The following is a 57,423-nucleotide window of genomic DNA, read 5'->3' on the forward strand; positions in this document are numbered from 1 at the left end:
TGCTGAAGACGTTCCGGTGCCCCAGCACGATGTCGGCGTTCAACCTGCCGGATAGCGGCCCGCCGCCGGGGTTGCCGCGAGGCATGTTGCCGGGGAGCGCGGGAAGCGCTTCCCGCTGAACCGGGAGGGATCGATCAAGATGACTCTTTCGACAACCGATCCGCTGGGCCACGCAGGCGCCGTGGCGTCGCCGCCTGTTGCCGCGCGGCTCACGGCCGCGGAGCAGGCGATCAACCCGCTGCTCGAAGCGTCGCGCGTTCTGTTGCAGGCATTGGCCGATACGCCCGAAATGCTCGATGCCGACGCTATTACACGGTGGCATCGATGGCTGGGGCAGGAAGTTCGTCTCTTCACCCGGATCTCCGGTGAACTCCAGCTCCGCCCCGAGCATGTCCGGCGCGCAAGCTATTGTCTGTGCTCCGCGCTCGACGAGGCGGCGATGCAGACGTCGTGGGGAAAGGGCGAAACAACCGGCGTCGAATGGCAGGACAACAGTCTGGCGAGTGTGTCGGGGCATGATCGTCAGGGCGGCGACCGTGTTTTCCAGCTGATCGACGAGGCAATGCGCGATCCGCGCGAGAACCTCGATCTGATTGAGTTGTACCAAAACGTACTCGATCTCGGGTTTCGTGGGCGATACCGATTTGAAGCAGGCGGTCACAAGCGCTTGCAGGTCATTCGCGAACACGTGCACGACGCGGTTATGACGGGTGGGCTGAGCGTGAATCGCGTCAGCGAGCCGCCGAAACGTACGCGACAGACGGTCGATCCGTGGGTACGTCCGGTGGCGGTGCGTCGATCGCGAGCGAGGTTCGTGGGAGGTCTCGCTGTTGCGTTATTGCTGGGGGCCGGGGGCTACGCCGCGGCGGACCGTTGGGTGCGCACGAAAGAGACCCCCCGGGCTTTGCCGCTTGATGCGCTCGCTCGAAACCTGGAACAGCGGCTTCGCGACGAGGTTGCCGCGGGGAATGTCGAACTGATCCGCGCTCCCGGGAGCGATACGTTGACGCTGCGGTTTGGCGGCCTGTTTGCGCCTGGTGATGCGGCGGTGGCGCCGTGGGGGGCTTCTGTCGTGGCTTCGGCCGGGCGGGAAATCGCGGTGCTGACCGGCAGTGCAACCGTGCATGTGGCGGGTTACGCGGACAGCACGTCGGCCCGTTCGACACGCCAAGCGTCTAACCAGGCGCTTTCCGAAGCGCGTGCCCGGCACGCGGCCCAGATTCTCGTTTCGGCTGGCGTATCGGCGCCGCGTATCAGTGTCGAGGGAAATGGCGAGGCCGATTCGCTGGCGGACAACGGAACCGCGGCGGGAAGGGCGAGAAATCGCCGCGTCGAAGTGACCATCACGGATTGACGTTCGATAGCTGGTAATCATCGCTGCGCGTCGTGTTCGCGCAGCCGGTGATGTTCTATCGGAATATCGCCGGCGACTGGCATCGCGATAGCACGCGCGATCACGACATCACGGAGGGCAGCAACGTACTGAACGTGCTGTCGACCTGGACGGAGGGTTTCCACGACCTGCAGTTGCGCCAGCTCGGCGGCAAATGGCGTCAGACGTTTGGCTGGTCTGCGGGTGATGGCGAGTATCAGCCGCGCGCTTCGAACCTGACGCAGGAATCCGACATGCAGGTATTCAAGGGCGGCATCGCCATGCGGATCGGCACGGTTCTGCTGATCTTTATAGTCTTCGATTACCGGGCGGATGGCGCGACGCTCGCGAATTCGTCGACGACGGCTTCGATCACTGCCTGCACGCGTGCGGTCTTGTACAGATCGGCATGCGCGACGAGCCACACGTCGAAATGATTGCATCGTCGGGGCATGAGGCGCACCAGTTCCGGCTCGGTTTCGGCGCGAAAGCACGGCAGCTCCGCGATGCCGAGCCCCGCAAGTGCGGCTTCGACCAGCATCATCGTCGACGATGTCTGGAACATCACGCGGCCGCGCGACGTCGATTCGCCGCACAGGGCGTCCCACATCGTGGGCACCACCGGCTGCTGGTACATCACCAGATCGTGTCCTTCGAACGCGCTGCCCGCGGCCGGTTCGCCACGCTCGGCCAGGTAGCGGCGCGATGCGTAGATGCCCGTTTCGAGATGCCCGAGCCGCCTGACGATCAGGTCCGGCGATTCCGGCCGCAACGTGCGAATCGCGAGATCCGCTTCGCGGCGCGTGAGATTGGCGATTTCGGTCGACGTCACGCACACGACGTCGATGCCGGCATGCCTGCGCCGCAAGCGGGCAATGGCGGGAATCACGAAACGCTTGCCGAGCGAGTCGGTCGTGGCAATGCGCACGGATCCCGCCAGCTGCTCGTCGAGCCCCATCACGCGCCGTTCGATCGTGAGCGACGCCCGTTCCATCGTTTCGGCCGGTTCGAGCAAGGCTTCGCCCGCGGTCGTCAGCACGTAGAGGGCCGGCGTTCGGAGAAACAGGCGGGCCGAGAGTTCGTCTTCGAGCGCGGCGATCCGACGCCCCACCGTCGCCTGATCGACGTTCAGTTGCGCCGCGGCGCCGCGCAGCGTGCCGGTGCGCGCGAGGGCCAGGAAGAAGCGGGCGTTGTCCCAGTTCATGCGGGTCGGCAGTGTCATCGGGCAGGGTGGCGGCAGACAGTGGAGATGCATATCTGCATCAGGCAAATGCGAAATTATCACTTTTCTGCATCGCGTGCCGTTTCTAGACTCCCGGCATCTGCCTGGAGGTTTCATGCCCGATTGCAATCCTGTTTCCCTTCCCGTATCCATCACGGCAGCGGGCCGCCCGACGGCCCGCGAACGCCGCTTCACGCTTGCGCTCGTCGCGATCGGAATGTTCATGGCGGTACTCGATACGACGATCGTCAACGTTGCGCTGCCAGCGATGCGCGCGAGTCTCGGTGCGACGGTCGCGGAGCTCGCGTGGATCGTCGACGCGTACACGCTCAGCTTCGCCGCGCTGATTCTCGCGGGCGGCGCGCTGTCCGACCGGTTCGGCGCCAAGCACGTCTACCTCGCGGGGCTGGCGCTGTTCGTCGCCGCATCGGCGGGATGCGGCTTCGCATCGTCCGTGGCCATTCTCGTGGCCGCGCGACTCGTGCAGGGCATGGGCGCCGCGCTCTTTTTGCCCGCGTCTCTCGCGGTCGTGCGCAGCACCTTCGACGTGCCTGCTGAGCGGGCGCGGGCGATTGCGGTATGGGCGGGCATCGCGTCGGTTGCGGTGGCCGTGGGGCCGGTGCTGGGCGGTATCCTCGTGGACGATTTCGGCTGGCGCAGCGCGTTCCTGATCAATGTGCCGACCGGCGCGGTCGCGTTTGCCGGGGCGGCCGTACTCGTCCGGGCGTCGGTCGCGCGGCAAACGCGCCACTTCGATTGGGCCGGCCAGTGTGTCGGTGCGATGGCGCTCGGCGCGCTGTGTTTCGCCGTGATCGAACTGCCGACGCGCGGCCCGGGCGCGGCGGAAGTCCGGTGCGCGCTTCTGGTCGCCGGACTCGCCGCAGCCGCGCTGGTCGTCATCGAGCGGCGTGCTCGCGATCCGATGGTTCCGCTGGCGTGGTTTCGCAATCGCACCTTCGTCGCGATGAACCTGATGGGCAGCCTCGTCTATGTCGGCTACTTCGGCTTGCTGTTCGTGCTGAGCCTGTACCTGCACGGGCGCTTCGGCATGAGCGCGCGGCAGACGGGGCTGACGCTGTTGCCGTTCGCGCTGAGCCTGTCGCTCGGCAATCTGTTGTCCGGAAAATTGCAGGGCCGGGTGCACCCGGTCCGGCTGATGGCGAACGGTCTCGGGATGGCGGCGCTGGCCATTCCGGCAATCGCGGCCGCGCTTGCGCTGCGCGCGCCGTGGCCGGTGGCCTGGACGGCGATGGCCGCATTCGGCACCGGGACCGCGCTGTCCGTGGCGCCGATGATCTCGACCGTACTCGAACAGGTGCCCGCGGACGCGGCGGGTGTGGCGTCAGGATTCCTCAATGCGGCGCGACAGGCAGGAAGCCTGTTCGGCGTGGCCATCGCCAGCGCCGCGACGATGCTGTTGCCGAATCCGACCGCCGCGCTGTGGGCGATCGCGGTGGTCGGTGGTGTCGCCTATGCGACGGCCGCCCTTGCCGCGCGGACGGCAGGCACGGCGAAAACCGCGCAGCGAAGCCGCTGACGCGCGAATCGCGTGGTCTGCACGGTGGTACGGCGGCACGCAGGCCACCGCGCAGGCACGTGCGGCCGCGCGACTGGACGCCGCACGGAATGTGGAGGACCATTTCATCGACATGCCGCGAACGCGCGTGCGTCATCGCTGCCCGTTCGTGCCGCCCCCAATCCTGCCGAACCCGTCGAGCGAAACATCATGGAACCCGATCAACAGACTGCCGAGCCGATCCTGTTGCGCGAGGTGCGCGACGGCGTCGTCACGCTGCGGCTGAACCGGCCGCAGCAGTTCAACGCGTTGTCCGAAGCGATGCTCGCGAGCCTGTACGACGCGTTCGGTGCGCTGGCGGCCGATCCGCACGTGCGCTGCGTCGTGCTGGCCGCGCAAGGCAAGGCGTTCTGCGCCGGCCACGACCTGCGGCAGATGCGCGGCAAGCCGGAACTCGACTACTACCGCTCGCTGTTCGCGCAGTGCAGCCGCGTGATGCTCGCGATGCGCGCATTGCCGGTGCCGGTGATCGCGCGTGTGCAGGGCATCGCGACGGCCGCCGGCTGCCAGCTCGTCGCCGCGTGCGACCTGGCCATCGCGGCCGACACCGCGCGCTTCGCGGTATCGGGCATCAACGTCGGGCTGTTCTGTTCGACGCCGGCCGTCGCGTTGAGCCGCAACGTCACGGCGAAGCGCGCGTTCGACATGCTCGTGACCGGGCGCTTCGTCGATGCGGCGACGGCCGCCGCGTGGGGGCTCGTCAACGAGGCCGTGCCCGAGGACGCGCTCGACGCGGCCGTCGCGCGCAAGGTCGCGGAGATCGTCGCGAAGAGCCCGGCCGCGGTGCGCTACGGCAAGCAGATTTTCTATCGCCAGCGCGAGTTGCCGCTCGACGAAGCGTATGCGTATGCAGGCGACGTGATGGCGCGCAACATGATGGAAGAGGATGCCGGCGAAGGGATCGACGCGTTCCTCGAGAAGCGGAAGCCGACGTGGCGCTCGTAGTACCTCGCCGGATCGGCCGGTCGAGCGGAGCGGAAGGGCTGTAACAAACGCGTATTCCCCGGCTCCGGTTTCCCGTCCGCCGGCACGTAAACGGACCGCCCGAGGCGGCCCGCAAGTGAAGCGGCACGCGCGGCGGCGCGGTAGTGTGCGCCGCAGCATCGACCTCGGTCAGTGCCCGTAGCTCCCGGTCCGCAGCGCCGGCTGCGCGGTCGACGCGCCGGGCGGCACGATCACGACCGGCACGCGGCGCGCGAGCGCGCACATCAGCTCGTAGCCGATCGTGCCGCTGGCTTCCGCGACATCGTCCACCTTCACCTGGTCGCCCCACAGCTCGACGCTCGATCCGATGCCCGCGTCCGGGCACGGCGTCAGGTCGACGGTCAGCATGTCCATCGACACGCGGCCGACGACGCGCGTCATCACGCCGTCCACCGCGATCGGCGTGCCGGTCGGCGCATGGCGCGGATAGCCGTCCGCGTAGCCGCACGCGACGACGCCGATCCGCATCGGCCGGTCGGCCGTGAAGCGGCGGCCGTAGCCGACGGTTTCGTCCGGCGACAGCGTCTGCACGCCGATGATCCTGCTCATCAGCGTCATCGCGGCCATCAGCGGCGTGTCGGCGATATGCCGCGCCGAGCCGGTCGGCGACGCGCCGTACAGGATCGTGCCGGGCCGCACCCAGTCGCGGTGCGCGCGCGGATGCCACAGCACGGCCGCCGAATTCGATACCGAGCGTTCGCCCGGAATCCCGGCCGTGGTCGCGTTGAACTGATCGAGTTGCCAGTCGACCTCGCCTTCGTCCGCGTTCGCGAAATGCATCATCAGCGTGATCCTGCCGATCGACGGCGCGCTCGCCGCGCGTTCCCACGCGGCGCGGAACGCGGCGGGCCGGTAGCCGAGCCGGTTCATCCCGGAATTCATCTTGAGCTGGATGTCGACCGGCTGCTGCGGCTTCGCGGCGATCAGCAGGTCGAGCTGCTCGTCGCAGTGCACGGCCACCGTCAGCCGATGGCGATCGGCCAGTTCGATGTCGGCCGGCTCGAAGATCCCTTCGAGCAGCAGCACGGGCTTGTCCCAGCCGAGCTCGCGCACGCGCACGGCTTCGTCGAGATCGAGCAGCCCGATGCCGTCGGCGGCCGCGAGGCCCGGGTAGATCCGTTCGATGCCGTGGCCGTATGCGTTGGCCTTGATGATGGCCCACACGCGCGACTGCGCAGCGGTGCGGCGGATGAAGTCGAGGTTGTGGCGGACGGCGTCGGGGCGGATATGGGCGACGATGGGACGGGGCATGGCGATGGCTCGGGTCGGATGTCGTTCGGCGCGCGGCGGCGCGCCCGGATCGGCAGGCTGGCGCGGTTATGCGCCAAGCCAGTGTTGAGCGCTATCTTATTGGTGTTCGACCAGTTTTAATTAACGTATTTGTGGATGATTTGGTGGAAATTGGGGTGGCGGACTACGCTGACCGCAGCCGTCGGCGGCACGTGCAGCCGAGTCTCCCGTCTAGAAAACCGGTGCGTGAACAGCGTGGCGCGATGCTAAGCTCTCGACGATTTTGTCATTGAGCAATGTAATTATCATAAAGGAGGAGACTTTGATGACGACGTCCCAGCTGTGCCTGTTCATCGTGGCGCTGTTGCCGTTCCCGCTGACGTTCCTGGCCAAGGCTCGCAAGGGCTACGACAACCGTACGCCGCGCGACTACCTGGCGAAACTCGAAGGCTGGCGTGCGCGGGCGCAGGCCGCGCACCAGAACGCGTGGGAAGCGCTTGCGCTGTTCACGGCCGCGCTGGTGGTCGCGTGGCACAACGGCGCGAACGCGCATCACGTCGACCAGCTCGCGATGGGCTTCGTTGCGATCCGCATCGTCTATCCGCTGATGTACCTGCTGAACTGGGCGTCGCTGCGTTCGCTCGTGTGGTTCGGCGGGATGGTGTGCGTCGTCGCGCTGTTCTTCGCCACGCCGTAACCGGCCGTTGAGAAGCGGTGCCGGCTTCGCGTGCCGGCGCTGCTAGGCGCCGCCCGCGCCCCGCGCGTGACTGTCGTTGGATGCGGGCGCAACGATCTTGGCGACGAACGGCGGCGCGTCCGCTTCGCGGCGCAGGAACGCGATCAACGGATCGAGCAGCCGGTGCCGCGTCGACGGATGGCGGCGCAGCACGAAGCGCCATGACGCGTCGCGCTGGAGGCCCGGCACCAGCGGCACCAGACGTCCGCTGCGCAGTTCGGGCTCGATGAGCGGCACGCGGCCGAGCGCGATGCCCGCACCGCCCACCGCCGCGCCGATCACCTGGCTGAAACTGCTGTAGCGGACGATCTTCGTTTCGAAATCGTCCGGCAAGCCGAACTCCGATGCCCAGTTGCGCCAGTCGATCTCGGGGCTGTTTTCGTGCATTTCCTGCAGCAGCCGCGAGCGGCACACGTACCCCGATGCGTACGGATACAGCTCGGGGCTACATACCGGAAACACGGTCTCCCGCATCAGCACGTCGTCGTCGGCCCGCAGCCGGTGCGCGGGCACGTGCACGATCGCCAGATCGATGCCGCTGCGCGCGAAATCCGGTTCATCTTCGAGCACGACGGCATGCAGCGGCGTTTCGGGATGAAGCGACGAGAATTCCGCGAGACGGCGTGCGAGCCACATCGACGAAAACGGCGCATTGGCGGAAACGGTGAGCCGTTGCGCGGTGCCGCGAATCTCGGCGCAGGCGTCGGTCAGGCGCGACAGCGCGTCGCTGACGGCCGGCAGCAGGCGTGCGCCGGCCGGCGTGAGGCCGATGCCGCCGAGCCCCGTGCTGCGTTCGAGCAGCCGCGCGCCGAGCGATTCCTCGAGCGCGCGGATCTGGTGGCTGACCGCGCTGGTCGATACGTTCAGCTCGGCCGCCGCGCGCGCGAACCCGCCGAGGCGGACAGCCGCCTCGAAAGCCCGCAGTGCGCTAAGGGGAGGAAGGTGCGACATGCGGGGTATTGTAGTTGACTCAACACCCGTTGAAAAATCATCTTTTGCCGCGCGCGGGCCGCGCAGGTAGCCTCGATCCGGTCAAGAAAAACCGCACCGAAACACCGACTGGAGGGCTTCATGTATTTCGACCGACGACTATGGGCAATGATGGCGGGACTACGCTGGCGGGTGGCCGCGGCCGTCGCGCTCGGGCTGCTCGCGATGGGTGTCGGCATCCTCCGTTTCGTGTTCCTCGGCCGCGTGCTGGCGCTGGTCTTTTCCGCCGCGCCGGTGCGCAGCATCGCCGAAGCCGTCGTTGCAACGGCGGCCTGCGTGCTGCTGCGCGCATGGCTCGACCATCGCCGCACGGTGCTCGCGCAGCACACGGCCGGGCGCGTGCAGGCCACGCTGCGCGCGCGGCTGTTCGACCGGATCGCCGCGCTCGGCCCCGCATGGTTCGGCGGCGAACGCACGGGCGGCGTGATGCTGGCCGTCGTCGACGGCGTCGAGCAACTGCAGACCTTCTTCGGCGTCTACCTGCCGCAGCTCGTGATCGCCGCGTGCGCGCCGGTGATGATCTTCGCGGTGCTCGCATGGTGGGACGTGCCGACGGCCGCGATCCTGCTGGTCGCGGCGCTCGTCACGCTCGCGCTGCCGCAGCTCGTGCATCGCGCCGACCGGCGCGCGGCGCTCGCACGCTCGGCCGCCTTCAAGGCATTCGGCGAGGAGTTTCTCGATGCGGTGCAGGGCCTGCCGACATTGAAGGCGTTCGGGCAGAGCACCGCGTTCGGCGCGAAGCTGGCCGCGAAGGCGCGCGCGTTGTCCGACAGCACGTTCTGGGTGCTCGCGCTCGGCCTGCTGACGCGGCTCTTCACCGATCTCGGCACCGGCCTCGGCGCGGCCGCGGCGATCGCGGTCGGCGCGTGGCGCGTGCGGCACGGCGACATGAGCCTCGAGGCGCTGCTGATCGTGCTGATGGCCGGCAGCGAGATCTTCCGGCCGCTGCGCGACCTGCGCGCGGTGCTGCATCAGGGAATGATCGGCCAGTCGGCGGCGAATGCAATCCACGCGCTGCTCGACGCGGGCAGCCATGCGCCGGCCGCCGATGCGCCGCGCGTGACGGGCTTGCGGCCGGAGATCGTGTTCGACGGCGTCAGCTTCGCGTATCCGGGGCGCCGCGCGGACGCGCATGCGGCGCTGAGCTTCTCGGTCCGCGAAGGCGAGACGGTGGCGATCGTCGGCCCGAGCGGCGCGGGCAAGTCGACCATCGTGCGCCTGCTGCTGCGCCAGCATGACGCGCAGGGCGGCGCGATCCACATCGGCGGCCACGACGTGCGCACGCTCGACGCCGACCAGGTACGCGAGATGATCGCGGTCGTCGCGCAGGATGCGACGCTGTTCGACGGCAGCGTCGCCGACAACCTGCGGCTCGGCCGCCCCGATGCGAGCGACGCGGACATGATCGCGGCCGCGCGCGCCGCCAACGCGCACGATTTCATCTCGGCGCTGCCCGACGGTTACGCGACGCGCATCGGCGAACGCGGGCTGATGCTGTCGGGCGGCCAGCGCCAGCGCATCGCGATTGCCCGCGCGCTGCTGCGCGATGCGCCGATCCTGCTGCTCGACGAGGCGCTGTCGTCGGTCGACGCGGAAAACGAGGCGCTGATCCAGCAGGCGCTCGACCGGCTCACGCGCGGGCGCACGACGCTCGTGCTCGCGCACCGGCTGTCCAGCGTGATCGGCGCCGACCGCATCCTGGTGCTCGACCAGGGGCAGGTGGTCGACGAAGGGACGCACGCGGCGCTGATCGCGCGCGACGGTCCGTATCGCCGGCTGATGGGGCCGCAACTGGAGGCGGTCGCCGAATCGATCGGCGCGGCGACGGCGGCCGGCGCCACCGCGCGTGCGTCGTCGGGCCCGCAGGTCAGGCCGCTGAACGACGACGCGGCGACGATCGGCTGGCCGGAAACGTTGCGGACGCTGCTGCGCTTCGTGCGTCCGTGGAAGAGCAAGGTCGCGCTGACCGTGCTGTTCGGGATCGGCCGTGTGCTCGCGTTCGTCGGCGTCGGCGTGATCGGCGCGCTGGTGGTCGGCGCTGTGTCGGCCGGTCACGCGAGCATGGCGCTCGTCGCGGCGCTGCTCGTGATCGCGCCGGTGGCGGCCGTGCTGCACTGGCTCGAATCGTGGCTCGCGCACGACATGGCGTACCGGCTGCTCGCGGAAATGCGCATCGCGCTGTTCGCGACGCTCGAACGCCTCGCGCCGGCCGGGCTGCTGCGTCGCCGTTCCGGCGATCTCGTCGCGCTCGCGACGCAGGACGTGGAGACGGTCGAGTATTTCTATGCGCACACGCTGGCGCCCGCGTTCGTCGCGGTGCTTGTGCCGGCCGGCGTGCTGGTGCTGCTCGCGTCGATCGCGTGGCCGCTCGCGCTCGTGCTGCTGCCGTTCCTGCTGTGGGCCGGGCTGGCGCCCGTGCTGGCCCGCCGCGACGTCGACCGGCTCGGCACCGGCGCGCGCGAAGCGCTCGGCCAGCTCGGCGCGCACCTGACCGAAACGATCCAGGGGCTCGCGGAGCTGACCGCGTTCCAGGCGATCGCGCGTCGGCGCGAAGCGTTCGTGGCCGAGGTCGATGCGTATCGGAAGCAGCGCGCGAAGCTGCTCGACGACCTGTCGACGCAAAGCGCCGCGCTGGAAATCGCGAGCGGGCTCGGCGGGCTGGCCGTCGCGGCGCTCGGCGCGCTGCTGTGCGCGCGCGGCTGGTTTCCGCGCGAGTCGTTGCCGCTGCTGGTGCTGGTCGCGGTGGCCGCGTTCATGCCGGTTGCCGAAATCGGCCAGGTCGCGCGCCAGCTCGCCGACACGATCGCGTCGACGCGACGGTTGCGCGCGCTCGAGAAGGAGCCCGTGACCGTAACGGACGGCACGCAGCCGATGCCCGGCAACCCGGCGGTGCGCTTCGAGGAAACGTGCTTCACGTATCCGGGCCGCGGCGTGCCCGCGATCGACCGCGTGAGCTTCGAGGTGCCGGCCGGCAGCACGGTTGCGCTGGTCGGCGCGTCGGGCGCCGGCAAGTCGACGGTCGCGAGCCTGCTCCTACGCTTCTGGGATCCGCAGCACGGCCGCGTGACGCTCGGCGGCGTCGACCTGCGCGACCTGCGGCTTGACGACCTGCGGCAGCACATCGCGCTCGTTGCGCAGGATACCTATCTTTTCAACGACACGCTCGAAGCGAACATCCGGCTCGCCGCGAGCGACGCGTCCGACGCGGACGTGCAGCGCGCGATCGATCATGCGGCGCTCGGCGAATTCGTCGCGCGGCTGCCGGACGGGCTCGCGACGCGCGTTGGCGAGCGCGGCGTCCAGCTGTCGGGCGGCCAGCGCCAGCGTGTCGCGATCGCGCGCGCGTTCCTGAAGGATGCGCCCGTGCTGATCCTCGACGAGGCGACGTCCCACCTGGACACGATCAGCGAGCAGCAGATTCGCGCGGCGCTGGACGACCTGATGACGCAGCGCACGTCGATCATCATTGCGCACCGGTTGTCGACCGTGCGCAATGCCGACACGATTCTCGTGATCGAGCAGGGCAGCGTCATCGAGGCCGGGCGTCATGCGGAACTGATGGCGCGGCAGGGTGCGTATGCGCGGCTCGTGTCGCATCAGGCGAGCGGGGTGGCGGCGTGATCGAAGCCGTATCGGTGTGCCGCCGGCCGGCGTTCAGGCGCGAATCCCGCAACGCTCGTTGAGGCGCGCCGGCGGTTGCCGGCTCCGCGGGCACGACCACCCCGGCACGACGCCGTGTCGAATCGCTGACTCCCTGCGCGAACGGCGGCGGATCGTGGCGAATGCGCTCGCGGTTGCGCCGTCGTCATCCCGCCGCACGTGTTGCACGGGATGGCAAACCTGCGGGCGCACACCAAACGCGACCATCCTCTCTCACGTTCCGCCATCCGCCCGTGCGGCGCGACCCGGCCCGGGCGCTCCGCTCCGGCCATGCCCCGATTCCTCCGATGTATCCCGCCAGCACGGCCCGGGTTTGTCTCGATGCAATTCCCCGTTGCGCACTTTTTTGTTGTCGTAGTATCGCCGTTGACAACACATGTTGCACTACGGTCTAATTCAACATCGCATGTTGCGGTGCGGCTTGATGTCGTCGTTCCCGCCGGCCGGCTGGCCGGCTACATCGCTCAATCATGCGGAGAGAAACCATGAGTCGCCGTTCCTTCCTGAAAGCCGTCGCGGTCGTTGCCGCGCTCGGCGCAAGCCTCGCGCACGCGGATACCAGGACGCTCGTCGTCGGGACCGATACGTCGTTCATGCCGTTCGAGTTCAAGCAGGGCGACAAGTACGTCGGCTTCGATCTCGATCTGTGGGCGGAGATCGCGAAGGACCAGGGCTGGAAATACACGATCCAGCCGATGGATTTCGCGGGCCTGATCCCGGCGCTGCAGACGCAGAACATCGACGTCGCGCTGTCGGGGATGACGATCAAGGAGGAGCGCAAGAAGGCGATCGACTTCTCCGCGCCGTACTACGACAGCGGCCTCGCGGCGATGGTGCAGGTCGGCAACACGACGATCAAGTCGATCGACGACCTGAACGGCAAGGTGATCGCCGCGAAGACGGGCACCGCGACGATCGACTGGATCAAGGCGCACCTGAAGCCGAAGGAGATCCGCCAGTTCCCGAACATCGACCAGGCCTATCTCGCGCTTGAAGCCGGCCGTGTCGACGCGGCGATGCACGATACGCCGAACGTGCTGTTCTTCGTGAACAACGAAGGCAAGGGCAAGGTGCAGGTCGCGGGGCAGCCGGTCAGCGGCGACAAGTACGGGATGGGTTTTCCGAAGGGCAGCGCGCTCGTGCCGAAGGTCAACGCGTCGCTCGTGAAGATCAAGGCCGACGGCCGCTACGCGCAGATCTACAGGAAGTGGTTCGGCGCCGAGCCGCCGAAGATGTGAGCGTGACGGCGCAACAGCGCGCGGCCGTGCGGCCGCGCCGGTCTTGAATCGAACGGGGAGCGACAAGTGAATTTCGATTGGTCGGCGATCTGGGCGGCGTTGCCGGACCTGATGGACGGGGTCCGGTTGACGGTGTTCATCGCACTTTTCGGGCTGGTGGGCGGCTTCATCGTCGGGATGATCGCGGGCATGTTCCGCGCATACGGACCGAAGGCGATGAACGTGCTCGCACAGGTCTACATTGAACTGATTCGCGGCACGCCGATCGTCGTGCAGGTGATGTTCCTGTATTTCGCGCTGCCGTTGCTCGCGCACATCCGGATCGACGGCCTGACGGCCGCGATCATCGCGATCACGGTGAATTCCGGCGCATATCTCGCTGAAGTGGTGCGCGGCGCGCTGCTGTCGATCCCGAAGGGACTGACGGAAGCGGGGCTCGCGATGGGCTTGTCGATGCCGCGCGTGCTGCTGAAGGTGGTCGGGCCGCTGGCGTTCCGGCGGCTGATTCCGCCGCTCGGCAACCAGTGCATCGTGAGCCTGAAGGACACGTCGCTGTTCATCGTGATCGGCGTCGGCGAACTGACGCGCAAGGGGCAGGAAATCATCGCGGGCAATTTCCAGGCGGTCGAGATCTGGAGCGCGGTGGCTGTCATCTACCTGATGCTGACCGGTGCGATGACGCTGACGCTGCGGCTCGTCGAAAAGCGGATGAGGATCCTTTGACGTCCCTGCTTCCCTGAAGAGGAGCAATTCCCACAACTGGCGATGCACGTCCGCATCGGAGAATGTTCAACGCAGCGTTGGTATCTCGATCATGCACGACACCACAGCCACTGCAGGTCCACTCTCTTATTCGCAGCCCCGCGATACCTTTCGGCCGCGTCGTGCTGTCATTCGACCCGCACGCCGAACAGGACTGGGTAGAACCGCTTTCGTCCACTTCCTCAAACGAGGCTCCGTGCGCGATCGCTTTGTAGCGGAGCTTGTTTCGGAAGGACGACCAGGATGCGTCATAGACGCTTCTCGCCATCCTGGTTCTGGCGAGTTTCGCGGCGGACACGTTGCCGACCGCGATGTAGTCGAAGCGTCGAATCAGATCGAGCGCGAGCTTGTGCTGGAAATCGGCGCGGGCGTTCGTCACCTTGGCGTGCAGCTTCGCGATATGCCGCTTGTGCTTTCGCGCGCGTTGGGCTTTCGCCAGCTTTTCAGCCGCGCGTTGACCGAAGCGGTCGTTCGGCAGCTTTTCGCCGGTCGAAAGTGTGGCGAAGTCTTTCAGGCCGAGATCGATGCCGACGCCGGAATGGATCGGGCGAGCCTGAACGTCGGACATCTCAATCACGATGTTCAGGAACCAGTTGCCACGCGCATCCTGCGCGAAGTTGGTTCCGTCCTTGATCTTGCCTTCGGGAAGCGGGCGACTGCTGAACACGCGAAAGGTATTTCCTGCGAAGCGAAATGCATCGCCCTCGCGCTTCAGGTCGCGGCCCTTCAGCGGTACCCAGCCGAGCGATTTCCTGCCGCGATAGCGCAGGTAGGGCCGACGGTGCTGGCTGCGCGATTTCGCGTACTGCTCGCACGTTGCGTTGACGGTACCGGAGTGGATCCCGAGTTCCTTGCTGCTACCCGTGGTCAGCACGTTCAGGTCAAAACCCGTCGGCCACTTCTTGTTCCACTTGAGCGCGTGCTTCTGCGTGTCGTTGCAGAAGTTCCAGACGTAGTTCACCGCACGGCTCTGCTTGTTAAGCAGTCCGTTGAGCGACTTTACCCGGTAGCGGTAGACAAGGATCATGCTCGCCACTCTAATGTTGGAGCGCTGTCTGTCAACAACGCTTTTTTCCGCTTTGCCAAAAATTGCAGCGTTTCCTGGAGCATCCTATGAGCATGATCGAATTCCAGAACGTGTCGAAGAGCTTCGGCCACGTGCCGGTGCTGAAGCACATCGACCTGAAGATCGACGCGGGCGAGGTGGTGGTCGTGATCGGCCCGTCGGGGTCGGGCAAATCGACGATGCTGCGCTGTATCAACGCGCTCGAGAAAATCACCGGCGGCGAACTGCTCGTCGACGGCCAGAGCGTGCGCGGCAACGCGACCACGATCCGCAACATCCGGCTCGAAGCCGGCATGGTGTTCCAGCAGTTCAACCTGTTTCCGCAAATGACCGCGCTCGAGAACGTGATGTTCGGGCCGATCCAGGTGCGCGGCGCATCGCGCGCCGACGCGCGCGACCAGGCGATGGCGCTGCTCGACAAGGTCGGCCTCGAATCGCGCGCGAATCATTACCCGTCCGAGCTGTCGGGCGGCCAGCAGCAGCGCGTCGCGATCGCGCGCGCGCTCGCGATCCGGCCGCGGCTGATGCTGTTCGACGAGCCGACGTCGGCGCTCGATCCGGAATTGCGCCACGAAGTGCTGAAAGTGATGCAGGATCTTGCAACCGAAGGGATGACGATGATCGTCGTCACGCACGAGATCGGCTTCGCGAAGCGGGTCGGCACGCGCCTGCTGTTCATGGATCAGGGCGGGATTGCCGAGGACGGCCATCCGGTCGACCTGATCGACCGGCCGCCGACGCCGCGCCTGAAGGAGTTCCTGAAACACGTGTCCTGAACGAAACCGATACATTCGACATGCCGCTTTCCCTTTCGCCCGTCATCGCCGGCGCGCCGTTCGATATCGGCGTGCGCCTCGGCGAACTCGCCCGTCCCGTGTTCGATGCGTACATGCAGCAGAGCAGCGCATGGCAGGCCGTGCGCCGCTGGCGCGGCCATCCGTTCGTCGGCGCGCTGCGGCAGGCCGCGCTGGCCGCGTACCCCGATCTCGTCGCGGAACTGGACGGGATCGCGGCGGGCATCGGCTGGCCGGCCGAGGACATCTTCCTCTGGAACTGCCGCGGCGAGCTGATCCACAACGCGCCGGACGGCTGTACGACGCTCGCCGCGCGCGACGCGGACGGCACGCGCTGGATCGCGCACAACGAGGACGGCGACCCGTTCCTGCGCGAGCGCTGCCTGCTCGTCGACGTGCAGCCGGCAGGCAAGCCGGGCTTCATCAGTTTCTACTACCCCGGTTCGCTGCCGGGCCATACGTTTGCCGCGAACCGCGCGGGTATCGCGCAGGCGATCAACAACCTGCGGATTCGCACGCCGGCACCGGGCGTGCCGCGGATGATCCTCGCGCGTGCCGTGCTCGACGCGACGTCGCTCGACGCGGCGGCCGACGTGCTGCGCCTGCATGCCCGCGCGAGCGGTTTTCATCACACGCTCGGCGCGACCGGCGATGCGCGGCTGCTGAGCATCGAAGCGAGCGCCGCGCGTTGTTCGGTGATTGACGTGACAAGGCTTGCCGGCCATGCGAACCATCTCGTGCATCCCGGCTGCGAAGCAGAGGCGCAGATCGTCACGCAATCGTCGGCCGACCGCCAGCGGCGCGTCGATGCGCTGACGCCCGGCATCGACGCGATCGACGAAGCCGCGCTGCTGCGCGTGCTCGGCGATCGCGCGCCGGAAGGACTGCCGATCTACCGCGACGACCCGGCCGACCCCGACGACGAGAACACGCTCGCGACCGCGGTGTTCGCGATCGGCGCGGCGGCGATCGGTTTCACCATTTACCAGCACGGCACGCAGCGCTTCGCGACGCGCATCGTGCCGTCCGGGCGCGCGCACGGCGCGTCCTGATCCATGAGGCAACGCATGACGACCGTTTTCCATCGCGCCCCGCGCGCGACCTTGCCCGTCGCCGTCGCAGGCGACGGCATCGAGATCATCGACTCGACCGGCAAACGCTATATCGACGCATGCGGCGGCGCGGCCGTCTCGTGTCTCGGCCACAGCAACCAGCGCGTGATCGACGCGATCAAGCGCCAAGCGCAGCAACTGCCGTACGCGCATACGTCGTTCTTCACGACCGACGTGGCCGAGGAACTGGCCGACCGGCTCGTCGACGCCGCGCCGGCCGGCCTCGAACACGTGTATTTCGTATCGGGCGGCTCCGAGGCGATCGAGGCCGCGCTGAAGCTCGCGCGCCAGTATTTCGTCGAGAAAGGCGAGCCGCAGCGCCGCCATTTCATCGCGCGGCGCCAGAGCTATCACGGCAACACGCTCGGCGCGCTCGCGATCGGCGGCAATGCGTGGCGGCGCGAGCCGTTCCTGCCTCTGCTGATCGAAGCGCATCACGTGAGCCCGTGTTATGCGTATCGCGACCAGCAGGCGGGAGAAACCGACGAAGCGTATGCGCAGCGCCTGGCGGACGAGCTCGAGCAGAAGATCGTCGAACTCGGCGCGGAAAACGTCGCGGCATTCGTCGCGGAAACGGTGGTGGGCGCAACGGCCGGCGCGGTGCCGCCGGTACTCACATACCTGAAGAAGATTCGCGCGGTGTGCGACAAGTACGGTGTACTGTTGATTCTCGACGAGATCATGTCGGGGATGGGGCGCACGGGCTACCTGTACGCGTGCGATGAAGACGGCGTCGCGCCCGATCTGCTGACGATCGCGAAAGGGCTCGGAGCGGGCTACCAGCCGATCGGCGCGACGCTCGTGAGCGACCGCATCTACCGGACGATCGTCGACGGGTCGGGCTTTTTCCAGCACGGCCACACGTACCTCGGCCATGCGACCGCGTGCGCGGCCGCGCTCGAGGTGCAGCGCGTGATCGCCGAAGAGAAGCTACTCGACAACGTGAAGGCGCGCGGCGAGCAGTTGCGCGCATCTTTGCGCGAGCATTACGGCGCACATCCGCATATCGGCGACGTGCGCGGCCGCGGGCTGTTCGTCGGCGTCGAGCTGGTGCGCGATCGCGACAGCAAGGCGACCTTCGATCCCGCGCTGAAGCTGCATGCGGCGGTCAAGCGCGAAGCGATGCAGCGCGGCTTGATGGTGTATCCGATGGGCGGGACGATCGACGGTGTCCACGGCGATCACATCCTGATCGCGCCGCCGTTCATCTGCACCGCGCAGCAGATCGATACGATCGTCGAGCGGCTGTCGGGCGCGATCGACGCGGCGCTTGCTGCGGCCGGCGCGTGACGGCATCGATGCACTGAACCCTTACCGGAATCACCATGACAGACAGACTGCCACCCTTCGACCCTGCGTCGGCCACCGACGCACAGAAAGCCGTGCTGGCCGATATTCTCAGCGGCCCGCGCGGCAACCTGAACGGGCCGTTTCTCGGCTGGATCGCGAGCCCCGAGCTGGCCCAGCACGCGCAGAAGCTCGGCGCATTCTGCCGCTATCGCACGGGTCTGCCGCTGCGGCTGTCGGAACTCGCGATTCTCGTGACGGCCGCGCGCTGGCGCTCGCAGGCCGAGTGGCACATCCACCATCCGATCGCGCTCGACGCGGGTGTACCGGCCGCGACCGCCGATGCGATCCGGCGCGGCGTCGAACCGGCATTCGAGTCGGACGACGACGCGTTGATCCATGCGTTCGCGAGCGAGCTGTACGATACGCGGCGCGTCAGCGACGCGACGTTCGCGCGTGCGCAGGCCCGCTTCGGTCACGAAACCGTCGTGAATCTCGTCGCGCTGCTCGGCTACTACGCGCTCGTCGCGATGACGCTGAACACGTTCGGCATGCGTGCGGACGGGCAAACCGATTTGCCGTTTCCGGAGTAATCGCCGTGCAAGTGGCCGCGCATTGATCGTGCCGGAACGGCGGCCACGATACGTCTGACGATCGCGCCGCCGGCATCAATGCAACCAAATGTATTCATGCGGGATCAACGGCCGATGGCCGCGTATCATGGCTTGTTCACGTCGATATGATCGGTGAGCAAGCATGACGAGTACCCGCAAGACCTTGATGATCGCCGGAGGGCTCCTGGTAGCCGCAGCCGGCACAGCATACGTGATGCTCCTGCGCGCGGACCACCGTGCGATCGAAGACGCCGGCATCGGCGATTCGGCCGCGCCGGTTGCCACGGCGCCAGCGAACAACGATCACGCGGTGCAGGGCGCCATCGCGCCGCCGGCACCGGCTGCCGCGACGGCAGCCCATCCCGATACGGCACCGAAACAGGCGGCTGTTCCGCCGCCTCCACCCGCACCGGTGACCGCGCCGGCGCCTGCACCGGCAGCACCCGCGCGCGTCAGCGCCGCACCTGCATCTGTCCCCGCCGTTCCGGTTGTCAGCGAGAAAGCGCAGCCGGTGACGAAACCGAGCGCGCCGCCGCCGAAGGTCAACGTCGTGACGGTCGATGCGCAGGATTCGACCCCGCCGGCTGCACAGCAGGCGCAACCGGCTCAGCCGGCCGCCCCGGCGCAGGTCACGCAACGCGCGCCGCGCAAGCGCGACGGCCTCGAACGCCACGCGGCCGCTGCGCCTGCCGCAACAAAATCCGCAACGAAAGCCGAAACGCCGGAGACGGCCGAACTCGTCAGGGAATCGGCGAAGCTCGATCCGTCGTTGCCGCCGCCGCCGATGTCGTCGATGTCGTCGAGTTCCGGTTCGTATCGGCAGGGCGGTTCGTCGTCGGGCGCGAATCCGGTTGCCGCCGCGATGACCGAGCAACTGGTCAGGCAGTCGAGTAGTTTGAAGTCGACGACGCCAGTGCCGGCGAACGGCGATTCAACCGCGACCAAGTAACCACGCGTTCGGCTTCCGAATAAAAAGGACCCCGCACGCCGACCAAGGCATGCGGGGCCAAGAGAGACAAACCGTTGCGACGATGCGCTGAGGTGTGTTACGCGGCGACCGCTTCTTCGGTCTGCGGCTGAGCGGCTGCCGCCGGCGTCACGTCCTGCCGGATCAGGTGGTCGAACGCGCCGAGCGATGCCTTCGCGCCTTCGCCGACCGCGATCACGATCTGCTTGAACGGCACCGTCGTCACGTCGCCGGCCGCGAACACGCCCGGTACCGACGTCGCGCCGCGCGCATCGACGACGATCTCGCCGTGCTTCGACAGTTCGACCGTGCCTTTCAGCCATTCGGTGTTCGGCACGAGACCGATCTGCACGAACACGCCTTCGAGATCGATGCGCTGCGTTTCGCCCGAGCGCAGATCCTTGTAGACGAGCCCGTTCAGCTTGCCGCCGTCGCCGGTCAGCTCGGTCGTCTGCGCCTGCGTGACGATCGTCACGTTCGGCAGGCTGCGCAGCTTGCGCTGCAGCACTTCGTCCGCGCGCAGTTGCGCGCCGTATTCGATCAGCGTGACTTCCTTCACGATGCCTGCGAGGTCGATCGCGGCCTCGACGCCCGAGTTGCCGCCGCCGACCACCGCGACGCGCTTGCCCTTGAACAGCGGGCCGTCGCAGTGCGGGCAGTACGCGACACCGCGATTGCGGTATTCGCGCTCGCCCGGCACGTTGATTTCGCGCCAGCGCGCGCCGGTGGCGAGCACGATCGTCTTCGCCTTCAGCACCGCGCCGTTCGCGAGGCGGATCTGGTGCACGTCGCCCGGGATCAGCGCGTCGGCGCGCTGCACGTCCATGATGTCGACGTCGTATTGCTTCACGTGCTGCTCGAGCGCGGTCGCGAATTTCGGCCCTTCGGTTTCCTGCACCGACACGAAGTTCTCGATCGCCATCGTGTCGAGCACCTGGCCGCCGAAACGCTCGGCGACGACGCCCGTCGCGATGCCCTTGCGCGCCGAGTAGATGGCCGCGGCCGCGCCTGCCGGGCCGCCGCCGACGATCAGCGTATCGAACACCGGCTTGTTCTCGAGCGACTTCGCGGCACGCTCGCTCGCACCCGTATCGAGCTTCGCGAGGATTTCCTTCACGCTGCTGCGGCCCTGGCCGAACGATGCGCCGTTCAGGAACATGGTCGGCACCGCCATGATCTGGCGCGACTCGACTTCATTCTGGAACAGCGCGCCGTCGATCGCGACGTGACGGATGCGCGGGTTGATCAGCGACATCACGTTCAGCGCCTGCACGACTTCCGGGCAGTTCTGGCACGACAGCGAGAAATACGTCTCGAACGCGTAGTCGCCGTCGAGCGCGCGGATCTGTTCGATCACGTCGTCGTCGAGCTTGATCGGGTGGCCGCCCGTCTGCAGCAGCGCAAGCACGAGCGACGTGAATTCATGGCCCATCGGGATGCCGGCGAAGCGGATGCCGGCCGGCTTGCCGGGCTCGCCGATCGAGAACGACGGCTTGCGCTCGGCGTCGTCGCGGCGTTCGGCAACGGTCACGCGATCCGTCAGCGACGCAATCTCGTTCAGCAGCGCCAGCAGTTCCTGCGATTTCGCGCTGTCGTCGAGCGAGGCGACGAGTTCGATCGGGCGCGTGATCTTTTCGAGGTACGCTTTCAGTTGGGTCTTGAGATTGGCGTCGAGCATAGCGTTTCGGATTCCGTATTAATTATCATGATCGGGCACGTCGTGCCGGAGGAGGGCACGGGCCGCGCGATGCGGCGGCCCGCCGTCGCGCGCCTCGTGCGAGGCGCGCGGCGCGATCGTCAGATCTTGCCGATCAGGTCGAGCGACGGGGTCAGCGTTTCCGCACCCGGCGTCCACTTGGCCGGGCACACTTCACCCGGGTGCGCCGCGATGTATTGCGCAGCCTGCACCTTGCGCAGCAGCTCGCCTGCGTCGCGGCCGATGCCGTTGTCGTGGATCTCGCACAGCTTGATCTCGCCTTCCGGGTTGATCACGAACGTGCCGCGCAGCGCCATCCCTTCTTCCTCGATCAGCACGTCGAAGTTGCGCGACAGCGTGAGCGTCGGGTCGCCGATCATCGGGTACTTGATCTTGCCGATCGTGTCCGACGTGTCGTGCCATGCCTTGTGCGTGAAGTGCGTGTCGGTCGACACGCCGTAGATTTCGACACCCAGCTTCTGGAATTCCGCGTAGCGGTCGGCGAGGTCGCCCAGCTCGGTCGGGCAGACGAACGTGAAGTCGGCCGGGTAGAACACGACGACGGACCACTTGCCCTTGAAGTTCTCTTCGGAGACGGGCACGAACTCGCCGTTGTGGTATGCGGTTGCCTTGAACGGCTTGATTTGGGTGTTGATGATCGGCATCTGGTGGTTTCCTTTGCGTCAGTGGTGAGTGGAGTTTTGCCAGTATCCGGGTTCACCCTGATTTTGGGAAATTGCTTGTTTCAATCCGGGGCATCGGGAATTTCTATCTGCTTCCGGCCCTTGATTGGGTGGGGTGGGCGCGGGTCGGGTGCCCGCTCGGTGAGAACGTGGGGGAATGTGTCCTTCGGGGTGAATCGGCGTGTTTGCCGCGGCGGTGCGGGCGGGAAGGCATCAAACGACGCATGCGATGGCGGATCGAGTCCGGGCCCGCAGATCGCCGATCGGACAGTCGGCGCTTCTTTACCACTCGGCGCGCAAGCTCTCTTGACTGGCGACCGGACGGCCCTTCCATAGACCGAACACGTCGTCGACAGATGTCCTCGCGTGCTGCGCGATATAGGCATCGATTGCGTCGCGAATGATCTCGGTTTGGGAACTGCCTTTGATCGCCGCGATGGTGGTCAACGCGGCATGCTGGTCATCCGATAGATCGACCGGAATTCTGCTCATTGCAACCTCCGTTACGTGACTCGCGCATCATGACTATCCGGTCGGGCAAGCGCAAGGTTGCGGCGTAGCCGATGCGCGTGCAGCCTCCCTGATCAGTCGACCGACGGCGCAGCGGCGGCCGGGCCCGCTCAAATCCCCGCCATCTTCCGCAACCACTCCGCCAGCCGCCGCGCCCCGTCCGGCATGTCCGCGTCCTCGCGCGTGCACAGGTAGTAGTCGCGCCCGTCGTCGAGCGCGTGATCGAACAGCTTCACGAGTTCGCCGTTCGCCAGTTCGCGCTCGACCAGCGGCGCGCGCAGCAGCGCGGCGCCGAGATCCGCCCGCGCGGCGCTCAGCGTCAATTGGCCATCTTCGAACATCGGCCCCACCGCATGCGACACATGCCGCACGCCGGCGCCCTGCAGCCAGTTGACCCACGTGCTGCGGTCCTCGTCGTGCACGAGCGGCGCATGCGCGAGATCGGCCGGCGTGCGGAACGGCCCGTGGCGCTTCAGGAACGACGGGCTGCACATCGGCACCATCGCGCCCGGCAGCAGCCGCTCGCAGCGGTAGCCGGGCCAGTCGCCGGTGCCGAAGCGGATCGACAGGTCCGACGCATCGCTTCGGTAATTGCGGTGATGCGCGTACAGCACGGTCACGTCGACATCCGTGTTGTCGGCCAGGAACGAATGCAACCGCGGAATGAACCAGCCGATGCCGAGCAGCGGAATCAGGCTGACGGTGATCTGCCGCAGCGACGAACGATCGCGCACGAAGCGCGTCGCGCTGCGCAGCACCGAGAACGCGGCGCTGATCGAGCGGTAGTAGTCGCGCCCTTCGTCGGTGAGCGCGAGCAGCCGGCCCTCGCGCACCGTCAGCGGCGTCTGGATGAACGCTTCGAGCAGTTGCAGTTGATGGCTGACCGCCGACGGCGTGATGTCGAGTTCGCCCGCCGCCGCGGTGACGGACCCGAGGCGTGCAAACGCTTCGAACGCACGCACCGCGCGCAACGGCGGATCGTGCGGCAATTGTTCGATATTTTTCATGTATCGAATTTTATCGAAAAGTCAGGGTAAGCGACAACAATAAAATGTCTTGTATTTACAATGTGTTGAGTTAATGTGTCGAGAGCGGCATAAGCATCCAACAATTGGATATTTGGGGTTTGGGTGCTGAATATTTAATATTTTTCATGTTTTGATTCGAGTCACCGATCCCCGCACATGAAAATCGCCTTCCTTCACGCCAGCCTCGTTTTCTCGGCGGCCGCCCTGGTCGCATCCGTTCCCGCGTTCGCGCAGTCCGCGCCGCAGACGGTCCTGATCGGTCTCGCCGCGCCGCTCACCGGCCCGTCCGCACGTATCGGCAAGGACCTGCAGAACGGCGCGCAACTCGCGATCGACGACGCGAACGCGAAGCATCCGACCATCGGCGGCAAGCCGGTGGTCTACAAGCTCGTCGCGGCCGACGACCAGTCCGATCCGCGCACGGCCGTCGCAGTCGCGCAGCAGCTCGTCGACCAGCACGTGATCGGCGTCGTCGGTCACTGGAACACCGGCTGCAGCGTGCCGGCGTCGCGCGTCTACCGCGACGCGGGCATTCCGCAGATCGCGCCGGCTTCCACCGGCCATCAATACACGCAGCAGGGCTACGCGACGGCCTTCCGCATCATGGGTCACGACGATGCGGGCGGCAACTTCACCGGCGCGTATGCGGTGAAGACGCTGAAGGCGAAGCGCATCGCGGTGATCGACGATCGCACGTCGTTCGGCGCGGGGCTGGCCGATCAGTTCATCAAGGGCGTGCAGGCGAACGGCGGCGCGATCGTCGATCGCCAGTACGTGAACGACAAGACGACCGACTTCAGCGGCGTGCTGACCGCGATCAAGGGCAAGCGCGCGGATCTCGTGTTCTTCGGCGGCCTCGATGCGCAGGCCGCGCCGATCGCGCGCCGGATGCGCCAGCTCGGCGTGAACACGCCGCTGCTCGGCGCGGGCGGCTTCGTGAGCCAGACCTTCCTGTCGCTCGCGGGCAAGGACGGCGACGGCGTCACGGCGCTCGAACCGGGCCTGCCGCTCGACCGGATGCCGGGCGGCAACGCGTTCGACACGCAGTACCAGGCGCGCTTCCGCGCACCGATCGAACTGCATGCGCCGTTCGCGTACGACGCGGCGGCCACGCTGATCGCGGCCGCGCAGAAGGCCGGCACGACGCAGCCGGCGAAGCTGGTCGCGGCGGTCCGCGCGATCGACCGGCCCGGCGTAACGGGCCGGATCGCGTTCGACGGCGAAGGCAACCTGAAGGACCCGGCCTTCACGATCTACCAGGTGCGCGGCGGCAAGTGGACCGTCGTGGACGTGCTCGGCGGCTCGCGCACCGCAACGAAATAAACGACGCAAGGAGACGACCCCATGACCGACCCGATCCAGGCATCCGCCGCCGCACCCGAGGACACGCGCCTCGGAATCCTCGCGCGGCGCCGCATCGAAGCGGAAATCATCAAGCCGATCTACGAGATCATGAAGCGCGAGTTCGGCGCCGCGCGCGCGCAGGCCGTGATCGCGGAAGCCGTGCGCGGCGCGGCCGTCGACGCGGGCCGCACGTTCGCCGCGCAGGAGCCTGGCGGCACGAGCGTGAAGTCGTTCATCGCGCTGCAGGTGCTGTGGGAGAAGGACGATGCGCTCGATGTCGAGGTGCGGCGTGCGGACGACGCGCACTACGACTACGACGTGCATCGCTGCAGCTACGCGGAGATGTATCACGCGATGGGGCTCGGCGAGATCGGCCACCTGCTGAGCTGCGCGCGCGACAGCTATTTCATCCAGGGCTATGCGCCGAACATCGCGCTGACGCGCACGAGCACGATCATGCAGGGCGGCAAGCGCTGCGATTTCCGCTACGCACTGCAGAGCGCGCCGGAGAACGGCGATGCGTGACGACAACGTGAATGCGCCGCGCGTCGACAGCGATCGCCTGTGGGCGTCGCTCGAGCGGATGGCGCAGATCGGCGCGACGCCGAAGGGCGGCGTCTGCCGTCTCGCGCTGACCGATCTCGATCGCGAGTCGCGCGACCTGTTCGTGCAGTGGGCGCGCGACGCCGGCTGCACGGTGCGCGTGGACCGGATGGGCAACGTGTTCGCGCGCCGCGCGGGCCGCAATCCCGATGCCGCGCCGGTGCTGACGGGCTCGCATGCCGATTCGCAGCCGACGGGCGGCCGCTACGACGGCATCTACGGCGTGCTCGGCGGGCTCGAGGTCGTGCGCGCGCTGAACGACGCGGGCATTGAAACCGAGCGCCCGATCGACGTCGTGATTTGGACCAACGAGGAAGGTTCGCGCTTCGCGCCGGCGATGATCTCGGCCGGTGTGTTCGCGGGCGTCTATACGCTCGACTACGGGCTGTCGCGCACCGACAGCGCGGGCAGGACGATCGGCGAGGAACTGGAGCGGATCGGCTACGCGGGCGCCGAGCCCGTCGGCGGTTATCCGGTGCACGCCGCGTACGAACTGCATATCGAACAGGGCGCGATTCTCGAACGGGCCGGCAAGACGATCGGCGTCGTGACGGCCGGGCAGGGGCAGCGCTGGTACGAGGTGACGCTCACCGGTGTCGATGCGCACGCGGGCACGACGCCGATGGAATTCCGTCGCGATGCGCTGGTCGGCGCCGCGCGGATGATCTCGTTCATCGACGTACTCGGCCGCCGTTACGCGCCGTACGCGCGCGCGACGGTCGGGATGATCGAAGCGCGGCCGAATTCGCGCAACACGGTGCCGGGCGGATGCTTCTTCACGGTCGAGTTTCGGCACCCCGACGATGCGGTGCTCGACGAGCTGGACGCGGCGCTGCGCGCGGAACTCGCGCGCGTGGCGGACGAGACCGGCCTCGGCGCGCAGACCGAGCAGATCTTCAAGTACCCGCCGATCCCGTTCGCGCCGCGCTGCATCGACGCGGTGCGTGACGCGGCCCGGGCGCTCGGGCTGTCGCACATGGATATCGTGTCCGGTGCGGGGCATGATGCGTGCTACGTCGCGCGCGTCGCGCCGACCGGGATGATCTTCGTGCCGTGCGTCGACGGGCTGAGCCACAACGAGGCCGAAGCGATTACGCCCGAATGGGCGGCGGCGGGTGCCGACGTGCTATTGCGCGCGGTGTTGCAGAGCGCTCAGGAAGCGTGAGCCTGACGAAGGCGGCCCGGCGGGCGGGTGTTCGCCGGCAGTTCGCACGCGTTCGGATCGCCGTTCGGCAGGACCGTCGCCCTGAGCGGGTGGGTCTGCGCGGCCTCGATCGATGCGATGGCGAACGGCGTGTCGCCTGACGTCATCAACTCCTTTTATTGTCCGGCCGCGCGTTACTTGCCCGCCTTGCGCCGCGCCATATACGAGAGATACGCGACGATCTGGTCGAGTTCCCGATCGCTCAACTGATCGGGCGGAAACGCCGGCATGCTCCGGCCCGGCCAGTCGCGCACCGACGCCGGGTTGCGGATGTAGCGGCGCAGCGCGGCGGGCTGGAAGTAGTCGACCGGATTCATCGGTGCGTTCAGGTCGGGGCCGGCATGGCTGCTGCCCGCACCGTCGACGCGGTGGCACGCGAGGCATTGCGTGACGAACAGGTGCTGGCCCGTGCGGGCCGGATCGCTTGCAGGCAACGCGGGATCGACGGCGAGCGACGGCCAGCGGGCGACCGGCGACGATTCGATCGTGACGCGCACGATCTGGTAAGGCCACTGCTCGCCGCGTACCGACGACGCGTCCGGCCCGAGCCACACGAGATAGAACGGCCCCGCGCTGACCTGCTTGCCGGGCAGCTTCGGCCACGGATGGGCCGAATCCTCGATCGCGAGCCATGCGACGCCGCCGGCCGGCGCGCGGCGGCGCACGAGATCGAGCGGCAGTTGCGCGGCGAAGCCGTCGGCCGCGCGCGTTTCGAGCACGCCGTCGGCCGGCAGCGGCGTGTCGCCGAGCAGCGCGGCGAACGGCACGGCGCGGAACGTCATTGGCCGGCCGTACGCGATGTCGCGCGGCACGTGGATCTCCGTCGTATCGGGGCGCGCGAGCAGCGTCTGCCGCGTCAGGGCGCGGGCCGTGCCGTCGGTCTCGAGTTCGAGCGCGGACTGGGCCCACGCGCGTTGTCCGATCAGGCAAACCGTCAGCAGCACAAGCGAAAACCACTGGCGCTTCAGCATTCGTTCTCCGGGAAGAGGCGTTCCGGCGGCGGCAGGACGCGCAAGCCGCGGCCGATGGAAGGAATCGGGCGACAGTCTATCCGGTACGCGCGGCGCTGGCGACTTCGGCGCGGGAAAGGTGGGGCGGGCATGACGGACAGGCCCGCGACAGCGTGTCCGGCTACCAGGCGGCCTGGCGTTGTCGCAGCGCGGTTCGAGCAGGGGGAAACGAAGGGCAGGGTGGCGGACACGTGCACTGCCCGCGTTCACGACATTGCCGTTACCGGACCGCCGTCAGCGATTCGCACACGGCACTTCGTTCTTCGACAACGGCGTGTCCCGCTGCGGTTCGAAATCGGTTTCGCGCGCGCCCGACGGCGTCAGCGACACGAAATGCATTGCCGCGCCTTGCGCCGGGAAACCGGCAATGCCCGTCGTGCCCCACGGAATCGGCGAGCGCTGCGCGCCGCTCACCGAAATGTCCGCCGGCGCAAGTGCCAGCGTCAGCAGCCGCCCGTCGCGGGTCGGCACGTACGCATGCGTGCCGGAGACACCGATGCCGGATTCGCGCACCGACGCCGGCAGGCAGTCGAGCGTCGCCGTGCGGCGGCCATTCGGGTCGATCAGCATCGCGACGCCGCGATCGTCCGCCGTCGTCGTGACGACGATGAAGCGGTCGATCGCCGGCACGTAGGCCGACGAGTACACGTAGTACCGGATCGCACCGTTCAGCGCCCCGAGCTTGTCGAGCTTCGCCGTGACCGGATCGAACATTGCGTATTCGAGTGCCGCGTCCGTGCTGCCTTCGATGAATTTCTGCCAGACGAGCAGCGCGTTGCGCGGCGAACCGGCGATCACGGGCCACCACTCGCGGCGGTGCGGCGCGACCGCGACGTGGTTCAGCTCGCGCCCGGCCGCATCGTAGGTCTTCAGGTAGACGCCGTTGCCGGTGCCGAGGTTGTCGACGCCGCCGCCGTCGATCCAGTCGGCGGAGTAGAACACGACGAAGCGTTCGCCGACCATGGCGACATGCCCCGAGTGGCCGCCCGGCTCGACGTCGTTCGGGTAGGGCTTGATCGGCTTCAGGTCGCGGCGGTAGACGCCGTAGCGCTGGCTGACTTCCTGCGGCGCGTTCCAGCCGTCCTCGAACGTGACGAAGATGTCGCCGCGCGCGTTCTGCGCGATCGACACGGGCTCCTGCGCCTCGGGGCGGCTGATGAACGGTCGGACGCGCAGCAGGTGCGGCTTGCCGGGCAGCCACTCGCCGACGTACACGTCGTGCGGCCAGTTGCCGTTGGGCATCGCGCCGCGCGGCACGATGCCCGAACTGCTGAAGAACACCCAGCGTTTGCCGTTGCCCGCATCGGCCACGCCGATGCCGTGCATGAAGCGCCGCGAGTCGCCGGTGTCTTGCGGCGCTGCCGGGCCCTGCACGGTGACCGTATGCACGACGGGCGCGGCGGCCAGCGCCGACGGCGGTGTCGCGACGACGCAGCACGCGCCGCAGAGCGCAGCCGCGACGCGGCGAGCCGCGCTCGGCCGCGTGCCCGCCTGCGCCGCGCGCGTTCGCCCCGTCATTCGACGGTCACCGATTTCGCGAGATTGCGCGGCTTGTCGACGTCGGCGCCGCGCGCGCAGCCGACGTGATACGCGAGCAGCTGCAGCGGGATCACGTTGACGATCGGCGACAGCAGGTCGCCCGAATCGCGCACGCGGATCAGGTGCGTATCGCGATCGGCGTCGATCGCGAGCTGGTTGCCGGCGAGCACGTAGAGCCGCCCGCCGCGCGCGCGCACCTCGGCCATGTTGGACTTCAGCTTCTGGAACAGGCGGTCGTCCGGCGCGATCGTGACGACCGGCATCGCGCTCGTGACGAGCGCGAGCGGGCCGTGCTTCAGTTCGCCGGCCGGATAGCCTTCCGCGTGGATGTACGACACCTCCTTGAGCTTCAGCGCGCCTTCCATCGCGATCGGGAAATGAATGCCGCGCCCGAGGAACAGCGCGTTCTCGGTGCGCGCGAACTTCGCGGCCCAGCCCATGATCTGCGTTTCCAGCGCGAGCGCGTGGCCGATGCGCTCGGGCAGCGCGCGCAACTGCTTCAGGTGCATCGCGACCTGCGCGGCGTCGAGCCGGCCGCGCAATTTCGCGAGCGTCAGCGTCAGCACGAACAGCGCGACGAGCTGCGTCGTGAACGCCTTGGTCGACGCGACGCCCAGCTCGATCCCGGCCCGCGTCAGGAACCGCAGCGGCGCGTTGCGCGCGATCGTGCTGGTCGCCACGTTGCAGATCGCCATCGACAGATCCTGGCCCATCTCGCGCGCACGCGCGATCGCGCCGATCGTGTCGGCCGTCTCGCCCGACTGCGAAATGCCGACGACGAGCGTGCGCGGATCGGCCACGGTGTCACGGTAGCGGAACTCGCTGGCGATCTCGACCTGCGCGGGCACGCCCGCGATGCTTTCGAGCCAGTACTTCGCGGTCAGGCCCGCGTAGTAGCTGGTGCCGCAGCCGAGCAGCAGCACGCTCCGAACGCGCGACAGCAGCGCGCGCGTGCTTTCGCTCTCGTCGAACAGCGCCGGCGAGATCGTGTCGATGCCGTCGAGCGTGCTGGCGATCGCCTTCGGCTGCTCGAAGATCTCCTTCTGCATGAAGTGCTGGTACGGGCCGAGCGCGGCGTCGCCGTCGCGCGCCTTCACGTGGCACAGCGGGCGCTGCGCTTCGTGCCCGCCCGAGTCGACCACGGCGATGCGTTCCGGCGTGATCAGCGCGACGTCGCCGTCTTCCAGGTAGACGAAGCGGTCGGTCAGGTCGCCGAGCGCCGCGCAGTCCGACGCGAGGTAGTTCTGTTCGGCGCCGATGCCGATCACGAGCGGCGAGCCGGCGCGCGCGGCGACGAGGCGCTGCGGCTCGCGCGCGCTCAGCACCGCGATCGCGTACGCGCCGTGCAGCCGCTTGACGGCGCGCATGACGGCGTCGAACAGGTCGTCGCGATAGAGGCTGTGGATCAGGTGCGCGATCACCTCGGTGTCGGTTTCGCCGCGAAACGCGTATCCGCGCTGCCGCAACTCGACGCGCAGCGCGTCGTGGTTCTCGATGATGCCGTTGTGCACGACCGCGATCGTGTCGCCCGACATGATCGGATGCGCGTTCATTTCCGACGGCGCGCCGTGTGTCGCCCAGCGCGTATGCGCGATGCAGGTCTGCGCTTCGAGACCGAGCGTCAGCACGCGATCCTGCAGGTCCGTCACGCGCCGCAGCGTGCGTTCGCTGAGCAGGCGTCCGTTGCCTTGCACGGCGATGCCGCACGAATCGTAGCCGCGATACTCGAGCCGGCTCAGCGCATTGACCAGTTGCGGCACCTGATTGCCGATGCCGCTTGCTCCGACGATTCCGCACATGATTCACCTCGTCCACAAGAAGTTGCCGGCCTGCCGGCGATGCACGGCAGCGCGGCGTCAGGAGCGGCGCCGCGCTGCACGGATGCCGTCCCGTGCGCGTCGGCGCGTCTCCGCTGACCTACTCGCGGGGCGGCGGCCCCGCATGGGCTACCCATTCGATGCCGGAAATCGACCCGTTCGCGTCGTGCGACGCAACGAGAATGCGCGTCGTGCGCCGCGCGCCGCGCCGGCGGGCGCCGGCCAGCGCGGTCGGCGGCACCGCGCGCACCTTCGCGCTGGCCGAGCGCCGCAGCATCTTCGACACGCGCAGCCGGTACGCGAGCGGATGCACGACGCGCCCCGCGATCAGCCACGTGACGGTCGTGCCCGCGATGATCGCGATGCAGGTCGCGTAGAACACGATCTGTTCGATCGGCATCTCGGCCTCGTTGAACGGCAGCAGGTAGCGGTACGTGTAGATGCAGATCGATGCCCACACGGCGCCCACCAGCGCGGGCCGCACGAGGCGGAACCAGCCGACCAGCACGAGCCCGGTGATGCGGCCGCGCTCGGCGATCATTTCGCGCGGCGTGCGCAGGGAAAGGTCAATAATCGGTGCGTTCTTCATGTTGAATGCCTCGGTCGGGGCTGACCCATACGGCCCGCTTGCCGCGGCCCCGCAATAGGACGGCGGGCAGGGCGACGACGGTGGTGATCATGCTGATCAGCCAGAAGGCCACGGGATACCAGACGGTGTCCAGGAAATACATCAGGAGTTTTTCGTCGTAACGACGGTCGATCATGCTGCCGATGATCAACTGCAGGATGCAGGTGGCGACCAGCAGCATCCCGTGCCAGTGCGGCACGACCGATACGTGCCAGTCCAGCGGCAAGGGATGGAAGACATCGACGAGCGCGAGCAGCAGGATGAACGACATCGAGTAGGCCCACGCGATGCCGATCAGGTATTCGACGAACAGCGGCCACATCATCATCTGCGTCGGCCGTGCGAGCGTGCCCGCATACTTCATCAGCACCTGGATGCCGCCTTTCGCCCAGCGCAGCCGCTGCCGGCACAGCCCCTTCACCGTTTCGGGCATCAGGATCCAGCTCAGCGCGTGCGGTTCGTATACAACGCGCCAGTCGCGGCACTGCAGCTTCCAGCTGATGTCGATGTCCTCGGTCAGCATGTCCGAGCTCCAGTAGCCGACGTCGGCGAGCGCGGTCTTGCGGAACATCGTGATGACGCCCGACACCGTGAAGATGCGGCCGTACACCTGCTGCGTGCGCTTGATCAGCCCGACGATCGACGAGAATTCGCCGACCTGCATGCGGCCGAGCAGCGACGTGCGCGTGCGGATGCGCGGGTTGCCGGTCACGGCGCCGACGCCGGGATCGGTCAGGAAGTGCTCGAGCATCCAGCCGATCGCGTCGTGCGCGAGCAGCGAATCGCCGTCGATGCACAGCAGGTATTCCGCGTTCGATACGGCCGCCGCGGTCGTGAGCCCGACCGCCTTGCCTTCGTTGCGCGCGTGATGGATCACGAGCAGCCGCGGGATCTCCACGGCCAGTTCGTTGAGGATCTCGCCGGTGCGATCCTTGCTGCCGTCGTTGACCGCGATGATGTCGTAGTTCGGGTACTGCATCGCGTTCAGGTGGCTGATCACGTCGCGCGCGTTCGCGGCTTCGTTGAAGCAGGGCACGACGATCGAGATCTTCGGGATGCCGCTCGACGCGATCGTCCGCGTCGACAGCTCGCGCCCCTCTTCGAGCAGGAAGTAGTGCACGACACCGCCGATCATCCACAGATACGACATGAAGAACGGGTAGTAGAAGACGAAATCCTGCAGGCGCTGGATGATGCCGTGGGTCGTCATGGTGTCTTCGTTCCTTGCGGACGCTGCATCTGCATCAGCGCGTTGATCGACGTCGGATCGAGACGCGACTTCAGCGACATCACGTCGCGCATCGTGTCGAGATCCGGCTGGTTGTTCAGGAACTTGTCCGGGTAGTAGCCGAAGTTCACCGCGCCCTTGCTGCGCAGCCGCCGCATCTGCGCGATCAGCGCGCTGCCGGAAATGTCCTTGCGCTCGCGCCAGTCGTACGACTGCAGTTCGAACACGGTGCGCGCGAGGCCGCGCTGTTTCGCGCGGACGGCGTCGACGAGCTGGTCCATCCAGCGCTGGGGGTCCGGCGCCTGTTCCATGTACGGCATCGCCATCAGCGCGACGAAGTCGTAGGTGGCGAGGAAATCGTCGTAGTTCTGCGCGTACCATGCTTCGGACTCGGGCTTCAGTACCGGCAGCGCGAAGATGTTGCGCGCGGTCAGCACGTCGCCCGCGTTCTGGTTCGCGAGCACGATCTGCTCGAGCTGGCGCGTCAGCTCGATCAGGTAGCGCGTCTTCTGCCGCGTCCAGCGGCTCATCAGGTCCGGCGTCGCGCGGATCTTGCCGATGTCGGCCGGCAGCCCCCACTGCGAATACGTGCTCAGCGCGTGCCGGCCCGCATCCTCGTAATCGTCGAGCACGGCATCGTCGCTGAACAGGATGCCGTTGAACGACGCGTACTTGCCGAGATCCTCGTAGATCTGCTCGATCATCAGCCGCGCTTGCGGATCGAACGGGCTCAGCCGGTACACGCGCGAGCCGTTTTCGCGCGCGGGCGCGCCGCTGTACGCGCTGACGGCCTCGAGCCCGCGATGCTTGTCGGCCGGCGGGCGGAACGCCAGCACCGGCATCCATGCGTACACCTGCACGTTGGCGCGCGTGTTGAGCTGCCACGCGGCGCGCGAGAACAGGTCGCCACGCATCGGCAGGTGCCGGTTCGGGAAGTACAGCGATTCCGCGACGCCCGTGCCCTTCGGATCGGCGAACGCCTGCAGGTACACCGATTTCGGCTGCATCCGGTGGATGCGCTCGATGAGCTTGCCGAGATTCGTTTCCTGCCGCCCCGGATCCGGATCGTAGACCTGGTCGAGATCGACCTGCACGACGCGCTCGGGGATATCGACGTCGCCGCGGTTGGTCGCCGGCTCGCGCATCGACCGCTCGAACCCGCCGATGTCGACGTCGTACATCATCAGGATCCGCCGCAGCCGGTCGAGCGGCACGTCCGGCGTATTCGGGCCGGCGTCGAGGCTGAACTGGATGTCCATGCCGAGCGACGTCGAAATCTTGCGCACGGGCTGGTTTTCCGCGCCGTATGGCCAGACCATCGAGCGTGCGACGATGCCGGTGCGTTCGCGGATCTGCCGCACGCATGTGTGAAGGTCGTCACGCACGCGGGCTTCGAACTCCGCATCGGTTTCATAGCGCTTCTCGTTCTGGAGGTACAGGTGCGACGTGGTGGCCGGCAACTCGTTGCCCTGCGGATTCGCGACCGCGCCGTGATGGAGGTTGTGCGTGTGGCACGCTAGCTCGACGAGATTCGACTTGCCGACCTTCTGCACCTCGTCCCACGACATGAAGTAGTCGCGCGGCATCTGGATCCTGTCGCTGATGCGGATCGGCGTATCCGGCGGCGCGTCGATCCACGCGGTGACGATGCCCATCACGGCCGGATACTTGAAGCGTTCGAGCAGCGGCAGGACTTTCGTGTAGTGGCTGCGGTAGCCGTCGTCGAACGTGAGCAGCACCGCGCGCGGCGGCAGCGGCTTGCCGCCGTGCCGCGACGCCTCGATCTGCTTGACCGTGATGGTGTGATAGTTGTTGGTCTGCAGCCACGAGAAGATGGCGGTGAGCGTACCGGTATCGACCGCGTACGGATCGACCATCGTCGACGAGGCGAACGTCGACAGCAGGTTGTCGCGCACGTCGTGCAGGCAGATCACGCGGAACGTCTTGCCGTCGACGGGATCGGACGGCGGCAGCAGGTCGATCATCCGCGCATTCGTCACGCCCGGGAACAACGAACAGGCCGCAAACGTGCCGAGGCATCCGCACATGAAGAACCGTCTGGATTGCATCGTTCGAGCTCCTTTCTAAAACGGCAGGTTGAGCGACAGGAAGCCGGTTTCGGAACGCTCGCGCTGGCCGTCGTATGCGTGGCTGCTGACCTCGACGCCGTAGGTCAGCGTGATGTCGTGCTTGAACGTCCACGTGTGCGCGAGGCGGGCGCTCCACAGCGGACTGGTGCCGAAGCCGCGCTCGTTGTACACGCCGCCGGACGCCGACAGACGCTGCTGCAACGACATGTCGCCCTTCTTCCACAGCGTCAGCTGATGCATGACGGTCGCCGCGGCCGCGTAGTCGCGGCCCGGGCTGAAGTAGGGGGCGTCCCGCCGCGTGTTGCTGTCGGTGCCGAGATTCAGCGACACGTTGACGAGCTGGTTTGCGGACGTGTACACGCGCTGCGTGCCGGTCGCGGAAATCTCCTGGTGCAGGTTCGAATCGCTGTAGCGGCTCACGCCGTAGCTCAGCTTGACTTCGCGGCGGTCGTTCTGGCGATACACGACCTCGACGTTCGCCGAGCGGCCCCAGATGTGCGCGAGATACGCCTTCCACGGCAGCGAGTTGTCGTTGGAATCGAGCGCGCCGCTGACCGTCCAGTAATCGTTGAGGTTGTACGTGATGGAGCCGCGGCCGCCCGTGCGCCCGTCGCCGCCGAACGAGCGCGTGACTTCGCCCAGGATCGTGAGCGGCCCGTGCCGGTAGTCGCCGCCGACACCCGTGCGCGTGCGGCTGACGCTGCCGGCGTCGGTTTGCGCATGGCCGAAGAACGTGTGGGAAAACACGCGCCAGTTGTCGCCGAACGGTTGCGAATACACATAGCTGTCCGACGAGAAGCTGTTGTCGGCCAGTGCGCTGTTGCCGTGCTCGAAGCTCAGGTCGGTCGTGAACAAGGGGCTGCGGTACGCGTTGTAGTCGCGCTTGAACGCGCGCACGGCGCCGCTGTCCGGGAACGTGTTGCCGACGGTCTGGTCGACGCTCTTCGCGCTCGCGTAGTCGTCGGCCGTCAACGATGCGCGGCCGAGCCCCGCGAGCATTTCCACGTTGTCCGGGTGGTCGGTCAGCGACGCGCGATACATCGCGATCGCCTGGCGCGGATGCGACTGGCCCGATACGGCGTCGGCGTGCGCGGCGCGGACCTCGGCATTGAACGGCACTTCCTTCTCGAGCTTTTCCAGCGCGGCGATCCCTTCTTCAACCCGGCCCGTGTAGATCAGGTATTGCGCCTGCAGCCGGTAGTAGCGCAGGTAGTCGTCGTTTTCCGGCCCCCAGGTCCGCACCTGGTTGGCCGGCGGCAGCGATTTGCCCATGTCGTCGAGCACCCGGCTCGCGTCAGCCGCGCGTGCCTGGTCGACGTACGACCAGAACAGTCCCTCGCGCAATTCGATCGGACGTGTGCGCGCGCCGTACAGGAAGCCGCGCGTCGCACGGTCCGTCGGCGACGCGGTCGCCTGCGTCAGCGCGCGCTGGTACACGGCGTTGGCCTTGCCCGGTTCGCTCAGGTACAGGTACGCGTCGCCGACGGCCGCCAATGCGTCGATCGAGATTTCCGCATCCGGCGGAATCGTCTCGAATGTCGCGACGGCCGTCTTCATTTCGCCGCGCGCGGCGTAGGCGATCGTCCGGTCGCCGGCGAGCGCCGTCCTGACCTGCGAATACTCGGGCGTGGCCGGCATCCGCTTGTCGAGGTCGTCCGCGGCGCGCAATGCGCTGTCGAGCCCGTCGAAGCGGTCGGCGCTCGTCATCGAGCGCGACTTGTCGCGTCCGCCGCGCACCTGCTGGCGAATCGACAGCTCCTCGAGTTGCGCGAGATCGACGGCGGAGAAGACGTCGGGGCGGGCTTTCGCTTCCTCCAGCGCCATGACCGCGCCGCCGCTCGACGCGAGCCCGAACACGTCGTTGCGGACGGTGGCCGGATCGGCGGTGCGGAGGTCGGGCATCTGCGCGTTCGGGGTTTCCGCGTCGGGGATCTGGGCGCCTGGCGGTTGGGCACTCGATGGTTGAGCACCCGGCGCCTGCGCATTCGGCATCGGCGCGCCGGGTGTCTGCGGTGTCGGCGTCTGGGCACCCGCGGCCTGCGCGATCGGGGTCGGCGCATTCGGCGGTGGCGCGTCCGGCGCGAGCGCGCCCGGTGTCGGCGCGCCCGGCGGCTTCGGATCCGGCGCGCCGCTGGTCCCGGCGATTTCGCCGATGCTGCCCGGTTCCGTGTCGCCTTCGGCGGAGAAGCAGGGGCCGGACGCGACGAGCAGCAACACGAGCGGCGCATGCAGGAGGATCCGCCGGCTGGACGGGGCGATGGTGGTGCATTGTTGTTTACGATTGTTGGCCACGGTATGTCCTCACTTCGAAACGATCACATCGGTTGCCCCCGACGATGCGCGCCGCCGCTCGCCATGCTGCCGGACGGCGAGGGCCCGGTCATGCGGAACCGGCTCACAGACGATTGCGGATCGCCTGCCCGAGTAACGCACGCGATTCGCTGTTCGTCGGGTCGATCGCGAGCGCCCGGCTTGCGTTTTGCTCCACACAGTTCCATTCGTCGATCTGTGCGCACCAGCGCGCCTTTGCCAGCGCACGGGCGCCTTCCAGTTCCGCGTGCGTGACGCTTGCCGTCTGCATCCGTGCCGTGTCGGTGCTGTACGACTGCGGCTTCGGCGCGAGGTCCATGCGCTTTCTCGTGCCCGCCAGCGTCTCGGTTCGCGGTGCGCGATGCGCATCGCCGAGCCGTGCGTTGGCACGGTCGTGGGCCGGCGCGGCATGCGTATGCGCCGCGAGTTTCACGGGCGGCGCGTGCGACGGTTGGCGGTGTTTCGCGGCGGCGCGGGACGCTGCCCGCGGCGCGGCTTCCGGTTCGACCGCGAGCTTGACGGGCGGCGCTGCAGCAGCGGATGGCGCCGGTGGCGCGAGCGGAGTGGCCGGTGCGATCATCGGCGCCGGCCCGGGGGCGGCCGATGTTCCGGACACGCCGGACGCACCGGTTGCGCGGGACGTCGCGGCCACGATCGCGTTGCGGTATTTCCCGACGGCGGTTGCGATCACGCCGGAGAGGTCGTGCGTCACGCTCGCATGGCGGAGCGCCGTGTCCCGCTCGGCATACGCGAAGATGCCGAAGATCGTGGCAAACGCGACGAAGCTGAGTGCGGCGTTCTTGCCGGGACCCCAGGAGGGTTTCGACTGGCGGGCCGGCGGGTCGCCCGGCCGTTCTGCGCGAGCCATTCAATGCTCCTCGATTCGATACGCTGCGGTGAATGACATTGTCGGAGCGGGTTCAGGCGGCGTTCACCATCGCAATTGCGTGGTGAGTACGCCCGTTTCGACGATCGCGAACTGCGTGGCGCCCTGATAGGTCCCTTCGACCCGGTAGCTCGCCTCGGGCACGCTGAACAGGCAGCGCGATCCCGATGCGTTGAATTCGACGAGCACGCGGCCGTGTCGCCTCAGGCGCACCTGTACGTTGGCAAGCGGTTGCCCGGTCCGGGCCGACGCGAACGACACGCCGAGGTTGTACGGACGGCCGTCGGGGGGCAGCGGCGCCGTACCGTCGATTTGTGCATCGCCGCAGATATACGAAATGACGTAGCGGCCTGAGCCGGAACCGGACGCGGGTGTCTGGGCCGTGGCATTCAGGCAGAGCGCGGATATGACGACGCTCAGGAAAGGGCGAGCATGTTGTCGAAACGAGGAAGACATTGCAACCTCCCGTCCGGAATCAATGGCAGCGCATTCATTCCGGGTCTCCGAGTCAAGTTTGCCGACGTTCTTTTTGCGACACGCTATTGATACACGATGGATTTTGAATCAACAACCGCGTGTGGCTTGAATGGAACGGCGGCGAAAGATATTATCTAAACAGGATTGCGACGGATTTGTACGCCCCGCTTACCGCTGAAGAAAGTCGATATTGCCAGATATGAATATTGCTTTCGGTACGTATGATCGAGCACGCATTGAATCAAGTCGGAGGTATCGAAATTCGTACCGAAAAATAACGACTGATAAAAGAAAGTTTTGCGCCTGTGTTCAAGGCGAATCGATGAATTTTAGACACAGATTACGCGATTTTAAATGGGGCGCGACGTCTTTTTTGATATTCGTTTCGTTACATGCAAATAGAAACTTTTTATTTGTTCTGTAACAGGGTATTTCTGATATTAAAATAAGAAGAGATATTGGGGGTCGATGCGACGAGATTAAAAGATGCGATTTTTAATCGCAAACGTTTGCATTTTATTTGATATCGATTCCAGGCCTGAAAAGTGATTTCGAGGGTTGCGGCGGGATTGCCGATTGCTGCGGGAAAGGAGGGCGCGTTCGATATGAAGCGGCGCGACCCACAGGCACGCGGACGCTGCATTGCCCGGGATCGCATCCGCACCCGCGCCGTTGACGCGCACGGCGCGGACGCGAATGTCAGCGGCTGCCGCCCGCGCTTCGCCGCGCGATGCGCATCGCCGGCGCGGCCGCTTGCTCGGCAGCGCTCGCGCCTTCGGCCGCCGTGCGCGGCCGGTTCATGATGTAGGTCCACAGCTGCTCGGCCGCGAGCCCGCGCTTGCGCGCGGATCGATACAGGCGGATTTCGAGTTCGTTGATCCAGTCCCCGGAGCCCGCGCACACGAGCGTGCCCTCCGCGAGTTCCTTCTCGACGCAGCTTTCGGGCAGCCAGCCGATCCCGTGCCCGGCCACGACCATGCCCTTCAATGCCTCGGACATATGCGTCTCGAAGCATCGGTGGAGTACGTACGGCTCGGTCGCATTCAGCAGCAGCATCTCGACGATGTTCCCGAGAAACGCGCCCGACGAATACGCGAGCAGCGGCAGCGGGGCATCGGGCGTGCCCGGCAGCTGGAACACGGGCTTGCCGCGCGCGTCGGGCGTCGACACCGGCAGGATCCGCTCGACGCCGAGGCTGACGAACGGGAAGTGGTTCGGGTCGAGCACGATCGGCAACTGCGGATGGTGATAGCCGAGCAGCAGGTCGCATTCGCCTTCGACGAGCTGCTGCACGCCTTCCGGCACGTTCACCGCGTTCACGCGCGCGGTCACGTGGCCGACCTCGCCGTTGAGCTGCTTGAGCCATTCGGGAAACAGCGTGAAGACGAGCGTATGCGCGACGGCAAAACGCACGACCTGGTCGCTGGCCGCGAACTGGTCGTAGCCGTTCACGAGATTGCGCGCCGCATACATGCTGCGCAGGATGTCCGCGGCGAGCCCGCGGAACATCTGTCCGGCCGGCGTCAGCGTGATCGGGTTGATGCTCCGGTCGACCAGCTTCGCGTCCATCCAGGTTTCGAGTGCGGCGATTCGTCTGCTGAATGCAGACTGCGTCAGGTGCCGGTTACGCGCGGCACGGGAAAAGCTCTTGGTATCCGCAAGGCTCAGGAAATCTTCCAGCCACTTTGCTTCCATTTCGATCTTCGCTTTTTATAGTCGGGCGCCGGGAGGGCGGCGGCGGCGCCGCTTCGCTGCAACAATTTTCTAGCGTACCGCGCCTCGCGCCGGTCGTCCCGATGTTTTTTTTCGATGGGTGTCAGTCGAAATATGCATGGGCATTGTCGGCGGGATTACGGCTGCATAGCGTTGAGGTGCCGGACCCGGCTAACCGGTTAGTTCATCGCGTCGAACTGCCGGTGCCGCCGCAGACGGTACTTCCCCAGGGCCTGGCCGCGCGGTGCGCGTGCCGGCCCGCCTTCCCGCCCTTCGGTTCCGGCGGCCGGCGCTCCGGCGGCCGGCGCTGCGGCGCTCCGGGCGGGCCGTCTTTTTGTGCAGTGCAGATTGCGCATTCATGACGCGCGGGAGAACTATGTTCGGCAGACGCGGTGCAGCATCGGGTCGTGCGCGATCGCGGCGCATCGATGCCGCCATCGGCGTCGCGCGCTGCACCGTAATGGTGCGGCAGGCCGCGCGGGCATGCCCGGCGCGGCGCAAAAGGGGGGATATCGCAAGGCACGGTCCTTGCAGAGTAGTCATTACGCCGGTCCGGCATGCGCAATGCCGGGGAAAACGATCGATGGAGAAAAGATCGATGAAGCCATTCGATGAAATGCTGCAATCCGGCGACATGGTAAGGGCGCCTTACGCGCGCCTGAAGCAATGGCTCGACACGCAGAATCCCGCGAGCCTCGCCCAGAAAGCCCACGACGCGGAGGGCGTGTTCCGCAAGACGGGCATCACGTTCGCCGTCTACGGCGACGCGGAGGCCGCCGAGCGGCTGATTCCGTTCGATATCGTCCCGCGCATCATCTCGGGTTCGGAATGGAGCCGGCTGTCGCTCGGCATCGAGCAGCGCGTGATGGCGCTCAACGCGTTCCTCGACGACATCTACCACCGCCAGGAGATCGTGCGCGCGGGCATCGTGCCGAAGCACCTGATCGCGCACAACGAAGCGTTCATTCCGGAGATGATCGACTTCCGGCCGCCCGGCAACGTTTACACGCACATCATCGGCGTCGACATCGTGCGCACCGGCGAGAACGAGTTCTATGTGCTCGAGGACAACGCGCGCACGCCGTCCGGCGTGTCGTACATGCTGGAAAACCGCGAGACGATGATGCAGCTCTTCCCCGAGCTGTTCCAGCAGGTGAAGGTGCGCCCGGTCGAGACCTATCCGCAGATGCTGCGCCAGTCGCTCGCGGCCGTGTGCCCGCCGGGCGGCAACGCCGACAACCCGACCATCGCCGTGCTGACGCCCGGCATCCACAATTCCGCGTACTACGAACATTCGTTCCTCGCCGACCAGATGGGCGTGCACCTCGTCGAGGGCAGCGATCTGCAGGTGATCGACGGCCGCGTCGCGATGCGCACGACCGAAGGCTTCCAGCCGATCGACGTGCTGTACCGGCGCGTCGACGACGCGTTCCTCGATCCGCTCACGTTCCGCCCCGATTCGGTGCTCGGCGTCGCGGGGATCATGGACGTGTACCGCGCGGGCAACATCACGATCGCGAACGCGCCCGGCACCGGCATCGCCGACGACAAGGCGATCTACTCGTACATGCCGGAGATCGTCGAGTTCTACACGGGCCGCAAGGCGCTGCTGGAGAACGTGCCGACCTGGCGCTGCGGCGATGCGGACAGCCTGAAATACGTGCTCGAGCATCTGGACGAACTGGTCGTGAAGGAAGTGCACGGCTCGGGCGGCTACGGGATGCTCGTCGGGCCGTGCGCGTCGAAGGCCGAGATCGAGGCGTTTTCCGCGAAGCTGCGCGCGCGGCCCGCGAACTACATCGCGCAACCGACGCTGGCGTTGTCCACGACGCCGATCCTGACCGAAGCCGGCCTCGCGCCGCGCCACGTCGACCTGCGCCCGTTCGTGCTGGTGTCGGACCGGATCCGCATCACGCCGGGCGGGCTCACGCGCGTCGCGCTGAAGGAGGGCTCGCTCGTCGTCAACTCGAGCCAGGGCGGCGGCACCAAGGACACCTGGGTGCTGGCCGACTGAGCCGGACACGACCGCGCGCGCCGGAGCCGGCGCGCCAACCGAACGAAGACGGAGTGGACACGAGATGCTTCTGGGACGTACTGCAAGCGGTCTCTACTGGATGTACCGCTATATCGAGCGCGCGGAGAACATCGCGCGCATCGTCGATGCCGGGCTGCGGATGGCGCTCACGCGCACGTCCGATGCGCCGGCCGAATGGTCGTCGGTGCTCGTCAGCTCGGGCGCCGACGACGGCTACCGGCAGAAATACGATGCGTATGCGGCCGATACCGTGACCGACTATCTGCTGCGCGACCGCGACAACCCGTCGAGCGTGCTGTCGTGCATCGAGGCCGCGCGCTCGAACGCGCGGATGGTGCGCACGGCGCTCACGCGCGAGGCGTGGGAGAGCGTGAACGGCGCGTGGCTCGCGCTGCGCCGCGCATTCGAGCGGCCGGTGCCGGAGAGCGAGCTGCCGGCGGTGCTCGACGCGGTGAAGCGCGAAACCGCGCTGATCCTCGGCAGCTTCTACAGCACGATGCTGCGCAACGAGATCTTCGATTTCGCGCAGATCGGCGCGTTCGTCGAGCGCGCGGACAACACCGCGCGCATCATCGACGTGAAGTACCACCTGCTGCTGCCGTCGGTGTCGCACGTGGGCACGATCCTCGACAACTACCAGTGGGAAACGATCCTGCGCTGCGTGGCCGCGCACCGTTCGTACCGCTGGGTGTACGACGTGCAGTACAAGCCGATGAACATCGCCGACTACCTGATCCTGAACGGCCGCATGCCGCGTTCGCTGCGTTATTGCTACGGGCGCGTCGTGTCGAGCCTGAACCTGCTCGCGAAGGATTACGGCGTGACACACCCATGTCACGACACGGCCGCGAAGATCCTGCAGATGCTGTCCGATACCTCGGTCGAGCGGATTTTCAAGAGCGGCCTGCACGAGTTCCTGACCGACTTCATCGGCCGCAACAACAGCCTCGGGCTCGAAATCGCCCAGGCCTACAACTTCGACTGAGGCTTGCCATGCGACTCGCCATCCGACACATTTCGCGTTATCAGTTCGACGATCAAGCCACCCATGCGCTGCAACGGCTGCGGCTGCGCCCGCAGTCCGGGCCCGGGCAGACGGTGCGCGCGTGGCAGGTCACGATCGACGGCGTCGAGCCGACGCTGTCGTACGCCGACGGGCTCGGCAACCGGATCGACCTCGTGCGTCACGACCGCGGCGCGAAGGCCGAGATCGTCGTCGTCGCGGCCGGCGTCGTCGAGACGCAAGACCGCGCGGGCATTCTCGGCAATCCCGAAGGTTATGCGCCGCCGTGGATCTTCGAGCGCGAGACCGCGCTCACGAAGGCGGGCGACACCGTGCGCGCGCTCGCGCAGGCGCTGCCGATCGAGCCGTACGGCCTCGACGCATTGCACTGGCTGATGACGGAAGTGCACGGCCGCATCGCGTACGCGCCGAACCTGGCCGCCGACGCGCCCGTCGATGCGGAAACCGCGCTGCAAAGCGGCGAGGGCACGAGCCGCGACCATGCGCACGCGTTCATCGCGGCCGCGCGCGCGCTGAAGATTCCCGCCCGCTATATCTCGGGCTACGTGCTCGCCGACAGCGCGATGCAGCGCATCGCCGACGCGAAGCAGAACGCGGGCGACGACGAAGACGAGGAAGCGCTCGCGTTGCAGAGCGGCGAGGGCATGCAGCAGGCGCTCGGCGCGTCGCATGCTGCGCAGTCGCAATCGCAGGGCCAGTCGCAGGGCCAGTCGCAGGCGGCGCTCGGCGCGCAGCCGCAAGCCGCCGCGCTGATGCAGCAGCCGGCCGGCCATGCATGGGCCGAGGCCTATGTCGAAGGGCTCGGCTGGGTCGGGTTCGATCCGTTCATGAACCGCTGCCCGGACGAGCGCTACGTGCGCATCGCGGTCGGCCTCGACTATCGCGACGCGCAGCCGGTGACGGGGCTCGGCGCGACGGCTGTCGGCGTCGAGATCAGCGTCGTGCAGACGCCCGAACTCGTCTGACCGGACGCGCGCTTTCGCCGAATCCGCCATGCCGGGCCGCCGCGTCGACAGCGACGCGGCGCGCGCGGCCGATCCAACCCGAATCGAGCTCCCATGTCCATCCACGTCGCGCTGCATCACACCACCCGCTACCGTTACGACCGGCTCGTCAACCTCGGCCCGCAGGTCGTGCGGCTGCGGCCCGCGCCGCACTGCCGGACGCCGATCCTCGCGTATTCGATGACGGTCGAGCCCGCGCAGCACTTCATCAACTGGCAGCAGGACCCGTTCTCGAACTATCTCGCGCGGCTCGTGTTTCCGGAGCGCACCGAGTACTTCGAGATCACGATCGATCTCGTCGCCGAGATGTCGGTGTACAACCCGTTCGACTTCTTCCTGGAAGCGAGCGCGGAGCTATATCCGTTCGACTATGACGACGCGCTGAAGACCGAGCTCGCGCCGTATCTCGTATGCGATCCGCAGACGAGTGCGTCGCCGCTGTTCCGCGCGTATGTCGACGGCGTCGACCGCACGCCGGCCGGCACCGTGAACTTCCTCGTCGCGCTGAACCAGCAGCTTCAGCACGACATCGGCTACCTCGTGCGGATGGAGCCGGGCGTACAGACGCCCGAACAGACGCTGAAACTCGCATCCGGCTCGTGCCGCGACAGCGCGTGGCTGCTCGTGCAGCTTTGCCGGCATCTCGGCATCGCCGCGCGCTTCGTGTCGGGCTACCTGATCCAGCTCACGCCCGACGTGAAATCGCTCGACGGCCCGAGCGGCACGTCGGTCGACTTCACCGACCTGCACGCGTGGTGCGAGGTCTACCTGCCGGGCGCCGGCTGGATCGGCTTCGATCCGACGTCGGGCCTGCTTGCCGGCGAAGGGCATATCCCGCTCGCGTGCACGCCGCAGCCGACCAGCGCGGCGCCGGTCGAAGGGCTGATCGACGAATGCGAGGTGTCGTTCGAGCACGAGATGGCCGTGACGCGCGTGTACGAATCGCCGCGCGTGACGAAGCCGTATACGGAATCGCAGTGGGATGCCGTGCGCACGCTCGGCACGCAGGTCGACGGCGCGCTGGCGGCCGGCGACGTGCGGCTCACGCAGGGCGGCGAGCCGACCTTCGTGTCGATCGACGATCGCGACGGCGCCGAATGGAACACCGATGCGCTCGGCCCGACCAAGCGCGGCTATGCGACCGAGCTCGTGCAGCGGCTGCGCGCCGAATACGGCGACGGCGGCTTCCTGCATTTCGGGCAGGGCAAGTGGTATCCGGGCGAGCAACTGCCGCGCTGGGCGCTGTCGATCTTCTGGCGCGCGGACGGCCAGCCGGTATGGCACGATCCGTCGCTGTTCGCCGACGAGCGCGAGCCGTCCGCGTACACGACCGACGACGCGAAACGCTTCATCGACGCGCTGGCCGCGCGGCTGAACCTGACCGACGAATTCATCCGCCCCGGCTACGAGGACGTCTGGTATTACCTGTGGCGCGAACGCCGGCTGCCCGTCAACGTCGATCCGTTCGACTCGCGCCTCGACGACGAGCTCGAACGCGCGCGGCTGCGCAAGGTGTTCGAGCAGCAGCTCGACAGCGTGGTCGGCTACGTGCTGCCGGTCAAGCGTACGGACGACGAGCGGGGCCGCCATCGGCCGGGCCTCGACGGGCCGCGCTGGCAGACGGGCCCGTGGTTCTTCCGCGACGAGCGGATGTACCTCGTGCCCGGCGATTCGCCGATGGGCTATCGGCTGCCGCTCGATTCGCTGCCGTGGGCCGCCCGCGCCGACCATCCGTACCTGGTCGAGCGCGATCCGTTCGCGCCGCGCGCCGCGCTGCCGGAAGCCGCCGCCATCCGCACGCGCTACGCGGGCCCGGCCGACGCGCCGCGCTACCTGTCCGGCGTGCATCGCGAAGCGTCCGCGCAGACCGTGATGCAATGGCGCGGCGACGACACGGCCAGCGGGCGGCATGCCGCGCATGCGCACACCGCGCTGTGCGTCGAAGTGCGCAAAGGCATCCTGTACCTGTTCATGCCGCCGCTCGCCGCGCTCGAGGATTATCTCGAACTGCTCGGCGCGATCGAGCTGACCGCGCACGCGCTCGGCGTGAAGCTCGTGCTCGAAGGTTATCCGCCGCCGCGCGACGCACGGCTGAAGCTGCTGCAGGTGACGCCCGATCCCGGCGTGATCGAGGTGAACATCCATCCGGCCGCGAGCTTCGACGAGCTCGTCGATCACACCGAATTCCTGTACGACGCCGCATGGCAGTCGCGGCTCAGCAGCGAGAAGTTCATGGTCGACGGCCGTCACGTCGGCACGGGCGGCGGCAACCACTTCGTGCTCGGCGGCGCGACGCCGGCCGACAGCCCGTTCCTGCGCCGCCCGGACCTGCTTGCGAGCCTGATCTCGTACTGGCACAACCATCCGTCGCTGTCGTACCTGTTCTCCGGGCTTTTCATCGGGCCGACGAGCCAGGCGCCGCGCGTCGACGAGGCGCGCAACGACCAGCTCTACGAACTCGACATCGCGTTCGCCGAGATCCAGCGCAACAAGCTGCTCTACGGGCAGGACATGCCGCCGTGGCTCGTCGACCGCGTGCTGCGCAACCTGCTGATCGACGTGACGGGCAATACGCACCGCAGCGAGTTCTGCATCGACAAGCTGTATTCGCCCGATTCGTCGACCGGCCGCCTCGGCCTGCTCGAACTGCGTGCGTTCGAGATGCCGCCGCATGCGCGGATGAGCATCGTGCAGCAATTGCTGCTGCGCGCGCTGGTCGCGCGCTTCTGGGCCGCGCCGTACACGACGCCGCTTACGCGCTGGGGCACCGCGCTGCACGATCGTTTCATGCTGCCCGCATTCCTTCAGATGGATTTCGACGACGTGCTGGCCGAACTGCGCGACGCCGGTTTCGCGTTCGATCCGGCATGGTTCGCGCCGCACTTCGAATTCCGCTTCCCGCTGTTCGGCCAGATCGCGGTGAACGGGATGCAGCTGTCGCTGCGCGGCGCGCTGGAGCCGTGGCACGTGATGGGCGAGGAGGGCGCGCCCGGCGGCACGGTGCGCTACGTCGATTCGTCGGTCGAACGGCTCGAAGTGCGCGTGACAGGGCTGAACGACAACCGGCACGTCGTGACGGTCAACGGCCGCGCGCTGCCGCTGCAGCCGACCGGCACCGTCGGCGAATACGTCGCGGGCGTGCGCTACAAGGCGTGGGCGCCGCCGTCGGCGCTGCATCCGACCATCGGCGTGCATGCACCGCTCACGTTCGACATCGTCGATACGTGGCTGCAGCGCTCGCTCGGCGGCTGTCGTTATCACGTCGCGCATCCGGGCGGGCGCAACTACGCGACGTTCCCCGTCAATGCGTACGAGGCCGAGAGCCGCCGGCTCGCGCGCTTCGTCGAGATGGGGCACACGCCGGGGCGGATGAGCGTGTCGGCTGCCGCGCCGAGCCGCGAATTCCCGTTCACGCTCGACCTGCGGCGGCCGTGACCGGCCGATGACGGGGCGGACGACGATGCGCGGTTCGCGATTTCCCGGCGCGCCGGCCGATCGCGGCCCCGCCGGAATGCTAGGATGCGGGCAGATTGCGGCCGCGCGCCGCGGCCCGCCGCCGGTGCGGCGGCGTGCATGCGCGGCCGCGCCCTGACGACGAAACGACACCGTGCAGCCCATTTACTCCGACCATCTCGCCGACCCCGACGCGATGCCCACGCTATTCGATACCGGCGCGCAGCCGGACGCCGCCGAACTGGCCGCCGCGCTTGCGGCGCCGGCGGCCGCCGGCCGTTACGACGAACTGCGCGGCAGCGCGGCCGGCCTGAACGCGCCTGCGCTCGCGCCCGCATGGCGCAGTTTCTTCACATCGATCGGCAGCGACGGCGTGGCCGACCTCGATCGCCGTGCCGACGCGCTGCACCGGCGCATGCGCGAGAACGGCCTGTTCTACCAGCTGCACGAGCAGCGCGCCGGCGACGGCGCGGCCGGCCCGTGGTCGCTCGACCTGCTGCCGCTGATCGTCACGCCCGAGGACTGGGTCGCGATCGAGCGCGGCGTGCTGCAGCGCGTGCGGCTGCTCAACGCGACGATGGCCGACCTGTACGGGCCGCAGACGATCCTCCAGCGCGGGCTGCTGCCGCCCGCGCTCGTGACCGGCCATCCGGGCTACCTGCGCGCGATGCGCGGTGCGCGCGTGCCGGGCGATACATGGCTGCACGTCGTCGCGTTCGATCTCGCGCGCGGCCCGGACGGGCAATGGCGGATCGTCGCGCAGCACACGCAGGGCGCGGCCGGGCTCGGCTATCTGCTCGAAAACCGGCTGATCGTGTCGCGGCTCTTTCCGCGCGGGTTTCGCGGGCTGCGCGTGCAGCGGCTCGCGTCCGCGTACCGCGCGCTGCTGCAGAGCATGCAGGCGCTCAGCCCGGCCGCCAGGAATTCGCGGATCGTGCTGCTGACGCCGGGGCCGCACAGCGCGACGTATTTCGAGCATGCGTATCTCGCGCGCTATCTCGGCCTCACGCTCGTCGAAGGCGGCGACCTGACCGCGCGCGACAACCGCGTATTCCTGAAGACGCTGCGCGGGCTCGAACCCGTGCACGGCATCCTGCGGCGCGTCGACGACGCGTGGCTCGATCCGCTCGAACTGCGGCCCGATTCGATGCTCGGCGTGCCGGGGCTGCTGCAGGCCGTGCGCGCGGGCAACGTGCTGCTCGCGAACGCGCCGGGCTCGGGTTTCCTCGAGTCGCCAGCCATGCTCGGCTTCATGCCGCGTCTCGCGGAAGGCCTGCTCGGCGAAACGCTGACGCTGCCGGCCGTGCATTCGTGGTGGTGCGGCGAGGCGGCCGCGTGCGACGACGCGCTGCCGCAGCTCGCGCGCGGCATCGTGAAGGCGTCGTATCCGGCCGACGTGCAGGCGGGCGGCCCGTTCGACCCGGTGATCGGCGCGCGGCTCACGCAGGCGCAGCTTGCCGACTGGCGCGCGCGGATACTCGCGCGGCCCGAACACTACACGGTGCAGGCCGACCTGCCGCTGTCGCAGGCGCCGACCTGGCCGGGGCACGGCACGCCCGACGGCAACGGCGGCGCGCGCATCGTGCCGAAGCCGCTGCTGCTGCGCGTGTTCGCGCTCGCCGACGGCGCGCAGCGCTGGCGGCTCCTGCCGGGCGGGCTGTCGCGGGTCGGCACGCGCGACACGCTGTTCAACGCGCCGATGCCGCACGGCGGCAGCACCGTCGATACGTGGGTGATGACCGAAGGCATCGTCGATTCGACGACGCTGCTGCAAACGTCCCTCGGCCCGGACGACCTCGTCGAGCGGCCGCGCGCGATCGCGAGCCGCGCGGCCGAGAACCTGTTCTGGCTCGGCCGCTACACCGAGCGCGCGACCAACCTGATGCGCCTCGCGCGCGCCGCGCTCGAACGGCTGCGCGGCGAGGACGACGTCGACAGCCCCGCGCACCTGGAACTGCTCGACACGCTGTGCCGCGACACGGGCCTGATCGCGGCCGACGCGCCGAACGCCGTCGATGCGCCGCGCGCGTTCCTGCACGCGCTCGCGACGTCGCTGACGCGCGGCGCGGATCGCACGTCGGGAATCGCGTCATGCCTGTTCGGGATGCGCGGCGCCGCCGCCGCGATTCGCGAACGGCTGTCGAGCGATCAGTGGCGGTTGATCGACGACGCGACGCAACTGTTCGCGGACAGCGCCGACCATCCGGAAGCCGACGAGCAGATCGGCAACGAGGCGCTGCAGCTGCTGGAGCGCCTCGGCCTGCTGCTCGGCGCGATCACGGGCGCGCAGACCGACCACATGACGCGCGACGACGGCTGGCGGCTGCTGTCGATCGGCCGGCAGATCGACCGGCTGGACTTTCTGTGCAGCGTGCTGAAGTTCGCGTTCGACGAAGGCGCCGTGTACCGGCAGGACGGCTTCGAGCTCGTGCTGGAGCTGTTCGACAGCACGATCACGTTCCGCTCGCGGTTCCAGCGCGGCTTCGACGTCGCGCCGCTGCTGTCGCTCGTCGTGCTCGATACCGACAACCCGCGCTCGCTCGGCTGGGTCGTGCAGGCGCTGCGCGGCCGGCTGGCGAAGGTCGAGCGCAGCGAAGGCTATGCACTGTCCGAGCTGGCCGAGACGATTCCGGACGTGCCCGCGTGGTCGCTGCACGAGCTGTGCGAAACCGCCGACGGCGGCCGGCACGACAAGCTGCTCGGCATGCTCGACGCGACGGCGAAGGCGGTCTGGGAGCTGTCGAACCGGATCGGCGAGCGTTATTTCAGCCACGTGCGCGAGGCGGGCAGGACGCTATGGTGACGACGAAAGGCACGACGAAAACGCCGCCCGGTTCCGGAAACGGACGACAGGCAGCGGCGCCGGCCGCGCCTGCTGCACCCGCCGCCATTGCGCCCGGCCGATTGCTGCGCGTCACGCACGATACCGAATACCGGTACGCGGCGCGCGTCGAATCGGCGCAGCACCAGGCGCGCCTGCAACCGCTCGCGACGCCGCGCCAGCAGGTGCTGTCGTTCTCGCTCGACATCAACCCCGCGCCGGAATCGATCTGCACGGAGATCGACGCGTTCGGCAACGCGCGCGCATCGTTCGCGCTGAACCAGCCGCACGACGCGCTGCTCGTGCGCAGCCGCAGCACGGTGCGCGTGACGCCGCCCGTGTGGTCGCTCGGTGCGCGCGGCGAGCCGCCGCCCGCGATCGCTCGTCCCGACGGAAAGCAGGCGACCGCATGGGAAGCCGTGCGCGACCGCTTGCGGTTCCGCGCGGGGCAGCCTTACGACGCGGCGAGCGAATTCGTGTTTGCTTCGCCGCACGTCGCGTGCGACGTCGAACTCGCCGCGTATGCGGCCGCGAGCTTCACGCCGCAGCGGCCGCTCGTGCAGGCCGCATGGGACCTGATGCGGCGCGTGCACGCCGATTTTGCATACACGCCGAACAGCACCGACATCACGACGTCGGCACTCGATGCGCTGCGGCTGCGCAAGGGCGTCTGCCAGGATTTCGCGCACGTGATGATTGGCGCGCTGCGCTCGCTCGGGCTGGCCGCGCGTTACGTGAGCGGTTATCTGCTCACGCAGCCGCCGCCCGGGCAGCCGCGGCTGATCGGCGCCGACGCGTCGCATGCGTGGGTCGAGGTGTATGACCCGGCGTGGCCCGAGGACAACGGCTGGCTGCAGCTCGATCCGACCAACGACCGCGCGCCGGGCGACGACTACGTGATGCTGTCGATCGGCCGCGACTATGCGGACGTGACGCCGCTGCGCGGCGTGATTCGCGGCGGCGGCGCGGATCAGGAGCTGAAGGTCGGCGTGACGGTCGAGCCGCTCGACACGCCGTAATGTCGAGCGGCGCGGCCCGCCCGGGCGATTCGCCGTTTAAGTCTTCGTTAATTCTGCACGCCTAGCATGGTCGTGCCGGCGAACGGATCGAGCTTCGGTCCGGCACCGGCGGCACGCGCGGGTGCGTCGACGTCACGGCGCCGCGCCGTCGCGCCTCGCCATTCCCCAGTAACGGCGACAGATCATGATCAAGAACTTCGACTACACGATCGGCAGCGAGACGATTGCGCTCTGCGCGAGCTTCGGCGCGGGGCCGGCGTTGCGCCGCGTGCTCGTGAGCCTCGCGGATTCGATGGAGACGCTGGTGGTGCTCGACGCGCGCGGCCTGTCGGGCCTGTTGAAGGTGGCGACCGAAGAGCCGGAAGGGCTGCTCGACGACGCGATCCGCAAGGTCGGCGACGAACAGCTCGTCGAGCGGGCGATCAGCGGCAGGACCATCGTCGAAACCGTACTTTGATCGGGCGGCGCGGCGCGTGCCGGCACGCATGGCCGCACGCGCCGCGTTGCGTGTGTCGTGTTGATTAATCGGCGAACCGGTCTGTTGCCGCGAGCAGCGCCTGCAGGATCCCCGGCTCGTTGTATGCGTGCCCGGCGCCGGGCACGATCTCGAACGTCGCGTCCGGCCACGCCTTCGACAGATCCCATGCGGTGCGCGCAGGCGTCGCGATGTCGTAGCGGCCTTGCACGATCACGCCCGGGATGCCGGCGAGGCGATGCGCGTCGCGCAGCAACTGGCCTTCTTCGACGAAGCCCTTGTTGACGAAGTAGTGGTTTTCGATCCGCGCGAACGCGAGCGCGTAGTGGCCGTCCGCGAAGTGCGCGGCGAGCGCGGGATCGGGCAGCAGCGTGATCGTGCGGCCTTCCCAGATGCTCCATGCGCGCGCGGCTTCGAGTTTCGCGGCTTCGTCGCCGCCGGTCAGCCGGCGATGGTAGGCGGCCATCAGGTCGCCGCGCTCGGCCTCCGGAATCGGTGCAAGGAACGCTTCCCACAGGTCGGGGAACAGCCACGACGCGCCTTCCTGGTAGTACCACAGCAATTCCGCGCGCCGCATCGTGAAGATGCCGCGTACGATCAGCGCGCTCACGCGTTCGGGATGCGTTTCCGCGTACGCGAGCGACAGTGCGCTGCCCCACGAGCCGCCGAATACGAGCCATTGCTCGGCGCCGACCATCTCGCGCAGGCGTTCGATGTCGGCGACCAGATGCCACGTCGTGTTGTTCTCGAGGCTCGCATGCGGCGTCGAGCGCCCGCAGCCGCGCTGGTCGAACAGCAGGATGTCGTAGCGCTCCGGGTCGAACAGGCGGCGATGGTCGGGGCTGCAGCCCGCGCCGGGGCCGCCGTGCAGGAACACGGCGGGCTTGCCGGCCGGGTTGCCGCAGCGTTCCCAGTAAATGAGATGGCCGTCGCCGGTGTCGAGGTGGCCGTGGGCGTAGGGTTCGATCGGTGGGTACACAGACAGGCTCCGGGTGAGGGTCGACAGGAGGCGGACGAGGCGCGGGCCGGTGTGCGGGCGGGGCACGGCACGGTGGATATTGCGGCGCCGCAAAAAAACTCGTTGCGTGGGCATCGGACCGGCCGCCGCCGGACAAGGCTTGTCATTATGCCCATTCGCCGCCGCGGACGTCGGCTCGCCACGGTGTGCGCCGTCGCCGGTGTCCGCCCCGGGATTTTTGAAGTAATTTCATTCCGATATTTTTCATACAAAATCCCGGCGGCATATCGGTGCCGCCGAATCGGGGCACCGGCCTATCTCCTGCTCCTTTACCGTGCCAACGGGAACCAGCCGATGAACCATCGCGTCACGCAGTTGACCGGGTTGCGCGCCGTCGCGGTGACGATGGTTGTCGTCGGCCATGCCGAGCACATGCTGCCGGGCGGCTACACGGGCTGGTTCGCGCCGTTGCGGCTGATCGCCGACGGCCGGCTCGGCGTGCTGATCTTCTTCGTCCTCAGCGGCTTCCTGATCACCAACGTGCTGCGCGCCGAGTTCGCGCGCACGGGCGGCATCGCGCTGACGTCGTTCTACGTGCGCCGCGCGCTGCGGATCTGGCCGGCCTGCTATGTCTATCTCGCGGCGGTCGCGATCGTGGCCTTCGCCGGCTGGTTCGACGTCGATCGCCGGCAGTGGCTGTATGCCGCGCTGCACCTGTGGAATTACTCGGCGTGGTTCGGGCTGACCGGCGACAACGCGCTGCATCCGGACGGCGCGTGGTATCTCGGCCATTTCTGGTCGCTCGCGCTCGAGGAGCAGTTCTACTGGTTCTGGCCGCTGCTGTTCGTGTACGGCGCCCGCCGCGGCGGCACGCGCTGGCTGGCCGCGCTGATCCTGATCGTGCCGCTGGTGCGCACCGTCACGTATATCGCTGCGCCGGCGCTGCGCGGGCAGCTCGCGATGATGCTCCACACGGGCGTCGATTCGATCCTGATCGGCTGCTATGCGGCGCTCAACCGCGAACGGCTCGAAGCGTGGATCCGCTCATGGCGCGGCGAGACTCGGATCGTGACGGCGATTGTCTTTATCGTGCTGCTCGGCATGCCGCTCGCCGAGCATCGGCTCGGCGGCTTCTGGAATGCGACGTACGGTGTGACGCTCGAAGCCGCGCTGATCGCGATCGTGATCGTCGTGCTGAATTTCCGCAGCGAGTTCTGGTGTGCGCGCTGGCTGCGCGCGAGGCCGGTCGTGTTCGTCGGCACGATCTCGTTCAGCCTTTATCTGTGGCAGCAGCCGTTCGCGAACCCGGCCCTGCCGGTCGCGCATGCGTTTCCGCTTGGCATCGTGTGGGCGCTGCTGGCCGCGACGGCCAGTTATTTTCTCGTCGAAAAGCCGTTCCTGCGGCTGAAGGATCGGTATACGGCGCGCGAGGCGCGGCGCGTGCGTGATGACGCGTTGCTGAGGCCGGTGGCGACGGACGCGATCCGGGCGAAGGTGGTGGAGTAGGCGGGTGGGGCGGCGATTCGCCTCGGCGTTACTTGAAGCGCTTCATCGAGGCGGGGGAGTACCAGAAGTCGCGGAACATATCGATTCCGTACGACTTGCCGTCGTATTTGACGATCGTGCGCACGGTACGTTTCCCGGTGGCTGAGTCTTTGTCGTCGTCGCTTTCCATATTGGTGACGTGCGCCGTAATCGATAGATCCGCGAAACCATTGTGCGATGTCTTTTCGACGGCAATAGTCATCCGTGCGGACTCGCTACGCAGGTCGCGGGTATCGGGGGCGCACACGGGGCCGGTGACAGCGACCCAGCCGTTGAGATTGGTACCGAATACGGGGCGGATGCGGGCGCCGTCGTGAATCCAGAGCGTCAGTTCGTTCTCGGGGTAGGCGTCTGCACAACTCGGCCCGCGCGCACTGCTCTTGAACACGACCCCGAACGCACGCACGTTGGGCGACAGCCTGTACGGCGCCGTGTCGATCCGATAGCTGTTCTCGTCGATCTCCGTTACCGCATCCTCTTTGACCACCGATCGATCGGCCGCCACGACCTTGCCGCCCTCGACCAGCGCGACGACCTGCAGCTTGGCGCTGTCGTCCGGGTTCTTGCTTTTCGGAAGCGAATCGAACGCCACGGCCGCGATCGTCGTGCCCGGCGCGTTCGGCATGACTTTGCACGCCGACGCGACGACGAGCCGGTTCGTGTCGCGCGTGGCGATGCGTGCGCTGGCGATGCCGGCCCAGCGGGCGACGGCCGTGACGGTATCGTCGCCGCAAGGCTGGCTGTCGGCGGCGTGGGCGGTGGGCGCGGCGGCGAGCGCCAGCAACGGAACGAAGCGACGGATTTTCATGGTCTCGATGGAAAAACGGGTTCTTCGCAGATTTCCTGGGAGCGCGGGGTAGGGAGTCGGTTTTCGGCCTCTACGGCCGCTCGACCAAAGCCGGAAAGGGGCGATCGAGCGTCAGCAGTACGCCTGTGACGTGACGCACAGTATGCCGCGAGCGCTACGCACCCGCCCGATCGCTGTTCGCTGCCGGGCGGAGATGCCCGCCGGTCACCTGAAACAGGCCTACACTCGTCCATGCCCCGCGTTGCATGAATACTGCCGCCACATCAGATCGACGGGCGCGGGCGGACATGTTCGTTCCTCATGGCGCCGCTCATTCGCGGCGAAGGAGAAGCCATGGAAGAGATCCCAAAAACCACGGCCTTGTTCATCGCAGGCTTTGGTCCGATTGTGATTGAAGCCCAGGCAAGCCGCGATCTCTACAGCCGGGCCTTCGGTATCCCCTTCAAGGAAGAGAGAGGCGGCTACCTCCATACGGAGAGTCTGAAAGGCGCAAACACTTTCGCCTTGTGGCCGCTCTCTCAGGCCGCTCAGTCGTGCTTCGGCACGGATTCGTGGCCTCATGACGTACCTATCCCACAAGCCTGGATTGAGTTTGATGTCGACAACGTCGAAGTGGCTACGGCAGAACTTGAATCACGAGGGTTTCGGATGCTGGTCAGGAACCGGAATGAGCCGTGGGGCCAGACCGTCAGTCGCTTCATCGGGCCGGAAGGATTGCTGGTAGGGATCACCTTTACGCCATCGATGCGGGAAGAGAAATGATGGTGGCCACAGTGGCAGTCCTGCGTGGCGATGACTGAAGACGGCGGCGGCCAACGACCAGATCCGGACGGCGGCGACCGATGCGAACACGACGTGGATCGCGCGTGCCGATGCCGGTTCGATCGGCTCGACGGCGACGGCAACCGGCAAGAACGCGGTGGCGGTCGGCCAAGGCTCGGTTGCGGATCGCGACAATTCGTTCTCGGTCGGCGCGACGGGCGACGAACGGCAGGTCACGAACGTGGCGGCCGGCACGGCGCCGACCGACGCGGTGAACGTGCAGCAGCTGAACGACAACCTCAATGCCGCGTCGACGCAGGCGAAGGGCTACACCGACCAGCGGATCGGACAGGTGTACAACTCGTTCAACGACCTGAAGAAGGACATGTACGGCGGCGTGGCGTCGGCGATGGCGGTGGCCGGTTTGCCGCAGCCGACGGGGGCCGGGCGCTCGATGGTGTCGGCGGCGACGTCGAACTATCACGGGCAGCAAGGCTTCGCGGCCGGATATTCGTACGTGACGGAGAGCAATCGCTGGGTCGTCAAGGCGTCGGTGACGGGCAATACGCGCTCGGACTTCGGTGCGGTGGTGGGCGCCGGCTATCAGTTCTGATGCGGCGCGACGGACGTTGAACGTCGGGTGTCGGGCATGCGGACGATGCCCGACACCGCGGGCAACGTCGATGACTGAAGGGCCCCGGGCGAGCGATGGCGACCCCGGGGCCTCGTCATTTGCCGGGATCGGATGCGCGCCGGTCGAAGGCCACCGCCGGCTGCACGCCGCCGGCGCCCCACGCCTGCGCCGGCCGCGCGACGTGCAGCGTGTCGAGCAACTGCCCCATCCCGGCGAACACGCGGTACGCGCTCGCCACTTCCGCGTACTGGCCGCTGATGTAATCGATGCGCGCGCTGTAATACTCGTTCTCCGCGTTGAGCAGGTCGAGCAGCGAACGTTGACCGATGCCGAACTGCAACAGGTACGCTTCGCGCGTCGACGCGCTGGAATCGACGTACTGCTTGAGCACGACCAACCGGTCGCGTGCGGTGACGTACGCGTTGTAGGCGTGCGATTCGCCTTCCGCGATCTCCAGGCGCGTGCGGTTGCGGTCTTCCTCGGCCTCCCGGATCTGCGCATGCGCTTCG

At 67.5% G+C, this 57,423-nt stretch carries 46 protein-coding genes and 2 pseudogenes (2 of these 48 running past the window's edge); 27 read left to right on the plus strand and 21 right to left on the minus strand.

The window, feature by feature from the left end:
• The 3 genes in view from tssM to ACPUER_RS08080 are tightly spaced (at most 32 nt apart) and all read left to right on the plus strand, a layout consistent with a single transcriptional unit that may run on beyond the window.
• Nucleotides 1-119, plus strand: the end of a protein-coding gene (gene tssM / locus ACPUER_RS08070) for a type VI secretion system membrane subunit TssM (protein WP_425130803.1). It extends 3,979 nt beyond the left edge of the window; the window shows 119 of its 4,098 coding nt (coding positions 3,980-4,098); its start codon lies off the left edge, out of view; its stop codon occupies nt 117-119.
• A 20-nt stretch (nt 120-139) separates the two neighbouring features.
• A complete protein-coding gene (icmH, locus tag ACPUER_RS08075; RefSeq protein WP_425130804.1) occupies nt 140-1,354 on the plus strand; it encodes a type IVB secretion system protein IcmH/DotU in 1,215 nt (404 codons plus the stop codon).
• 32 nt (nt 1,355-1,386) lie between these two features.
• Entirely contained in the window at nt 1,387-1,809 is a 423-nt protein-coding gene (locus tag ACPUER_RS08080) for a hypothetical protein (RefSeq protein WP_425130805.1), read from the plus strand.
• On the opposite strand, the gene ACPUER_RS08085 is transcribed toward ACPUER_RS08080, so the two are convergent.
• Nucleotides 1,695-2,576, minus strand: a complete 882-nt coding sequence (locus tag ACPUER_RS08085; RefSeq protein ID WP_175959205.1) for a LysR family transcriptional regulator — start codon at nt 2,574-2,576, stop codon at nt 1,695-1,697. The two genes, ACPUER_RS08080 and ACPUER_RS08085, sit on opposite strands and share 115 nt — an antisense overlap.
• A 133-nt stretch (nt 2,577-2,709) precedes the next feature.
• Here ACPUER_RS08085 and ACPUER_RS08090 point away from each other — a divergent pair, with 133 nt between their 5' ends.
• Both ACPUER_RS08090 and ACPUER_RS08095 read left to right on the plus strand, forming a co-directional pair.
• On the plus strand, nt 2,710-4,131 hold the full coding sequence (locus ACPUER_RS08090) for an MFS transporter (RefSeq protein WP_425130831.1): 1,422 nt from the start codon (nt 2,710-2,712) through the stop codon (nt 4,129-4,131).
• A gap of 189 nt (nt 4,132-4,320) precedes the next feature.
• Nucleotides 4,321-5,115, plus strand: a complete 795-nt coding sequence (locus tag ACPUER_RS08095; RefSeq protein WP_425130806.1) for an enoyl-CoA hydratase — start codon at nt 4,321-4,323, stop codon at nt 5,113-5,115.
• Nucleotides 5,116-5,283: 168 nt separating this feature from the next.
• On the opposite strand, the gene alr is transcribed toward ACPUER_RS08095, so the two are convergent.
• Nucleotides 5,284-6,405: an alanine racemase gene (gene alr, locus ACPUER_RS08100; RefSeq protein ID WP_425130807.1), complete on the minus strand. Its 1,122-nt coding sequence runs from the start codon at nt 6,403-6,405 to the stop codon at nt 5,284-5,286.
• A 304-nt stretch (nt 6,406-6,709) separates the two neighbouring features.
• On the opposite strand from alr, the gene ACPUER_RS08105 reads away from it, so the two are divergent.
• Nucleotides 6,710-7,081 (plus strand): MAPEG family protein, encoded by a 372-nt coding sequence (locus ACPUER_RS08105; RefSeq protein ID WP_425130808.1) that lies wholly within the window; start codon nt 6,710-6,712, stop codon nt 7,079-7,081.
• Nucleotides 7,082-7,123: 42 nt separating this feature from the next.
• On the opposite strand, the gene ACPUER_RS08110 is transcribed toward ACPUER_RS08105, so the two are convergent.
• Nucleotides 7,124-8,071, minus strand: coding sequence for a LysR family transcriptional regulator (locus ACPUER_RS08110; protein WP_105392155.1), 948 nt, complete (start codon nt 8,069-8,071; stop codon nt 7,124-7,126).
• 120 nt (nt 8,072-8,191) lie between these two features.
• Between ACPUER_RS08110 and ACPUER_RS08115 the strand changes: the two genes are divergently transcribed.
• The 3 genes from ACPUER_RS08115 (at nt 8,192) to glnP (ending at nt 13,731) form a co-directional block, all read left to right on the plus strand.
• Entirely contained in the window at nt 8,192-11,731 is a 3,540-nt protein-coding gene (locus ACPUER_RS08115; protein WP_425130809.1) for an ATP-binding cassette domain-containing protein, read from the plus strand.
• 524 nt (nt 11,732-12,255) lie between these two features.
• Complete coding sequence (glnH, locus tag ACPUER_RS08120; RefSeq protein WP_175958851.1) at nt 12,256-13,008, plus strand: glutamine ABC transporter substrate-binding protein GlnH; 753 nt, start codon at nt 12,256-12,258, stop codon at nt 13,006-13,008.
• Nucleotides 13,009-13,074: 66 nt separating this feature from the next.
• Nucleotides 13,075-13,731 (plus strand): glutamine ABC transporter permease GlnP, encoded by a 657-nt coding sequence (glnP, locus tag ACPUER_RS08125; protein WP_175958852.1) that lies wholly within the window; start codon nt 13,075-13,077, stop codon nt 13,729-13,731.
• A 16-nt stretch (nt 13,732-13,747) separates the two neighbouring features.
• Here the strand turns inward: glnP and ACPUER_RS08130 are convergent.
• Nucleotides 13,748-14,797, minus strand: a pseudogene (locus tag ACPUER_RS08130) (RNA-guided endonuclease InsQ/TnpB family protein); the annotation flags it as partial.
• An 86-nt stretch (nt 14,798-14,883) separates the two neighbouring features.
• Here ACPUER_RS08130 and glnQ point away from each other — a divergent pair.
• The 5 genes from glnQ (at nt 14,884) to ACPUER_RS08155 (ending at nt 19,592) form a co-directional block, all read left to right on the plus strand.
• A complete protein-coding gene (gene glnQ, locus ACPUER_RS08135) occupies nt 14,884-15,612 on the plus strand; it encodes a glutamine ABC transporter ATP-binding protein GlnQ (protein WP_059237091.1) in 729 nt (242 codons plus the stop codon).
• A 20-nt stretch (nt 15,613-15,632) separates the two neighbouring features.
• A complete protein-coding gene (locus ACPUER_RS08140) occupies nt 15,633-16,682 on the plus strand; it encodes a C45 family autoproteolytic acyltransferase/hydolase (protein ID WP_425130810.1) in 1,050 nt (349 codons plus the stop codon).
• Nucleotides 16,683-16,697: 15 nt separating this feature from the next.
• The gene (locus ACPUER_RS08145) at nt 16,698-18,032 is read left to right on the plus strand and encodes an aspartate aminotransferase family protein (RefSeq protein ID WP_425130811.1); all 1,335 of its coding nucleotides are present in this window, start codon (nt 16,698-16,700) and stop codon (nt 18,030-18,032) included.
• Nucleotides 18,033-18,067: 35 nt separating this feature from the next.
• Nucleotides 18,068-18,622: a carboxymuconolactone decarboxylase family protein gene (locus tag ACPUER_RS08150; RefSeq protein ID WP_096474652.1), complete on the plus strand. Its 555-nt coding sequence runs from the start codon at nt 18,068-18,070 to the stop codon at nt 18,620-18,622.
• 163 nt (nt 18,623-18,785) lie between these two features.
• A complete protein-coding gene (locus tag ACPUER_RS08155) occupies nt 18,786-19,592 on the plus strand; it encodes an extensin (protein ID WP_175958855.1) in 807 nt (268 codons plus the stop codon).
• A 97-nt stretch (nt 19,593-19,689) separates the two neighbouring features.
• Here ACPUER_RS08155 and ahpF read toward each other — a convergent pair whose 3' ends face one another.
• The 4 genes from ahpF to ACPUER_RS08175 form a co-directional block, all read right to left on the minus strand.
• A complete protein-coding gene (ahpF, locus tag ACPUER_RS08160; protein WP_425130812.1) occupies nt 19,690-21,288 on the minus strand; it encodes an alkyl hydroperoxide reductase subunit F in 1,599 nt (532 codons plus the stop codon).
• Nucleotides 21,289-21,407: 119 nt separating this feature from the next.
• Nucleotides 21,408-21,971 (minus strand): alkyl hydroperoxide reductase subunit C, encoded by a 564-nt coding sequence (gene ahpC, locus ACPUER_RS08165; protein WP_034179823.1) that lies wholly within the window; start codon nt 21,969-21,971, stop codon nt 21,408-21,410.
• A gap of 300 nt (nt 21,972-22,271) precedes the next feature.
• Nucleotides 22,272-22,481 (minus strand): ribbon-helix-helix protein, CopG family, encoded by a 210-nt coding sequence (locus ACPUER_RS08170; RefSeq protein ID WP_175958857.1) that lies wholly within the window; start codon nt 22,479-22,481, stop codon nt 22,272-22,274.
• 128 nt (nt 22,482-22,609) lie between these two features.
• Nucleotides 22,610-23,506, minus strand: coding sequence for a LysR substrate-binding domain-containing protein (locus ACPUER_RS08175; protein WP_072436531.1), 897 nt, complete (start codon nt 23,504-23,506; stop codon nt 22,610-22,612).
• Between the two features lie 177 nt (nt 23,507-23,683).
• Here ACPUER_RS08175 and ACPUER_RS08180 point away from each other — a divergent pair, with 177 nt between their 5' ends.
• The 3 genes from ACPUER_RS08180 to ACPUER_RS08190 are packed head-to-tail and all read left to right on the plus strand — an operon-like array spanning nt 23,684 to nt 26,639.
• Nucleotides 23,684-24,850: a branched-chain amino acid ABC transporter substrate-binding protein gene (locus ACPUER_RS08180; protein WP_425130813.1), complete on the plus strand. Its 1,167-nt coding sequence runs from the start codon at nt 23,684-23,686 to the stop codon at nt 24,848-24,850.
• Between the two features lie 21 nt (nt 24,851-24,871).
• Nucleotides 24,872-25,396, plus strand: coding sequence for an L-2-amino-thiazoline-4-carboxylic acid hydrolase (locus ACPUER_RS08185; RefSeq protein ID WP_425130814.1), 525 nt, complete (start codon nt 24,872-24,874; stop codon nt 25,394-25,396).
• On the plus strand, nt 25,389-26,639 hold the full coding sequence (locus tag ACPUER_RS08190; RefSeq protein WP_425130815.1) for a Zn-dependent hydrolase: 1,251 nt from the start codon (nt 25,389-25,391) through the stop codon (nt 26,637-26,639). Before ACPUER_RS08185 ends, ACPUER_RS08190 begins: the two co-directional genes overlap by 8 nt.
• A 173-nt stretch (nt 26,640-26,812) precedes the next feature.
• On the opposite strand, the gene ACPUER_RS08195 is transcribed toward ACPUER_RS08190, so the two are convergent.
• The 10 genes from ACPUER_RS08195 to ACPUER_RS08240 form a co-directional block, all read right to left on the minus strand.
• Nucleotides 26,813-27,649 (minus strand): c-type cytochrome, encoded by an 837-nt coding sequence (locus ACPUER_RS08195; RefSeq protein ID WP_425130816.1) that lies wholly within the window; start codon nt 27,647-27,649, stop codon nt 26,813-26,815.
• Between the two features lie 273 nt (nt 27,650-27,922).
• On the minus strand, nt 27,923-29,206 hold the full coding sequence (locus ACPUER_RS08200) for a hypothetical protein (RefSeq protein ID WP_425130817.1): 1,284 nt from the start codon (nt 29,204-29,206) through the stop codon (nt 27,923-27,925).
• Nucleotides 29,203-31,026 (minus strand): glutamine--fructose-6-phosphate transaminase (isomerizing), encoded by a 1,824-nt coding sequence (glmS, locus tag ACPUER_RS08205; RefSeq protein ID WP_425130818.1) that lies wholly within the window; start codon nt 31,024-31,026, stop codon nt 29,203-29,205. Before glmS ends, ACPUER_RS08200 begins: the two co-directional genes overlap by 4 nt.
• A 118-nt stretch (nt 31,027-31,144) precedes the next feature.
• Nucleotides 31,145-31,633 carry a Biofilm PGA synthesis auxiliary protein PgaD gene (locus tag ACPUER_RS08210; RefSeq protein ID WP_175958863.1) on the minus strand — a complete coding sequence of 163 codons (489 nt, stop codon included), beginning with the start codon at nt 31,631-31,633 and terminating at the stop codon, nt 31,145-31,147.
• Entirely contained in the window at nt 31,611-32,882 is a 1,272-nt protein-coding gene (pgaC, locus tag ACPUER_RS08215; protein WP_425130819.1) for a poly-beta-1,6-N-acetyl-D-glucosamine synthase, read from the minus strand. Before pgaC ends, ACPUER_RS08210 begins: the two co-directional genes overlap by 23 nt.
• Nucleotides 32,879-34,969 (minus strand): poly-beta-1,6-N-acetyl-D-glucosamine N-deacetylase PgaB, encoded by a 2,091-nt coding sequence (gene pgaB, locus ACPUER_RS08220; protein ID WP_425130820.1) that lies wholly within the window; start codon nt 34,967-34,969, stop codon nt 32,879-32,881. Before pgaB ends, pgaC begins: the two co-directional genes overlap by 4 nt.
• A 15-nt stretch (nt 34,970-34,984) precedes the next feature.
• Nucleotides 34,985-37,282: a poly-beta-1,6 N-acetyl-D-glucosamine export porin PgaA gene (gene pgaA, locus ACPUER_RS08225; protein WP_425130821.1), complete on the minus strand. Its 2,298-nt coding sequence runs from the start codon at nt 37,280-37,282 to the stop codon at nt 34,985-34,987.
• Between the two features lie 103 nt (nt 37,283-37,385).
• Nucleotides 37,386-38,168 carry a hypothetical protein gene (locus ACPUER_RS08230; protein ID WP_425130822.1) on the minus strand — a complete coding sequence of 261 codons (783 nt, stop codon included), beginning with the start codon at nt 38,166-38,168 and terminating at the stop codon, nt 37,386-37,388.
• A 63-nt stretch (nt 38,169-38,231) separates the two neighbouring features.
• Entirely contained in the window at nt 38,232-38,642 is a 411-nt protein-coding gene (locus ACPUER_RS08235; protein WP_175958868.1) for a hypothetical protein, read from the minus strand.
• A gap of 720 nt (nt 38,643-39,362) precedes the next feature.
• The gene (locus ACPUER_RS08240) at nt 39,363-40,358 is read right to left on the minus strand and encodes a LysR substrate-binding domain-containing protein (protein WP_425130823.1); all 996 of its coding nucleotides are present in this window, start codon (nt 40,356-40,358) and stop codon (nt 39,363-39,365) included.
• A 616-nt stretch (nt 40,359-40,974) separates the two neighbouring features.
• Between ACPUER_RS08240 and ACPUER_RS08245 the strand changes: the two genes are divergently transcribed.
• The 7 genes from ACPUER_RS08245 to ACPUER_RS08275 all read left to right on the plus strand — a co-directional run bounded on the left by ACPUER_RS08245 (nt 40,975) and on the right by ACPUER_RS08275 (nt 52,189).
• Nucleotides 40,975-42,390 (plus strand): circularly permuted type 2 ATP-grasp protein, encoded by a 1,416-nt coding sequence (locus tag ACPUER_RS08245; RefSeq protein WP_172902987.1) that lies wholly within the window; start codon nt 40,975-40,977, stop codon nt 42,388-42,390.
• A 64-nt stretch (nt 42,391-42,454) separates the two neighbouring features.
• Complete coding sequence (locus ACPUER_RS08250) at nt 42,455-43,396, plus strand: alpha-E domain-containing protein (RefSeq protein ID WP_072436547.1); 942 nt, start codon at nt 42,455-42,457, stop codon at nt 43,394-43,396.
• A gap of 8 nt (nt 43,397-43,404) precedes the next feature.
• A complete protein-coding gene (locus tag ACPUER_RS08255) occupies nt 43,405-44,400 on the plus strand; it encodes a transglutaminase family protein (RefSeq protein WP_310143566.1) in 996 nt (331 codons plus the stop codon).
• Between the two features lie 93 nt (nt 44,401-44,493).
• Nucleotides 44,494-47,874, plus strand: coding sequence for a DUF2126 domain-containing protein (locus ACPUER_RS08260; protein ID WP_425130824.1), 3,381 nt, complete (start codon nt 44,494-44,496; stop codon nt 47,872-47,874).
• 214 nt (nt 47,875-48,088) lie between these two features.
• On the plus strand, nt 48,089-50,695 hold the full coding sequence (locus ACPUER_RS08265; RefSeq protein ID WP_425130832.1) for a circularly permuted type 2 ATP-grasp protein: 2,607 nt from the start codon (nt 48,089-48,091) through the stop codon (nt 50,693-50,695).
• Nucleotides 50,689-51,732 (plus strand): transglutaminase family protein, encoded by a 1,044-nt coding sequence (locus tag ACPUER_RS08270; protein ID WP_310143561.1) that lies wholly within the window; start codon nt 50,689-50,691, stop codon nt 51,730-51,732. The genes ACPUER_RS08265 and ACPUER_RS08270 overlap by 7 nt, the downstream gene beginning before the upstream one ends.
• Before the next feature lie 184 nt (nt 51,733-51,916).
• On the plus strand, nt 51,917-52,189 hold the full coding sequence (locus tag ACPUER_RS08275) for a hypothetical protein (protein WP_425130825.1): 273 nt from the start codon (nt 51,917-51,919) through the stop codon (nt 52,187-52,189).
• A gap of 64 nt (nt 52,190-52,253) precedes the next feature.
• Here ACPUER_RS08275 and pip read toward each other — a convergent pair whose 3' ends face one another.
• Nucleotides 52,254-53,186, minus strand: a complete 933-nt coding sequence (gene pip, locus ACPUER_RS08280) for a prolyl aminopeptidase (RefSeq protein WP_175958872.1) — start codon at nt 53,184-53,186, stop codon at nt 52,254-52,256.
• Between the two features lie 333 nt (nt 53,187-53,519).
• On the opposite strand from pip, the gene ACPUER_RS08285 reads away from it, so the two are divergent.
• Nucleotides 53,520-54,671 (plus strand): acyltransferase, encoded by a 1,152-nt coding sequence (locus tag ACPUER_RS08285; RefSeq protein ID WP_310143555.1) that lies wholly within the window; start codon nt 53,520-53,522, stop codon nt 54,669-54,671.
• Between the two features lie 28 nt (nt 54,672-54,699).
• Here ACPUER_RS08285 and ACPUER_RS08290 read toward each other — a convergent pair whose 3' ends face one another.
• A complete protein-coding gene (locus ACPUER_RS08290) occupies nt 54,700-55,518 on the minus strand; it encodes a multidrug ABC transporter ATPase (RefSeq protein ID WP_310143553.1) in 819 nt (272 codons plus the stop codon).
• 333 nt (nt 55,519-55,851) lie between these two features.
• On the opposite strand from ACPUER_RS08290, the gene ACPUER_RS08295 reads away from it, so the two are divergent.
• Together ACPUER_RS08295 and ACPUER_RS08300 are read left to right on the plus strand one after the other, a co-directional pair.
• Nucleotides 55,852-56,280 (plus strand): VOC family protein, encoded by a 429-nt coding sequence (locus ACPUER_RS08295; RefSeq protein ID WP_310143551.1) that lies wholly within the window; start codon nt 55,852-55,854, stop codon nt 56,278-56,280.
• A gap of 34 nt (nt 56,281-56,314) precedes the next feature.
• Nucleotides 56,315-56,893: pseudogene (locus ACPUER_RS08300) on the plus strand (YadA family autotransporter adhesin); the annotation flags it as partial.
• A gap of 115 nt (nt 56,894-57,008) precedes the next feature.
• Here ACPUER_RS08300 and ACPUER_RS08305 read toward each other — a convergent pair.
• Nucleotides 57,009-57,423 carry the 3' portion of a TolC family outer membrane protein gene (locus tag ACPUER_RS08305; RefSeq protein ID WP_425130826.1) on the minus strand. 959 nt of this gene lie beyond the right edge of the window, so the window shows 415 of its 1,374 coding nt (coding positions 960-1,374); its start codon lies off the right edge, out of view; it ends in the stop codon at nt 57,009-57,011.

It is taken from the genome of Burkholderia sp. DN3021 (genome assembly GCF_049805555.1).
Taxonomy (GTDB): Bacteria; Pseudomonadota; Gammaproteobacteria; order Burkholderiales; family Burkholderiaceae; genus Burkholderia; species Burkholderia pyrrocinia_C.

What these genes read in the sequence shown, in the direction of transcription:
- ACPUER_RS08265 (WP_425130832.1), top strand. Translation starts at nt 48,089, where the DNA reads ATGCCCACGCTATTCGATACCGGCGCGCAGCCGGACGCCGCCGAACTG.
- ACPUER_RS08275 (WP_425130825.1), top strand. Translation starts at nt 51,917, where the DNA reads ATGATCAAGAACTTCGACTACACGATCGGCAGCGAGACGATTGCGCTC.
- ahpC (WP_034179823.1), bottom strand. Translation starts at nt 21,971, where the DNA reads ATGCCGATCATCAACACCCAAATCAAGCCGTTCAAGGCAACCGCATAC.
- ACPUER_RS08175 (WP_072436531.1), bottom strand. Translation starts at nt 23,506, where the DNA reads ATGAAAAATATCGAACAATTGCCGCACGATCCGCCGTTGCGCGCGGTG.
- ACPUER_RS08200 (WP_425130817.1), bottom strand. Translation starts at nt 29,206, where the DNA reads ATGACGGGGCGAACGCGCGCGGCGCAGGCGGGCACGCGGCCGAGCGCG.
- ACPUER_RS08085 (WP_175959205.1), bottom strand. Translation starts at nt 2,576, where the DNA reads ATGAACTGGGACAACGCCCGCTTCTTCCTGGCCCTCGCGCGCACCGGC.
- ACPUER_RS08185 (WP_425130814.1), top strand. Translation starts at nt 24,872, where the DNA reads ATGACCGACCCGATCCAGGCATCCGCCGCCGCACCCGAGGACACGCGC.
- ACPUER_RS08110 (WP_105392155.1), bottom strand. Translation starts at nt 8,071, where the DNA reads ATGTCGCACCTTCCTCCCCTTAGCGCACTGCGGGCTTTCGAGGCGGCT.
- ACPUER_RS08295 (WP_310143551.1), top strand. Translation starts at nt 55,852, where the DNA reads ATGGAAGAGATCCCAAAAACCACGGCCTTGTTCATCGCAGGCTTTGGT.
- ACPUER_RS08150 (WP_096474652.1), top strand. Translation starts at nt 18,068, where the DNA reads ATGACAGACAGACTGCCACCCTTCGACCCTGCGTCGGCCACCGACGCA.
- ACPUER_RS08195 (WP_425130816.1), bottom strand. Translation starts at nt 27,649, where the DNA reads ATGCTGAAGCGCCAGTGGTTTTCGCTTGTGCTGCTGACGGTTTGCCTG.
- ACPUER_RS08155 (WP_175958855.1), top strand. Translation starts at nt 18,786, where the DNA reads ATGACGAGTACCCGCAAGACCTTGATGATCGCCGGAGGGCTCCTGGTA.
- ACPUER_RS08105 (WP_425130808.1), top strand. Translation starts at nt 6,710, where the DNA reads ATGACGACGTCCCAGCTGTGCCTGTTCATCGTGGCGCTGTTGCCGTTC.
- pgaB (WP_425130820.1), bottom strand. Translation starts at nt 34,969, where the DNA reads ATGCAATCCAGACGGTTCTTCATGTGCGGATGCCTCGGCACGTTTGCG.
- pgaC (WP_425130819.1), bottom strand. Translation starts at nt 32,882, where the DNA reads ATGACGACCCACGGCATCATCCAGCGCCTGCAGGATTTCGTCTTCTAC.
- ACPUER_RS08095 (WP_425130806.1), top strand. Translation starts at nt 4,321, where the DNA reads ATGGAACCCGATCAACAGACTGCCGAGCCGATCCTGTTGCGCGAGGTG.
- ACPUER_RS08285 (WP_310143555.1), top strand. Translation starts at nt 53,520, where the DNA reads ATGAACCATCGCGTCACGCAGTTGACCGGGTTGCGCGCCGTCGCGGTG.
- ACPUER_RS08145 (WP_425130811.1), top strand. Translation starts at nt 16,698, where the DNA reads ATGACGACCGTTTTCCATCGCGCCCCGCGCGCGACCTTGCCCGTCGCC.
- ACPUER_RS08255 (WP_310143566.1), top strand. Translation starts at nt 43,405, where the DNA reads ATGCGACTCGCCATCCGACACATTTCGCGTTATCAGTTCGACGATCAA.
- ACPUER_RS08240 (WP_425130823.1), bottom strand. Translation starts at nt 40,358, where the DNA reads ATGGAAGCAAAGTGGCTGGAAGATTTCCTGAGCCTTGCGGATACCAAG.
- ACPUER_RS08260 (WP_425130824.1), top strand. Translation starts at nt 44,494, where the DNA reads ATGTCCATCCACGTCGCGCTGCATCACACCACCCGCTACCGTTACGAC.
- ACPUER_RS08090 (WP_425130831.1), top strand. Translation starts at nt 2,710, where the DNA reads ATGCCCGATTGCAATCCTGTTTCCCTTCCCGTATCCATCACGGCAGCG.
- ACPUER_RS08290 (WP_310143553.1), bottom strand. Translation starts at nt 55,518, where the DNA reads ATGAAAATCCGTCGCTTCGTTCCGTTGCTGGCGCTCGCCGCCGCGCCC.
- ACPUER_RS08115 (WP_425130809.1), top strand. Translation starts at nt 8,192, where the DNA reads ATGTATTTCGACCGACGACTATGGGCAATGATGGCGGGACTACGCTGG.
- ACPUER_RS08190 (WP_425130815.1), top strand. Translation starts at nt 25,389, where the DNA reads ATGCGTGACGACAACGTGAATGCGCCGCGCGTCGACAGCGATCGCCTG.
- ACPUER_RS08235 (WP_175958868.1), bottom strand. Translation starts at nt 38,642, where the DNA reads ATGTCTTCCTCGTTTCGACAACATGCTCGCCCTTTCCTGAGCGTCGTC.
- ACPUER_RS08250 (WP_072436547.1), top strand. Translation starts at nt 42,455, where the DNA reads ATGCTTCTGGGACGTACTGCAAGCGGTCTCTACTGGATGTACCGCTAT.
- ACPUER_RS08140 (WP_425130810.1), top strand. Translation starts at nt 15,633, where the DNA reads ATGCCGCTTTCCCTTTCGCCCGTCATCGCCGGCGCGCCGTTCGATATC.
- icmH (WP_425130804.1), top strand. Translation starts at nt 140, where the DNA reads ATGACTCTTTCGACAACCGATCCGCTGGGCCACGCAGGCGCCGTGGCG.
- ACPUER_RS08180 (WP_425130813.1), top strand. Translation starts at nt 23,684, where the DNA reads ATGAAAATCGCCTTCCTTCACGCCAGCCTCGTTTTCTCGGCGGCCGCC.
- glmS (WP_425130818.1), bottom strand. Translation starts at nt 31,026, where the DNA reads ATGTGCGGAATCGTCGGAGCAAGCGGCATCGGCAATCAGGTGCCGCAA.
- ACPUER_RS08245 (WP_172902987.1), top strand. Translation starts at nt 40,975, where the DNA reads ATGAAGCCATTCGATGAAATGCTGCAATCCGGCGACATGGTAAGGGCG.
- alr (WP_425130807.1), bottom strand. Translation starts at nt 6,405, where the DNA reads ATGCCCCGTCCCATCGTCGCCCATATCCGCCCCGACGCCGTCCGCCAC.
- glnQ (WP_059237091.1), top strand. Translation starts at nt 14,884, where the DNA reads ATGAGCATGATCGAATTCCAGAACGTGTCGAAGAGCTTCGGCCACGTG.
- ACPUER_RS08210 (WP_175958863.1), bottom strand. Translation starts at nt 31,633, where the DNA reads ATGAAGAACGCACCGATTATTGACCTTTCCCTGCGCACGCCGCGCGAA.
- ACPUER_RS08230 (WP_425130822.1), bottom strand. Translation starts at nt 38,168, where the DNA reads ATGGCTCGCGCAGAACGGCCGGGCGACCCGCCGGCCCGCCAGTCGAAA.
- glnH (WP_175958851.1), top strand. Translation starts at nt 12,256, where the DNA reads ATGAGTCGCCGTTCCTTCCTGAAAGCCGTCGCGGTCGTTGCCGCGCTC.
- ACPUER_RS08170 (WP_175958857.1), bottom strand. Translation starts at nt 22,481, where the DNA reads ATGAGCAGAATTCCGGTCGATCTATCGGATGACCAGCATGCCGCGTTG.
- ahpF (WP_425130812.1), bottom strand. Translation starts at nt 21,288, where the DNA reads ATGCTCGACGCCAATCTCAAGACCCAACTGAAAGCGTACCTCGAAAAG.
- ACPUER_RS08270 (WP_310143561.1), top strand. Translation starts at nt 50,689, where the DNA reads ATGGTGACGACGAAAGGCACGACGAAAACGCCGCCCGGTTCCGGAAAC.